General features: G+C 66.5%; 50 protein-coding genes and 4 pseudogenes (1 of these 54 running past the window's edge). 31 read left to right on the top strand and 23 right to left on the bottom strand.

The features are described from left to right. Positions 1-84: 84 nt before the first annotated feature. From lspA to VXD91_RS03980, 4 genes are all read left to right on the top strand, one after another. A complete protein-coding gene (gene lspA / locus VXD91_RS03965) occupies positions 85-693 on the top strand; it encodes a signal peptidase II (protein ID WP_346414766.1) in 609 nt (202 codons plus the stop codon). Next, the gene (locus tag VXD91_RS03970; protein ID WP_346414680.1) at positions 690-1613 is read left to right on the top strand and encodes an RluA family pseudouridine synthase; all 924 of its coding nucleotides are present in this window, start codon (positions 690-692) and stop codon (positions 1611-1613) included. Before lspA ends, VXD91_RS03970 begins: the two co-directional genes overlap by 4 nt. Next, entirely contained in the window at positions 1610-2551 is a 942-nt protein-coding gene (rarD, locus tag VXD91_RS03975) for an EamA family transporter RarD (RefSeq protein ID WP_346414681.1), read from the top strand. Before VXD91_RS03970 ends, rarD begins: the two co-directional genes overlap by 4 nt. 149 nt (positions 2552-2700) lie before the next feature. Continuing rightward, positions 2701-4380 carry a glycosyltransferase family 39 protein gene (locus VXD91_RS03980; protein WP_346414682.1) on the top strand — a complete coding sequence of 560 codons (1680 nt, stop codon included), beginning with the start codon at positions 2701-2703 and terminating at the stop codon, positions 4378-4380. A gap of 134 nt (positions 4381-4514) precedes the next feature. Here VXD91_RS03980 and VXD91_RS03985 read toward each other — a convergent pair whose 3' ends face one another. The 5 genes and pseudogenes from VXD91_RS03985 to VXD91_RS04005 all read right to left on the bottom strand — a co-directional run bounded on the left by VXD91_RS03985 (position 4515) and on the right by VXD91_RS04005 (position 8283). Beyond that, positions 4515-4715 carry a hypothetical protein gene (locus VXD91_RS03985; protein WP_346414683.1) on the bottom strand — a complete coding sequence of 67 codons (201 nt, stop codon included), beginning with the start codon at positions 4713-4715 and terminating at the stop codon, positions 4515-4517. Then, on the bottom strand, positions 4712-6031 hold the full coding sequence (locus tag VXD91_RS03990) for an ISL3 family transposase (RefSeq protein ID WP_073698465.1): 1320 nt from the start codon (positions 6029-6031) through the stop codon (positions 4712-4714). The genes VXD91_RS03985 and VXD91_RS03990 overlap by 4 nt, the downstream gene beginning before the upstream one ends. A gap of 365 nt (positions 6032-6396) precedes the next feature. After that, entirely contained in the window at positions 6397-6594 is a 198-nt protein-coding gene (locus VXD91_RS03995) for a hypothetical protein (RefSeq protein ID WP_346414684.1), read from the bottom strand. 192 nt (positions 6595-6786) lie between these two features. Beyond that, positions 6787-7226, bottom strand: a pseudogene (locus VXD91_RS04000) (IS3 family transposase); the annotation flags it as partial. Positions 7227-7449: 223 nt separating this feature from the next. Beyond that, complete coding sequence (locus VXD91_RS04005) at positions 7450-8283, bottom strand: glycosyltransferase (RefSeq protein ID WP_346414685.1); 834 nt, start codon at positions 8281-8283, stop codon at positions 7450-7452. Positions 8284-8614: 331 nt separating this feature from the next. Between VXD91_RS04005 and VXD91_RS04010 the strand changes: the two genes are divergently transcribed. Beyond that, the gene (locus VXD91_RS04010; RefSeq protein ID WP_346414686.1) at positions 8615-9916 is read left to right on the top strand and encodes a UDP-glucose/GDP-mannose dehydrogenase family protein; all 1302 of its coding nucleotides are present in this window, start codon (positions 8615-8617) and stop codon (positions 9914-9916) included. 26 nt (positions 9917-9942) lie between these two features. Here the strand turns inward: VXD91_RS04010 and VXD91_RS04015 are convergent, their stop codons facing one another. From VXD91_RS04015 to VXD91_RS04025, 3 genes are read right to left on the bottom strand one after another with little or no spacing between them, the layout of a single operon-like run. Next, positions 9943-10740 carry an ABC transporter permease gene (locus VXD91_RS04015; RefSeq protein WP_346414687.1) on the bottom strand — a complete coding sequence of 266 codons (798 nt, stop codon included), beginning with the start codon at positions 10738-10740 and terminating at the stop codon, positions 9943-9945. Beyond that, positions 10737-11474, bottom strand: a complete 738-nt coding sequence (locus VXD91_RS04020; protein ID WP_346414688.1) for an ABC transporter permease — start codon at positions 11472-11474, stop codon at positions 10737-10739. Before VXD91_RS04020 ends, VXD91_RS04015 begins: the two co-directional genes overlap by 4 nt. Further along, positions 11471-12403, bottom strand: a complete 933-nt coding sequence (locus VXD91_RS04025; RefSeq protein WP_346414689.1) for an ATP-binding cassette domain-containing protein — start codon at positions 12401-12403, stop codon at positions 11471-11473. Before VXD91_RS04025 ends, VXD91_RS04020 begins: the two co-directional genes overlap by 4 nt. Before the next feature lie 367 nt (positions 12404-12770). Between VXD91_RS04025 and VXD91_RS04030 the strand changes: the two genes are divergently transcribed. Together VXD91_RS04030 and dnaE are read left to right on the top strand one after the other, a co-directional pair. Beyond that, complete coding sequence (locus VXD91_RS04030) at positions 12771-13436, top strand: TetR/AcrR family transcriptional regulator (RefSeq protein WP_346414690.1); 666 nt, start codon at positions 12771-12773, stop codon at positions 13434-13436. A gap of 67 nt (positions 13437-13503) precedes the next feature. After that, complete coding sequence (gene dnaE / locus VXD91_RS04035) at positions 13504-17037, top strand: DNA polymerase III subunit alpha (RefSeq protein ID WP_064858148.1); 3534 nt, start codon at positions 13504-13506, stop codon at positions 17035-17037. Between the two features lie 16 nt (positions 17038-17053). On the opposite strand, the gene VXD91_RS04040 is transcribed toward dnaE, so the two are convergent. Further along, complete coding sequence (locus tag VXD91_RS04040) at positions 17054-17887, bottom strand: class I SAM-dependent methyltransferase (RefSeq protein WP_346414691.1); 834 nt, start codon at positions 17885-17887, stop codon at positions 17054-17056. Between the two features lie 136 nt (positions 17888-18023). On the opposite strand from VXD91_RS04040, the gene VXD91_RS04045 reads away from it, so the two are divergent. Continuing rightward, on the top strand, positions 18024-18254 hold the full coding sequence (locus VXD91_RS04045; protein ID WP_133427365.1) for a hypothetical protein: 231 nt from the start codon (positions 18024-18026) through the stop codon (positions 18252-18254). A gap of 3 nt (positions 18255-18257) precedes the next feature. Here VXD91_RS04045 and VXD91_RS04050 read toward each other — a convergent pair whose 3' ends face one another. After that, on the bottom strand, positions 18258-18956 hold the full coding sequence (locus VXD91_RS04050) for a hypothetical protein (protein ID WP_064858167.1): 699 nt from the start codon (positions 18954-18956) through the stop codon (positions 18258-18260). 79 nt (positions 18957-19035) lie between these two features. Between VXD91_RS04050 and VXD91_RS04055 the strand changes: the two genes are divergently transcribed. After that, positions 19036-20547 carry a carboxylesterase/lipase family protein gene (locus VXD91_RS04055; RefSeq protein WP_346414692.1) on the top strand — a complete coding sequence of 504 codons (1512 nt, stop codon included), beginning with the start codon at positions 19036-19038 and terminating at the stop codon, positions 20545-20547. 3 nt (positions 20548-20550) lie between these two features. Here the strand turns inward: VXD91_RS04055 and VXD91_RS04060 are convergent. The 3 genes and pseudogenes from VXD91_RS04060 to VXD91_RS04070 form a co-directional block, all read right to left on the bottom strand. Next, a pseudogene (locus VXD91_RS04060) lies at positions 20551-21024 on the bottom strand (RDD family protein). A gap of 9 nt (positions 21025-21033) precedes the next feature. Continuing rightward, positions 21034-21798 (bottom strand): tat pathway signal sequence, encoded by a 765-nt coding sequence (locus tag VXD91_RS04065; RefSeq protein WP_346414767.1) that lies wholly within the window; start codon positions 21796-21798, stop codon positions 21034-21036. Between the two features lie 74 nt (positions 21799-21872). After that, positions 21873-22796, bottom strand: a complete 924-nt coding sequence (locus tag VXD91_RS04070) for a LysR family transcriptional regulator (protein WP_138249251.1) — start codon at positions 22794-22796, stop codon at positions 21873-21875. A gap of 85 nt (positions 22797-22881) precedes the next feature. Here VXD91_RS04070 and VXD91_RS04075 point away from each other — a divergent pair. The 4 genes and pseudogenes from VXD91_RS04075 (at position 22882) to VXD91_RS04090 (ending at position 26461) form a co-directional block, all read left to right on the top strand. After that, positions 22882-23704: pseudogene (locus VXD91_RS04075) on the top strand (acyl-CoA thioesterase domain-containing protein). Positions 23705-23806: 102 nt separating this feature from the next. Further along, positions 23807-24058 carry a hypothetical protein gene (locus tag VXD91_RS04080; protein ID WP_138249253.1) on the top strand — a complete coding sequence of 84 codons (252 nt, stop codon included), beginning with the start codon at positions 23807-23809 and terminating at the stop codon, positions 24056-24058. A gap of 137 nt (positions 24059-24195) precedes the next feature. After that, positions 24196-25080, top strand: coding sequence for an EamA family transporter (locus VXD91_RS04085; protein WP_064858142.1), 885 nt, complete (start codon positions 24196-24198; stop codon positions 25078-25080). 4 nt (positions 25081-25084) lie between these two features. Beyond that, positions 25085-26461, top strand: coding sequence for a cytosine permease (locus VXD91_RS04090; RefSeq protein WP_064858141.1), 1377 nt, complete (start codon positions 25085-25087; stop codon positions 26459-26461). Between the two features lies 1 nt (position 26462). Here VXD91_RS04090 and VXD91_RS04095 read toward each other — a convergent pair whose 3' ends face one another. The 7 genes from VXD91_RS04095 to VXD91_RS04125 are packed head-to-tail and all read right to left on the bottom strand — an operon-like array spanning position 26463 to position 34831. Beyond that, complete coding sequence (locus VXD91_RS04095; RefSeq protein ID WP_346414768.1) at positions 26463-27587, bottom strand: epoxide hydrolase family protein; 1125 nt, start codon at positions 27585-27587, stop codon at positions 26463-26465. Between the two features lie 21 nt (positions 27588-27608). After that, positions 27609-29099 (bottom strand): adenylate/guanylate cyclase domain-containing protein, encoded by a 1491-nt coding sequence (locus tag VXD91_RS04100; RefSeq protein ID WP_346414693.1) that lies wholly within the window; start codon positions 29097-29099, stop codon positions 27609-27611. Then, entirely contained in the window at positions 29099-29716 is a 618-nt protein-coding gene (locus VXD91_RS04105; protein WP_346414694.1) for an LUD domain-containing protein, read from the bottom strand. Before VXD91_RS04105 ends, VXD91_RS04100 begins: the two co-directional genes overlap by 1 nt. Continuing rightward, entirely contained in the window at positions 29713-31179 is a 1467-nt protein-coding gene (locus VXD91_RS04110) for a LutB/LldF family L-lactate oxidation iron-sulfur protein (protein WP_346414695.1), read from the bottom strand. The genes VXD91_RS04105 and VXD91_RS04110 overlap by 4 nt, the downstream gene beginning before the upstream one ends. Further along, complete coding sequence (locus VXD91_RS04115; RefSeq protein ID WP_346414696.1) at positions 31176-31904, bottom strand: (Fe-S)-binding protein; 729 nt, start codon at positions 31902-31904, stop codon at positions 31176-31178. The genes VXD91_RS04110 and VXD91_RS04115 overlap by 4 nt, the downstream gene beginning before the upstream one ends. A gap of 15 nt (positions 31905-31919) precedes the next feature. Further along, positions 31920-33302: an aspartate aminotransferase family protein gene (locus tag VXD91_RS04120; RefSeq protein WP_346414697.1), complete on the bottom strand. Its 1383-nt coding sequence runs from the start codon at positions 33300-33302 to the stop codon at positions 31920-31922. A 29-nt stretch (positions 33303-33331) separates the two neighbouring features. Next, positions 33332-34831, bottom strand: coding sequence for a CoA-acylating methylmalonate-semialdehyde dehydrogenase (locus VXD91_RS04125; protein ID WP_346414699.1), 1500 nt, complete (start codon positions 34829-34831; stop codon positions 33332-33334). Between the two features lie 115 nt (positions 34832-34946). Here VXD91_RS04125 and VXD91_RS04130 point away from each other — a divergent pair, with 115 nt between their 5' ends. From VXD91_RS04130 to VXD91_RS04150, 5 genes are all read left to right on the top strand, one after another. Further along, on the top strand, positions 34947-36560 hold the full coding sequence (locus tag VXD91_RS04130; protein ID WP_138249260.1) for a PucR family transcriptional regulator: 1614 nt from the start codon (positions 34947-34949) through the stop codon (positions 36558-36560). 13 nt (positions 36561-36573) lie between these two features. Then, positions 36574-37203 carry a TetR/AcrR family transcriptional regulator gene (locus tag VXD91_RS04135; protein ID WP_064858163.1) on the top strand — a complete coding sequence of 210 codons (630 nt, stop codon included), beginning with the start codon at positions 36574-36576 and terminating at the stop codon, positions 37201-37203. A gap of 171 nt (positions 37204-37374) precedes the next feature. Next, the gene (locus VXD91_RS04140; RefSeq protein WP_346414700.1) at positions 37375-38619 is read left to right on the top strand and encodes an LLM class flavin-dependent oxidoreductase; all 1245 of its coding nucleotides are present in this window, start codon (positions 37375-37377) and stop codon (positions 38617-38619) included. Then, the gene (locus VXD91_RS04145) at positions 38616-39668 is read left to right on the top strand and encodes a zinc-binding dehydrogenase (RefSeq protein WP_318985081.1); all 1053 of its coding nucleotides are present in this window, start codon (positions 38616-38618) and stop codon (positions 39666-39668) included. The genes VXD91_RS04140 and VXD91_RS04145 overlap by 4 nt, the downstream gene beginning before the upstream one ends. Positions 39669-39737: 69 nt before the next feature. After that, entirely contained in the window at positions 39738-40127 is a 390-nt protein-coding gene (locus VXD91_RS04150) for a hypothetical protein (RefSeq protein ID WP_212811462.1), read from the top strand. 45 nt (positions 40128-40172) lie between these two features. On the opposite strand, the gene VXD91_RS04155 is transcribed toward VXD91_RS04150, so the two are convergent. Further along, a complete protein-coding gene (locus VXD91_RS04155) occupies positions 40173-40802 on the bottom strand; it encodes a TetR family transcriptional regulator (protein WP_212811461.1) in 630 nt (209 codons plus the stop codon). An 86-nt stretch (positions 40803-40888) separates the two neighbouring features. Here VXD91_RS04155 and VXD91_RS04160 point away from each other — a divergent pair, with 86 nt between their 5' ends. From VXD91_RS04160 to VXD91_RS04175, 4 genes are all read left to right on the top strand, one after another. Further along, positions 40889-42046 carry an acyl-CoA dehydrogenase family protein gene (locus tag VXD91_RS04160; protein ID WP_212811460.1) on the top strand — a complete coding sequence of 386 codons (1158 nt, stop codon included), beginning with the start codon at positions 40889-40891 and terminating at the stop codon, positions 42044-42046. Between the two features lie 107 nt (positions 42047-42153). After that, a complete protein-coding gene (locus VXD91_RS04165; RefSeq protein ID WP_212811459.1) occupies positions 42154-42504 on the top strand; it encodes a hypothetical protein in 351 nt (116 codons plus the stop codon). A gap of 57 nt (positions 42505-42561) precedes the next feature. Next, positions 42562-42987, top strand: a complete 426-nt coding sequence (locus VXD91_RS04170; protein ID WP_212811458.1) for a hypothetical protein — start codon at positions 42562-42564, stop codon at positions 42985-42987. Between the two features lie 63 nt (positions 42988-43050). Next, positions 43051-43908: an SDR family NAD(P)-dependent oxidoreductase gene (locus tag VXD91_RS04175; RefSeq protein ID WP_346414701.1), complete on the top strand. Its 858-nt coding sequence runs from the start codon at positions 43051-43053 to the stop codon at positions 43906-43908. A gap of 45 nt (positions 43909-43953) precedes the next feature. On the opposite strand, the gene VXD91_RS04180 is transcribed toward VXD91_RS04175, so the two are convergent. Continuing rightward, on the bottom strand, positions 43954-44589 hold the full coding sequence (locus VXD91_RS04180; protein WP_318985079.1) for a TetR family transcriptional regulator: 636 nt from the start codon (positions 44587-44589) through the stop codon (positions 43954-43956). A gap of 139 nt (positions 44590-44728) precedes the next feature. Between VXD91_RS04180 and VXD91_RS04185 the strand changes: the two genes are divergently transcribed. From VXD91_RS04185 to VXD91_RS04225, 9 genes and pseudogenes are all read left to right on the top strand, one after another. Further along, complete coding sequence (locus VXD91_RS04185) at positions 44729-46489, top strand: amidohydrolase family protein (protein ID WP_346414702.1); 1761 nt, start codon at positions 44729-44731, stop codon at positions 46487-46489. Between the two features lie 409 nt (positions 46490-46898). Then, a pseudogene (locus tag VXD91_RS04190) lies at positions 46899-47922 on the top strand (LLM class flavin-dependent oxidoreductase). Beyond that, a complete protein-coding gene (locus VXD91_RS04195) occupies positions 47919-49307 on the top strand; it encodes an NtaA/DmoA family FMN-dependent monooxygenase (protein ID WP_212811453.1) in 1389 nt (462 codons plus the stop codon). Before VXD91_RS04190 ends, VXD91_RS04195 begins: the two are co-directional and overlap by 4 nt. Positions 49308-49310: 3 nt before the next feature. Continuing rightward, entirely contained in the window at positions 49311-50435 is a 1125-nt protein-coding gene (locus tag VXD91_RS04200) for an LLM class flavin-dependent oxidoreductase (protein ID WP_346414703.1), read from the top strand. Between the two features lie 61 nt (positions 50436-50496). Continuing rightward, complete coding sequence (locus VXD91_RS04205; RefSeq protein ID WP_212811451.1) at positions 50497-52299, top strand: fatty acyl-AMP ligase; 1803 nt, start codon at positions 50497-50499, stop codon at positions 52297-52299. A gap of 160 nt (positions 52300-52459) precedes the next feature. Then, positions 52460-53056, top strand: a complete 597-nt coding sequence (locus VXD91_RS04210) for a TetR/AcrR family transcriptional regulator (protein WP_212811450.1) — start codon at positions 52460-52462, stop codon at positions 53054-53056. Between the two features lie 4 nt (positions 53057-53060). Further along, complete coding sequence (locus VXD91_RS04215; protein WP_212811449.1) at positions 53061-53567, top strand: SRPBCC family protein; 507 nt, start codon at positions 53061-53063, stop codon at positions 53565-53567. Further along, on the top strand, positions 53567-54619 hold the full coding sequence (locus VXD91_RS04220; protein ID WP_212811448.1) for an LLM class flavin-dependent oxidoreductase: 1053 nt from the start codon (positions 53567-53569) through the stop codon (positions 54617-54619). Before VXD91_RS04215 ends, VXD91_RS04220 begins: the two co-directional genes overlap by 1 nt. A gap of 144 nt (positions 54620-54763) precedes the next feature. Continuing rightward, complete coding sequence (locus tag VXD91_RS04225; protein ID WP_318985075.1) at positions 54764-55621, top strand: hypothetical protein; 858 nt, start codon at positions 54764-54766, stop codon at positions 55619-55621. Between the two features lie 69 nt (positions 55622-55690). Here VXD91_RS04225 and VXD91_RS04230 read toward each other — a convergent pair whose 3' ends face one another. Continuing rightward, a protein-coding gene (locus VXD91_RS04230) for an arylsulfatase (RefSeq protein WP_346414769.1) crosses the window boundary here: on the bottom strand, positions 55691-57671 show its 3' portion. 335 nt of this gene lie beyond the right edge of the window; 1981 of the gene's 2316 nt are visible here — the last part of the coding sequence; its start codon lies beyond the right edge, outside the window; the stop codon is at positions 55691-55693.

Here is a 57671-nt window from a genome sequence, read left to right on the forward strand (position 1 = left end):
ACGGAGCCGGAGGCGACCTCGGGCACGGAGCCGGAGGCGACCTCGGGCACGGAGCCGGAGACGGCTGAGAGCGCCGAATCGCCGGTGACGGCGCCGGCGCAGACCCAGCCCGTCGCGCGGCGGTTGCGGCTGTTGCTGATGGTCGCGGCGCTGGTGCTGGGGCTGGATGTCTTGACCAAGGTGCTGGCGGTGAAGCTGTTGGTGCCCGGTCAGCCGGTCGAGATCATCGGTGACACCATCACCTGGACGCTGGTCCGAAATTCCGGGGCGGCCTTCTCGATGGCGACCGGTTACACCTGGGTGCTGACGTTGATCGCCACCGGCGTGGTCCTGGGCATCATCTGGATGGGCCGGCGGCTGGTCTCGCTGTGGTGGGCGCTGGGCCTGGGGATGATCCTCGGCGGCGCGGTGGGCAACCTGATGGACCGGTTCTTCCGCTCGCCGGGGCCGCTGCGCGGGCACGTGGTCGACTTCCTCTCGGTCGGCTGGTGGCCGGTCTTCAACGTCGCCGATTCCGCAGTGGTGTGCGGGGCGGTGCTGCTGGTCGGGCTGTCGATGTTCGGCATCGATTTCGATACCGAGAGCAAGCCGCCGGCCGCAGATGCCACGGAATCCGTTGATACAGAACAGGATTCGCCGGCGCCGCCGGAACCGGCCGCCGCGGCCGCCGACGAGGCTGAAACCGGCCGATGAGCAGCCGTTCGATGCCGGTCCCCGAAGGACTGGCCGGGATGCGGGTGGACGCGGGTCTAGCACGCCTGCTGGGGTTGTCGCGGACCGCGGTCGCCACGATCGCCGAAGACGGCGGGGTCGATATCGATGGCGCGCCGGCGGCGAAGTCGGACAAGCTGGTGGCGGGCTCGTGGCTGGAGGTCCGCCTGCCCGAGGCGCCGGCGCCGCTCGAGAACACGCCGCAGGACATCGAGGGCATGGCGATCCTCTACTCCGACGATGACATCGTGGCCGTCGACAAGCCGGCCGGGGTGGCGGCACATGCGTCGTTGGGCTGGACGGGCCCGACGGTCCTCGGCGGGCTGGCGGCGGCGGGCTTCCGGATCAGCACGTCGGGCATCCACGAGCGGCAGGGCATCGTGCACCGGCTGGATGCCGGCACGTCCGGCGTCATGGTGGTGGCGCTGTCAGAGCGGGCGTACACCGTGCTCAAGCGGGCGTTCAAGCACCGCACCGTCGACAAGCGCTACCACGCGCTGGTGCAGGGTCACCCGGACCCGTCGAGCGGCACCATCGACGCGCCGATCGGCCGGGCCCGGGGCAACGACTGGAAGTTCGCCGTCACCGAAGGCGGCCGGCACAGCATCACGCACTACGACACCATCGAGGCGTTCGTGGCGGCCAGCCTGCTGGACGTGCACTTGGAGACCGGCCGCACACACCAGATCCGGGTGCACTTCTCCGCGCTGCACCACCCGTGTTGCGGCGACCTGACCTACGGCGCCGATCCGACGCTGGCGAAAAAGCTTGGGCTCGAGCGGCAGTGGCTGCACGCGCGCTCGTTGGGATTCGCCCATCCGGCCGACGGCCGGTGGATCGAGATCACCAGCGAGTACCCGGCGGAATTGCAGCATGCCCTGGATGTGTTGCATCGGCAGTGACCACTACCGCGACGGCCACTTCGAAACAGAACCAGGGATTGCTGCTCGGGCTCGGCGCCTATGGGTCGTGGGGTCTGTTTCCCGCGTTCTTCCCGCTGCTGAAGCCGGCGAGTGCGTTCGAGGTGCTGGCGCATCGCATCGTGTGGACGGTGCTGTTGATGTTCGTGGTGCTGGCCGTCGGTCGCCGCCTGGGTGACCTGCGCCGGCTGTCGGGCCGCACGTGGGGCCTGTTGGTCTGCGCCTCGGCGCTGATCTCGCTGAACTGGGGCATTTACATCTATGCCGTCAGAAACGGCCACGTGGTCGACGCTGCGCTGGGCTATTTCATCAACCCGCTGGTGAGCGTGGCGCTCGGCGTTGCGCTGTTCGGTGAGCGGTTGAATCGCGCGCAGGCGGCGGCGCTGGCCATCGCCGTGGCCGCGGTGATCGTACTGGCGGTGCAGACCGGTGAAATCCCGGTGATCGGCCTCGGCGTGGCGGTGTCCTTCGGTGTGTACGGCGCGGTCAAGAAGGTCGTGCGCGCTGACCCGCGGGTCAGTGTCGGCGTCGAAGCCGGGGTGGCCGCGCCGTTCGCGTTGGCCTACCTTGTCGTCCTCACCATTGCGGGGCAGGCGACGGTTCCCGCGCTGGGCGCGGGCCACACACTTCTGATGATGTTGTGCGGCCCGGTGACGGCGCTGCCGTTGCTGATGTTCGCCGTTGCGGCGCAACGGCTTCCGCTGGTCACCATGGGCCTGCTGCAGTACCTGACGCCGGCGTTGCAGATGGCGTGGGGCGTCATCGTCGGGCATGAGCCGATGCCGGTGGGCCGGTGGGCAGGCTTCGTGCTGATCTGGCTGGCGCTGGCAGTGCTCACCGGCAGCGCGATCGGCAGGAGGGTCGGTGGCAATTCGGCCGTCGCCGTCGATCCGGTAGTTGCTCTGTCGTCATTGCCCTGAAGAGACTCTTGGGCGATGAGACGACGGCATATCGGTCGATAGCGGTAGGCCGAAAGCAGTGCCTCACACATCGTCCGGGCGGCGCGCTCAGGCGGTAGCCGGACGGGTCGGACGGGTACTGTCGTCGTCTGGGAGATTCGGGTCAGGGCATGGCCGGTTATCAGGGGAGCGCCAATTTGAGCACGCGTTACGAGGGTGGACGCCAACGGTGTGAACGCTTGTTCGGGAGATTTGCGGCGTATCGGCTGACGCCCGCGGTGGCGGTTTGGCTCGTCGTCGCATTGATCGTGCTCTTGGTGGTACGCGCGATGGTGTCGACTTCGCTGTCTCACGATGACGCGATCACCATGCTGTCGGCGACTTGCAATCAGGGGCGCTATTCGCAATTCATTCCCATTGGTCAATGGGTATCTGTGCAGACCTGGCAGGACTATTGGAGTCTGCGGAATCCGGGATGTTTCGACCGGATTCGCACCGATCTGGCGCATTTTGACATCCATCCGCCTTTGTATTTCTGGCTGCTGCACATCTGGTTCTCGTTTTTCGGTGTCTCGATCCCGGCCGCAGCCATGCTGAACGTTGTGCTTGTTGTCATGACGGCACTGCTGCTCTTTGCGGTGTGCCGGGTGCTTGAGATCCCCACCTTCTTAGGTGCGGCCGCTGTGTTGACGTGGGCACTCTCCATGGCGGTCCGAGCGAGCGCGGTCGCTATTCGCCAGTATGCGTTGCTCGGCTTGTGGTCGACGCTACTGTTGTTGTTCGTCTGCTTGTGGTTCACCCGCCACAAATTCGGTTACCTGGTCGCACTTGCCCCTGTCATTGCCTTGGGCCTGCTGACTCAGTACTTGTTCGTCGTCCCTGCCGGGTTTGCCTTGCTGCTCGTCGGTGTCGCCATCGTGGCCCGCCGGCGGTACTGGGAGTTTGCCGGTCTGGTCGCCGTCGGCGTCGTCGCCGTCAGCGCGTTCGGCATGGGAAACCCGGGGTTCTGGGAGTCATTCCACCGTGGCGGGGAACAGGCACAGCATTTTTCCTGGCCCATGCTCGGGGTCCGGATCGTGGCGTTGCTCGGCCCGCTGTACGAGGCGTTTGCGCCGATCGATCCCGCGTACCAGTCGTACGGTGTCGAGATCGGCGCCGTCGTGGGCGGTGTCCTGACAGTGGTGGTGGTCTCGCCGATTCTGTGGATCGCCGCCAAGTGGGTGGTGCGTCGTCACGGCGGCTGGCATGAATTCGTTCCGACTGCGTCGGCAGTGCCATTGCAGATGTTCTTCAGTTGCTGGCTGGCCATCATCGCGCTGTACGTCTCTTTCATCAGCCCGGTGCATTCCATGCGTCCGCTCTATTTGTACTTCATCACCCCATTTTTATTCGTCGGGCTTGCGGTGTCGGCGCGGCGTTCGCACGTGGTGGCTGTGGTGCTGTCGGTGCTCCTCGTATTCCAGTTTGTCGGGGTAACGCTGGCTACCGTGCACGCCGGCTATCGCTACACGCAGACAACCGCGCTAGTGCCGGCATCCGACGCCGCGATCGTGATCGATTCGGATCGGCGTGGAGTTGTACCGCCGACATTGTGGTCGGTTCCGCCTGACGCGGTGACTTTCGTAGCCAGCCAGGACGAATTGATCAACCATTTTCCGGATCTGTCCAGCCTCTCGAATCGACACGTCTATTACGTGAGTAGGGTCTTGCCGGCGGACCCGTATGGGAATTCAATTGCGAAGCGGAATGAAATACTCCAGAAGTTCGCCGATCGCGGCTATGCTTCCGCGCATCTGGGCGCCAACCAACTGTTAGGCGGCGCTGACGTATACCGGCTCGTCCGCTGGTAGCAGCATCTGCTTTGCCTACGGCTAGTGTTCACTGCCAGAGGAGGTCAACGCTTGAATTACGAGGGTGATAGTTGATTCAGGTAGTAAATGTTGCGGGACGCCGCTAATCGCGGTTGGTAGTGCGCCGAACGTTCTTACTCAGGTTCGGTCTCCCAGACGTCGATCACGGCGTTTAAGTCGGCATTCGATTTTACTTTCGTGAAGACCGCCATCCGACCGACCGGGAAGAATTCTGCCACATTCTCCAGAATGTGGTAATGCGGTCTGTTGATGTAGTCGTCGACGACGACTTGCCACCCGTGTGTATCCCGTAGCAGGTTAAAGCGGCTCTTCATGATTGACGGTGTAGTTGGGGTCTGAATCCGCCGGTTTCGAGTAGGGATCGGGCGATGTAGTGGGTGAGGTTGCGAAAGCCCAGGGCGGAGCCACGGAGGTGTTCGAGACGGCCGTTGATCGCTTCGGTCGGTCCGTTGCTGGTGCCGGGCCGGTCGAAATAGGCCAGCACATCGACAGCCCGCTTGGTCAGTGTGCGTCCGAGGGTGATCAGCTCGGTCAGCGGTTTGGGAACGCCGGCGCTCAGCGTGTCGATCAGCGCCGCCATCATGGCTCGGCCTTTCGTGCGGTCGGGTTCGCGGTAGGCGGCCACGGCGCGTTGGTACATGTGCCAGGTCGCTTCGACCTCCACATGAATGTCGCCGGTGAACAAGGCTGCCAGCCGGGCTTTCTGGCGGTCGGTGAGCAGATCGACGCCGGTGTGCAGGGTGCGTCGGCAGGCATAGAGCGGGTCGGTCTTGCGGCCGCGGTGCCCACACGTGGCCACCTGGATACGGCGGCGGCAGTCGTCGAGAGCGTTGCCGGACAACCTCACCACGTGGAAGGGATCCATCACCGTGGCTGCCTCAGGAAGTTCTTCGGTGGTGGCGGTCTTGAACCCGGAGAAGCCGTCCATGGCAACAACTTCGACACCGTCGCGCCAGGGCTGGGGTCGCTCGGACAGCCAGTCGGCGAACGCCTTCTTGGAGCGGCCTTCGACCATGTCGAGCAGCCGGGCAGGGCCGGTCTGGTCGTGGACCGGGGTGAGGTCGATGATCACGGTGACGTACTTGTCGCCGCGACGGGTGTGCCGCCACACGTGCTCATCGACGCCGATCACCCGCACGCCGTTGAAGCGGGCCGGATCGGCGATCAGCACTCGCTGCCCTTCGGCCAGGACGGCGTTGTTGGCGGTGTTCCACGACACCGCCAGCGCTTCGGCGACGCGAGCCACGGTCAGGTGTTGGCAGACAATCGCTTTCAAGGCCCACTGCAACGCACGCCGGGACAGCTTGGCGCGTGGTTCGGCGGCGTTGCCGAGGTCTTGGCGCCACACATGGGCACAGCCGGCGCAGCGGTAGCGGCGGAGGGTGACCAGCAAGGTGGTGGGCCGCCACCCGAATGGTTCGTGGGCAAGCTCGCGTGTCACGCTGTCGCGGCTGACGCCTCGCTCGCCGCAGCGGCGGCACCACGAGTCGTCGTCGCTGACCCGGCATGCCAATACCGCACGATCGGGGTGCAGTTGCTGGCCGGTCACCTCCAACCCGAGGTCGTCGAGGCGGCAGAAAGTAGTCAGGTCAGCGCGGGCGAAGCCCGCCCGACCGGTAGCGTCAGGCACGTCGAGGTCTTTCGGATGAGGCGTGTAGGAACCTTCATCTTCGAGAGACCTCGACCCCTATCCCGGCAACGACGCGCCGATGACCTCTACACCCTCAACTGCGAAGAGCCGTTAAAGCATTTCGCGGCGCAAGCCACTCGAAAGCGCCCGTCTACTAACACCAAATCTGGTGGCACATTTATGAATCGCGGATCCGAATAGCGTCGGTACAGTGCTAGGCGCTGCTCATCTGCGTGGCCGTATGGCCGTCCCCAAGGGCCCGTGCGGCCTATATCCGCGTATACCAGTTGTTGGTTTTCGCTTTCAAGTCCGGCTGCCGCAATTTTTGCGCCGACGAGACGGAGGAAGTTGGGGTCGGACTCGACTCACACCATGTTGACGCCGCGACTGGCGGCTTGGATGGTTGATCCGCCGGTGCCGTACTCAAGATACGACTTCGCATTATTCAGTTGGTCAATAAACCATTTAGTCGATTCGGCGCTGTCGAAATGCGGATTATCGGGTACCGACAATTTAGACCAGTTTTGACGTGCTTTAAATACCCAATATTCGGCAGAATGCATTTATCCCCCTATGTACAATTTCTTACCACGGACATGTCCGCGGTGGTGCACGACCTCCATTCTAGGGTCGCACCTGCACTTGATGTGCCGATTTTTGCGAAATCGTGCCGCGACTCCCGATGGATTGCGTCGACCCCATCTGCGAGGTCTTCGGGTCCCAGGAGGGTAAAGCCAAACCGCGGGCTGAATAGTGATCGTCGCGACCGGCGAGTACGATGACACAGCCTGATTCAAAGCGGCTACCGTCGGCGAGAACTTATCCGCGATAAGGTCGAGTGGCCCACAATAGGAGTTGAAGTAGACGCCTTTGATGGCGCAGGACCGAGTTGAGAGTTCAGGCCACGCTTCTTGACGAAGCTTGACCAGATGCGCTCCTGGGAGCATAACCGCGCTGCCGGTTCTTGCCAGCGCGGATTCCGCGCCCTGGTAATTGGTCGGCAGTGAATCAGTATCCGAAGGCTTGGTCGTCGGCGTCGATGTCGCGGGCGGCGTTGATCAAGTGCACATCGCCCCAAATTCGCTGCGTCACAGGCGCTTTTGTGCCAACTATAGATCGCCTGGATGGAGACCCTAAGAACCGGCAGGTTCGACTCGACGGGCACGCCGTCATCGGCAAGGTTACCGGCCAGAGGCTCCGCCGGTGCGGGCCACTGCGGTAGCGTCGACTCGAAGCTTGGCGGGAACGGCTGTGGCAAGAGGTTGATCGTTTCACTGAGGACGGATCCTCACAGTTCAAGAGACAACCAAACCGGGGTTGTCCCATCACGGGGTCACCACGCTACGAAAGTACCCGCCTCTCGGAAATATCGGTTGTTCATGTCGCAAGCGCCCGAGCAAGTTGCATGTTAAGCCACGTCAGCGATAGTTACCCGTGACCCAGGCTTTGAACCCATGCTTTCCGAGCAGGTAACGCAGAGATTCGTACTGTTGCTTCTTACGTTTCTTACCGCGCACATCGATGTAGTGGTGGACCACTTCGATTGAAGGGTCGAACCAGCGTTTGATGCCCTTCTTCTCCAATCGGATCGCCAGATCCTGAGCCCCATGGTTGCGCATGTTGATGTCATAGCCGCCGATCGATTTGTACGCATCGGCATAGATCAGCATGTTGCCCTCGTGCAGCCAGAAAGTCTCCTGAGCTGTTGGTGCATCCAGCACGTTCGGATAGTTCTTGACGATTGGCCGGACCGCCTGCTGAATCGTGCGGGCCAATTTGGGACGGTTGCGGATCCGGTCGAGGACTGGGGGAATCGCCGTCATGTGCGTGTGCAAACAAAACGCTGGGCCGAAATTGTAAGGTTCCTGACTTCCGTCGGTGCGGCTTACCAGCCCGCCTATCGCACCCACGCCCTTGTCGACGTAGCGAGCGGCAACCTGGCGCGCCACGTCGGCGATGTTCTCGGTCTCCAGATCCATGTCGGCATCGATGAAGTGGATGAGCTCGTCGCCATCGATCACCTTGAGGACTTGATTGCGGTTCGCTGTGCAGCCCTGGTTTTGCGGGGCGACGATCATCTGCACCTGACCGCCAAACTCCTTGACCACCTCGACACTGTCATCAGTGGACCCGTCATCGAACACATATATGCGGTCGTAGCCCTGTACCAGCACCTGTGGCAGGAGCTTGCGTAGGTGGTGGCCCATGTTGTAGTTGGGAATCGCGGCAATGACCGGCAACTCGTTCGACATTACGGTTAGTGTCCCTTCCGTACTGCGTCTCAAATGACGCCTACGCCAAAATGTTTCGGGGTGCCAACGACGCCGCCGGGCAAACCGTTGCATGGCCTCTCTGTGGCCTCTCGCGCCATGCGCAAACCTACCATCCGACTGACCACCACCTCGCGACAAGCTGTGAGGTGTGGTCAGCAGACAATGCGCTTCGGCAGTTCGACGTCGGTCGTACGGTAGCCTCACAGCGATCGGCCGTGTTAGCTGGCAATTGGAAGCGCGCGTCGGGCGAGCTCGGCCCTCAGGGCTCGCTATACCTCGATGACAGCAAGCAGAAGCAAGGAGATCAGTCGTGCGGCTGACAGTATTCGGTATGGGGTACCTCGGACTCACCCACGCTGTGTGTATGGCTGAATTGGGCCACGAGGTGCTCGGGGTCGAGGTAGATCACGACAAGGTTGCCAAGCTTGCGAATGGCGAAGTGCCGTTCTACGAGCCTGGACTGGCGGCGCTGCTGAAAAAGCACCTGGAATCCGGCCTTTTGCGTATCACCACCAGCTATCAGGACGCTGCGGATTGGGGGGCGCTGTACTTCATCGCGGTCGGTACCCCACAGAAGAAGGGCGAATCGGCTGCAGACTTGCGATACGTCGAAGCTGTTATCGATGGACTCGTTCCGCTAGTGCGCAGCGAGGTGTTGATCCTCGGCAAATCCACTGTGCCCGTGGGCACATGCGCGAAGCTCGTTGACCGAGCCCGCGCTCTGTCCACGGAGGGCGAGATCGAAATCGCCTGGAACCCTGAGTTCCTCCGCGAAGGCTATGCCGTGCATGACACATTGACCCCGGATCGGATTGTGTTGGGCCGTACCGAAGGTGGCCGGGCTGAGACACTGACCCGCGAGGTGTATGCCACGATTCTTGAGCGGGATACACCGTTCATCGTGACGGACCCGGAGACCGCCGAACTGGTCAAGGTATCCGCCAACGCCTTTCTGGCTACCAAGATCTCCTTCATCAATGCGATCGCCGAGGTATGCGATGCTGTAGGCGCGGATGTGAGAGCAGTCGCCGACGCGATCGGTTATGACGCGCGCATCGGCCGCCGTTTTCTCAACGCCGGTCTAGGCTTTGGCGGCGGCTGCCTTCCCAAGGACATCCGGGCTTTTATGGCGCGTGCTGGCGAACTAGGCGCCTCGGAGGCCCTAATGTTCTTGCGTGAAGTGGACAACGTCAACATGCGGCGTCGTACACGTATGGTCGAGGTCACTAGAGCTGCCTGCAACGGGTCGCTCCTGGGTGCGAACATCGCGATCCTGGGCTCGGCGTTCAAACCGGATTCTGATGACGTCCGTGACTCGCCTGCACTTAATGTCGCTGGTCAACTACAGCTGCAGGGTGCTTCGGTCACGGTGTACGACCCGAAGGCGATTGAGAACTCCCGCAGAGTGTTTCCGACGCTTTCGTACGCGAACTCGGTTCGTGGCGCATGCGAGAATGCCGACGTCGTCCTGGTGTTGACCGAGTGGTCTGAGTTCACCGAGATTAACCCGGCTGAACTCAGTGCCATCGTGCGTCGTACCACCGTGATCGACGGCCGGCTCTGCCTGGACCGTGAGTGGTGGACCAAGTGCGGCTGGCGCTATCTGACTTGACCCGTCAGGTCAGATAGCGACTGGAATCAGTCGCCAAGCTGTCCTGTCTCAGCAGCTTGCCGGTAGTTACGCGCGGCAAGGGGGCCGAACAGCGCGCTGAGAACAACGATCCAAGCAACGGAAGCCGCGAGTGGCAGCCAGAATGCGCCAGCGCCTTGCGACAGCTGGCTCATGGCCTGAATAGCCGGGGCGACGGGCTGATATTGGGCAAGGGGACGCAGTAACGCCGGGAGTTTGGCGACCGGAATGATCGCTGCGAACGCTAAACCCATGCTGGCAGTACCTACCCATGCCAGGATTGTGCGGCCTTGGTCGTGTAATGCCAACGTGATCACGATCATCGCATAGACGACGACTACGAGACTCGGAACAGCGAGGTATGCGAGCAGTTCGATGATGTTGCCGCCAAATCGGAAGCCGAGTGCATAGCCAGTTGCCAGGATAAGTGCGCTCCCGGCGAAAGTGCGCATGGATTCGGCGAGCAGCGTCCCGATCAGCGCGCTCGCTCTTCGGACGGGCATGATCCACAGCCGGGTGAGCAGGCCGCTCTCTCGATCATGAGGCATAGTCATCCCGGCGCCCACACAACCGGACATGGCACCCGCAACCGCGCACACCGGGATCAGTACGTCAAGGCCGCTGTTGCCGGTGAGGCGGGTCATCGAGGTTCCGACTAGCAGACTATAGGCGACCAATAGAACCGTGGGAAACAGCAGCGCTTGAAGGGGCACGGTTGGGTAGCGCCGCCACTGTATGAGCAACCGGCTGGCGAATATCCAACTTTCGGTTAACAGCGAAAATTGCCGCGTTGATTGGGTATTCACTGGGCCCGCCTTTGCAACCGGAGTGCGAACATGCCGAAGACAATGAGAAGCCCAACGCACCATGCGAGGCTGACGAGCAGATTGCCTTGGTGCACGTGACCGCTGGTGAGGCCGCGCAGCGTTTCGGTGATCTGAGAAATGGGTTGGTAACGGACAAAGGGTTGTACCCAAGTGGGGAACGATCCCAGCGGAGCGAGTCCGGTCGAAAGCAGGACCAATAGCAGCTGGGGCACCATAAGTAACTGGCTGGCAACTTCGGTCCGACCAGCCTTACTGCCTGTCGCGTCGGCGCCCAGCGACAGCGCCAAGGTGAGAGTGAGAGCCAGACCGAAAAACGCTGCCACATAGCCAATGCCGCCAGCGAATCGGAATCCGAACACTGATGCTGCAGCGATTGATGCAATTGTCGCGAGTGCGCCACGTATGATGCAGTAGCTCATTCGGGCCAAGAGTGGCGCGTATTGGGAAATGGGGAGAGTGCGTAGTCGAACACCCATACCACTGGCCTTTTCGTGCGCCGCCCGATCGGTGGTGGTGAGCGCCCCAAATAACATAGCCTGAACAACCACGGCAGGCAGTACGTACTGCGCGTAACTCATTCCGCCGGTGTTGATCACATCGCGCAGCAACAAGGTTAGGCCAATTAAGCCCAGCAACGGAGCCACCGCTGCGAAGATCAAATCTACCCGACTTCGGCTGACGATTCGGGCAGTAAGAATTGTCGGCGCGTTCATGCCGTGGTCGCCGGGGTGGTGAGGTGGAGGAACACCTCGTCGAGTGAGGGGCGGCGCAGAGAGATATCGATGAGTTCGACGCCGATCTCGTCCATCCGGCGGAAGACCTCGGTCAGGGTCGCGACGCCGCCCGGCGCCGGTACCGACACCGTCGTCGCGTCGGTGTCGACCTCGATCTCGTCGAAATCGGCCAGGGCCGTAGCGATGCGCGGCAGGTCATCCGGGTTGAGGGGCGTCATCTCGCAGTAGCTCGAGCCCGTCTGGCGCTTGAGCTCATCGGCGGTCCCGCGGGCGACGATCTGTCCGCCGTTGAGGATGACGATGGAATCGCTGAGGATGTCGGCTTCTTCCAGGTACTGCGTCGTCAGCAGGACGGTGATGCCCTGGGACTTCATCGAGGACACCAGATTCCAGACGTCGCGGCGGCTGCGCGGGTCCAGCCCGGTGGTCGGCTCGTCGAGGAACAGCACCTTCGGTGGGACCACGAGGGACACCGCGATGTCGATGCGGCGGCGCATGCCGCCGGAATACCCGCTCACCTGGCGGTCCGCGGCGTGCCCCATGTCGAATTGGGTGATCAGTTCGTCGGCCCGGCTGCGGGCCTCGCCGCGCCGCAGGCCCCGCAGGCGCCCGAACAGGACGAGGTTCTCCCGTCCGGTCAGCCGGAGGTCCAGGGCGGCATCCTGTCCGGTGACGCCGATGGACTGACGCACCTTCGCCGGTTCCTTTGCCACGTCGTAGCCGGCGACGATCGCCTGGCCCGAGGTCGGCTTGAGCAAGGTGGAGAGGATCTTGACGGTCGTCGTCTTGCCGGCGCCGTTGTGTCCCAGCAACGCACACACAGAGCCGGTGGGGACGGAAAAGCTCACGTCGCGGAGTGCGGGAACAGACCCGCCAAAAGTCTTGGCGACGTTGATGAGCTCGATCACGGAGTCATACGATACAGAGAGCCGCAGCGCATTCAATTCGCACAGCGCACGCCGTGATGTGGACATCATCACTATGTGGCGCTCGGCGAGGGCCCCATCGAGACCCCGATTCGGTTGCCGGATCTCTACGTCGGCGACAAATTTTCGGGCAAATGAATTGCGGTGCTCGTCGCCATCGCGGAACGCGCCGCCGATCGACCGCCGGGCATGACGCCGTCTGTGGTGGTCACCGGACTGAATGGACCTTGCCCAGGGTTGTCGCGAGGCAAGTCGACCCGCCGTTGTCGAGGTTGCGGTTGACCACGTATCAGCTATGTCTTAGAGTTTGCTGAATTCGTAAATATCCCTTTCTGTGCGAGGACGTGGCATGGTGCATCTCGATGTTCTCCCAGTGAAGGCGACACGCCGTCGGGGCCGCCCGGCCGGCACCGATTCGGCGCAGACGCGGGCGCGCATCCTGGACGCCGCACGCGAGGTGATCGCAGTCCGTGGCTACCACGCCACCACCATCCAGGCCATCGCCGAGATCGCCGAGTTGAGCCGTCCCACGCTGCATTACCACTTCCAGACGCGTGAGGACATCTACCACTGTCTGCTGAATGAGATCGCCACGACGATCGACCTCTGCATCGCCCGAGCGGGAGCGGAATCCACTCTGCCAGAACAGATTTCGGTACTCGTCACCGAATTCCGCAACGCTGGTGTCCATGAACCGGGCAGTGTGGCGCTGCTGGTCAGCTCCTATCTGGAGGCCGACCGGTTGCCGGCCCCGCGCAGGGACGCGAAGGCGGCCGTCCGCAAATTCATGGACCAGGCTGTACGCGACGCCGTGGCGCGCGGTGAGTTGCCTGCCGAGACGGCTGTGGCCCCTGTGGCGGACCTGCTCTACACCATGGTGTGGGGGCTCGGCTTCTATGCCGGGCTCGTGGCCGACCGGGATCGCGTCGAAGCGGTAACTAAGCAACTGCAACAGGTGTTGCACAAGGGGTTGCTGGTGGGTCCCGTGGCAACAGCGGCCGCGCCCACGTCGTAGTCCCGCCGACGACACAGCGCCCGACACGCCGAGAGGTGTCGGTGGCCCGTTTTAGACTGGCAGCCCTATGAGCCAGTTCGTGCACCTCCACAATCACACCGAGTACTCGATGCTGGACGGTGCGGCGAAGGTCAAGCCGATGGTGCAGGAAGCCATCCGGTTGGGTATGCCGGCAATCGGCATGACCGACCACGGAAACATGTTCGGCGCCAGCGAGTTCTACAACACCGCCACCAAAGAGGGCATCAAGCCGATCATCGGCATCGAGGCGTACATCGCGCCCGCGTCGCGCTTCAACACCAAGCGCGTCACCTGGGGCGATCCGAGCCAGAAGAGCGACGACGTCTCGGGTAGTGGTTCGTACACCCACATGACGATGGTCGCGGAGAACGCGACCGGTCTGCGCAACCTGTTCAAGCTGTCGTCGCTGGCGTCGTTCGAGGGACAGCTCGGCAAGTGGTCCCGCATGGACGCCGAGATCATCGCCGAGCACTCGGCGGGCATCATCGCCACGACCGGCTGCCCGTCGGGTGAGGTGCAGACCCGGCTGCGGCTCGGTCACGAGAAGGAAGCCGTCGAGGCCGCCGCGAAGTGGCAGGAGATCTTCGGCAAGGAGAACTTCTTCCTCGAACTGATGGACCACGGCATCGAGATCGAGCGCCGGGTTCGCGAGGGCCTGCTGGACATCGGCAAGAAGCTGGGCATCCCGCCGCTCGCCACCAACGACTGCCACTACGTCACCCGCGAGGCCTCGCACAACCACGAGGCGCTGCTGTGTATCCAGACCGGCAAGACGCTGTCCGATCCGACGCGGTTCAAGTTCGACGGTGACGGCTACTACCTCAAGTCGGCCGAGGACATGCGGGCCATGTGGGATCACCAGGTACCCGGTGCCTGTGATTCGACGTTGCTGATCGCCGAGCGCGTCGAGTCCTACGCCGATGTCTGGAAGTTCCACGACCGGATGCCGATCTTCCCGGTGCCCGAGGGCGAGACGCAGGCCACGTGGCTGCGCAAAGAGGTGCTGCGTGGTCTGGACCGGCGCTTCCCGGGCGGCCCGCCGCAGGAGTACCTCGATCGCGCCGAGTACGAGATCAGCGTCATCGTGCAGATGGGCTTCCCGGCGTACTTTCTCGTCGTCGGTGACCTCATCAGCCACGCGCGCGAAGTGGGAATCTGGGTCGGCCCCGGCCGAGGTTCGGCCGCAGGTTCGCTGGTGGCGTGGGCGATGGGCATCACCAACATCGACCCGATCCCGCACGGTCTGCTGTTCGAGCGGTTCCTCAACCCCGAGCGCGTGTCGATGCCCGATATCGACATCGACTTCGACGACCGCCGCCGCGGCGAGATGGTGCGCTACGCGAGCGAGAAGTGGGGCAGTGACCGCGTCGCCCAGGTCATCACCTTCGGTACCATCAAAACCAAAGCGGCACTGAAGGATTCGGCTCGAGTTCATTACGGGCAGCCGGGCTTCGCCATCGCCGACCGCATCACCAAGGCGCTGCCGCCGCCGATCATGGCCAAGGACATCTCGGTGGCGGGGATCACCGACCCCAACCACGAGCGGTACAAGGAAGCGGCCGAGGTCCGCGCGCTGATCGACACCGACCCCGACGTGCGCACCATCTACGAGACCGCCCGCGGTCTGGAGGGGCTGGTCCGCAACGCGGGTGTGCACGCCTGTGCGGTGATCATGAGCTCCGAACCGCTCATCGACGCCATCCCGATGTGGAAGCGCGCCCAGGACGGCGCCATCATCACCGGCTGGGACTACCCGTCGTGTGAGGCCATCGGCCTGTTGAAGATGGACTTCCTGGGCCTGCGCAACCTCACCGTCATCGGTGACGCGCTGGAGAACATCAAGGCCAACCGGGGCATCGATCTGGACCTCGACCACCTGAGCCTGGACGACCCGAAAACCTACGAGCTGCTGGCGCGCGGCGACACGCTGGGCGTGTTCCAGCTCGACGGATCCGCGATGCGCGATCTGCTGAAACTGATGCGGCCGACCGGCTTCGAGGACATCGTGGCCGTCCTGGCGCTGTACCGACCGGGTCCGATGGGTGTGGACGCGCACACCGACTACGCGAAGCGCAAGAACGGGCTGCAGGAGATCAAGCCCATCCACCCGGAGCTCGAAGAGCCGCTGCGCGACATCCTTTCCGAGACTTACGGTCTGATCGTCTACCAAGAACAGATCATGCACATCGCACAGAAGGTCGCGGGCTACTCGCTCGGCCAAGCAGACCTGCTGCGTCGCGCGATGGGTAAGAAGAAGAAGGAAATCCTCGACGAGGCGTACGGCGGCTTCGCCGACGGTATGAAGCAGAACGGCTTCTCTCAGGCGGCCATCACCGCGTTGTGGGACACCGTGCTGCCGTTCGCCGGCTACGCGTTCAACAAGTCGCACGCCGCCGGCTACGGCCTGGTGTCGTTCTGGACCGCGTATCTCAAGGCCAACTATCCGGCCGAGTACATGGCTGGTCTGCTGACCTCGGTCGGTGATGACAAGGACAAGGCCGCGATATACCTGGCGGATTGCCGCCGCCTGGGCATCACGGTGCTGCCGCCGGATGTCAATGAATCGGTGCACAACTTCGCCTCGGTCGGCAAGGACATCCGGTACGGGCTGGGCGGTGTGCGCAACGTCGGCGCCAACGTGGTGCAGTCCATCATCGCGGGCCGGACCGACAAGGGGAAATACACCGATTTCTCCGACTACCTCAGCAAGATCGACATCACGGCCTGCAACAAGCGGGTCACCGAATCTCTGGTCAAGGCAGGCGCTTTCGACTCGCTGGGCCATGCCCGCAAGGGCCTGTTCCTGGTGCACGCCGATGCGGTCGACTCGGTGCTCGGCACCAAGAAGGCCGAGGCCATGGGTCAGTTCGATCTGTTCGGCGGCGGTGACGCCGGGGATGCCGGGGATGCGGCCTTCACCATCAAGGTGCCCGACGACGAGTGGGACGACAAGCACAAGCTCGCCCTGGAGCGAGAGATGCTGGGCCTGTACGTTTCCGGCCATCCGCTCAACGGTGTCGCGCACCTGCTCAACGCGCAGGTGGACACCCAGATTCCGGCCATCCTCGAAGGCGCTGTCGCCAACGACAGCCAGGTCCGCATCGGCGGCATCCTGGCGGGTGTGGTCCGGCGCGTCAACAAGCAGGGATTGCCCTGGGCGTCAGCGCAATTGGAAGATCTCAACGGTTCGGTGACGGTGAACTTCTTCCCGAAGACCTATGCCGTGTTCGGTGCCGACATCATGGACGACGCGATCGTGCTGGTGAGCGGCAAGGCGCGCGTCGAGGACGAGCGGGTGTCGATCTTCGCCAGTGACCTTGTGGTGCCCGACTTCTCGAACGCGCAGGCCGACCGTCCGCTCGCGGTGAGCCTGCCGACGCGGCAGTGCACGCCGGAGAAGGTCAGTGCGCTCAAGCAGGTGCTGGCTCACCACCCGGGCACCTCTCAGGTGCATCTGCGGCTCATCAGTGGAGACCGCATCACCACCCTGGAACTGGACCAGACACTGCGGGTGACACCGTCGTCGGCGTTGATGGGTGACTTGAAGGCGCTGCTGGGCCCGGGCTGCCTCGGCGGGTAGTCCGGCTGGTCCCAGTTCAGAAGCGGTAGCGCAGGATCCGCGCTTTCCGTGCGCCGGCGCGGGTGCGCCCCGTCAGCCGGGTGGCGAACCGCAGCATGCGGGGAAACAGGTCGACCTCGGGCTGATGGGCCAGGCTGGCCTCTTCGACGAGCTGCATGCGGGGATTCCAGCTCAAGGGGTGCCGGGCATCTTTGAAACCCGCATAACCCAGTTGGCTGCCAACGTCTTTGAACATCTGCTGCGGCAGGTACTTGAAAGCCGCCAGGCTGATCGGTCCGAACTGTCCGTAGTCGTTGAACGCCAGCTCGCCGCGGTGGAAATGTTCGGTGACGCTGCGGAACACGCCGGCGATGACGGGCTCGGTCAGGAATGCGAACAGCCCGTCCGCCACGAGCATGGCGGGCCGGTCCGCGGGAATGCCTGCGGCCCAGTCTGTTTCGGGCACTGATGCCACCACCGTGTGCGACTGCGGATTCGCCGGTAACAGCTGCTCACGCAGCGCGGAGATGCCGGCGAGGTCCACGGTGTACCAGTCGACCGTCGGCGGCGGGGCCACCCGATAGAAGCCGCTGTCGAGGCCACCGCCCAGATCGACCACGACCGCATCAGGGTGTGCTGCGGTGAACGCCGATACGCGGGCATCGAGCATCTTGGCGCGCAGCGCGGTCTGGCAGACCACGCTGGTCTGGACTCCCAGCGCGGCGAAGTCGTAGTCGATGGCCGCCACTGCCGAGTCCGCCCAGGTGTCGCGAAGAATCGAGCGGGGCTTGCGGCTGTCCAGGGCCCGCGCGTACACGGTGAGCAGTGCGGTCCGTTCGACAGGCGTCAGTGACGTGACAGCGATTCCCATCGTTCCGACCATACGCCTCCATCCGCACTGAACGTTCTGCTCAAAATGTTTAGGGCGCTGTGGATTTCGCGCCTCGGTGCCATGAAACGCCGGCGATGTGCTTCGATCATGAGGCCCATCGAGGAGGGACACCGGAATGTCTGAAGCGCAGCGTCCGACCACTTTGTGTGAAGCGTTCCAGCTGACAGCGGCGCTCGATCCGGACGCCGTCGCACTGCGCACCGCCGGAGACGAGATAACGTTGACCATGAAGCTCAAACGGCGCCCCATCGTCGAGAAGTACGCCGCGGAGATCGAAGCGCTCTACGAAGCCGCGCCGGGGCCGACCGTCCACGAACCGAAAGCGACTGTCGCGGCGGCGAATTGATGCTCAGGCTGTCGTGCAGGCGAACTTCAGCCCGACGCCTTCGGGCGCCGGCAGCACCGGCGTCAGGCAACCGAAGGTCTGGATGCCGGCGTTGCTGAACCGGACCGCGGTGCGGCGCGCGTAATTCACGCAGACCGGCCCGGTGGCGTCGGCGCGGCATTGATAGTCGCCGAACCGCAGGCTCTGGCCGTCCTTCAGTTTGGGTCCGGTGCCGGCGTTGAAACGCCCTGGATCCCCGTGTACCGAACCGACTTCCGCGGTGGGTCCTTCGAAATCGACCCAGCCGCCGACCCAGTGGCCGTAGGTGTCGGCCGGTTGCGGCGGTGGGGACGTCAGGTGCATCAGGCATGCCAGTGCACCGTTGAAGCTCTTGTCGGTGATGCAGTTGGCGCCCGACGCCGTGGTGAACGCGATGTCGGTGCCCAGATCGGTCGGCGTGCCGTCGCGTGTCGCGGTGTGGAACCCGGCCGGGTCGGCCGGGGTGCCGGCCTCCACCCAGGCGATCACGTCGGCGACCGGCGCGCCCGCGGGCGGCGGCGTCGTGGGCGCGGCCTTGGGCGCCGGGGCCGGGGGACGACTCGCCGGTGCGGTGGCCGACAGAGACGGCTCGGAGATCGCCACGCCGGGCTGTCCGTGCTGGTCCGAATTGGCGGCACAACCAGCAACCAGGGCACATGCCGCGAGGGCCACCGGAAGTCGCATGCCCGCCAGGGTAACCGGCACCACCCCAACACGCGGTTCAGGCACCCCGAGGATTACAGATTTTCGATAGTGTCCATTTATGCACGAACGTACCGTCCGCGTGACTATCGACAGCGGAACCATCGAGGGGTTCACCCGCGACGGCGTGCACCGCTGGCGTTCCGTACCTTACGCGCGGCCCCCGGTGGGTCCGTGGCGCTACCGGGCCCCGCAACCCGTGCAGCCCTGGCGCGGCGTGCGCTACTGCCATGGCTTCACCTACTGCGCGCCGCAGGAGCGCAAGTACACGATGCTGAGCGTGGGCAAGTACCAGCCGATGGGCGAGGACTGCCTGACGCTGAACGTGGTGACGCCCGAGCAGTCCACCGGTGAGCCGCTGCCCGTGATGTTCTTCATCCACGGTGGCGGTTACATCCTCGGCAGTTCCGCGACCCCGATCTACGACGGTGCCGCGCTGGCGCGGCGCGGCTGCATCTTCGTCTCGGCCAACTACCGGCTGGGTGCGCTCGGCTGCTTCGATGTGTCCACCCTGGCCACGGCGGAGCACCCGCTGGACGACAATCTGTTCCTGCGGGACCTGGTGGCGGCGCTGAAGTGGGTGCGGACCAACATCGCCGTGTTCGGCGGCGACCCGGACAACGTGACCATTTTCGGGGAGAGCGCCGGGGCCCACGCCGTGGCGACGCTGCTCGCCGTGCCGCAGGCGAAAGGCCTTTTCCACCAGGCGATTGCGGAGAGCCCCGCCAGCGGCATGGTGCGCTCACCCGACGCGGCCGCCCAGTTCGCGAAGCAGTTCGCCGAAGCCTTGGGAGCCGGCGAGCGGGACGGTGCCGCCGCGCTGATGTCGGCGAGACCGGCTGAGCTGATGGCCGCGCTGGACAGCGTCATTCATGGTGCCGTCGGCGACATGCCGGGTGCCTTCCCGGCCGGGCCGGCGTACGGAACCGAGTTCCTGCCCGAAGACCCGATGGTCGCGATGCGCGAGGGGCGGGCCCACCAGGTGCCGCTGATCGTTGGTAGCAATGCCGACGAGGGCCGGCTGTTCACCAAGTTCATGCAGCTGCTGCCCACCAACGAGGCCATGATCGAACGCATCCTCGCTCACCTCCCTGCGGAACGGCGCGCCCGGATCACCGGGGCGTATCCGGGCTATCCGCGGTCTGCCGACGCCTGTATCAAGCTCGGCGGCGACTTCGCTTTCGGCACCGCGTCCTGGGAGATCGCCGGGGCGCACATGCGCCACGCGCCCACGTACGCCTACCGGTACGACTACGCGCCGCCGGCGCTGCATTGGACCGGCCTCGGTGCCACGCACGCCACCGAACTGCTCGCGGTGTTCGACGTGTACCGGACCCCGCTGGGTTCGGTGCTGACCGCCGCCATGGACCGCAAGTCGGCGCTGCGGATCAGCAATGACGTCCAGAACCGGTGGCGGGCGTTCGCCAGGACGGGCATCCCCGGCGAGGGCTGGCCGCAGTACGACGCAGCCGACCGCGCCGTGCTGGTGTTCGACCGCAAGACCCGCGTCGAGTTCGATCCGCGCGCCGAGCAGCGTCAGGCCTGGGAAGGCTTTTCACTGGTCCACGGCTAGGGCCTACTTCTTGACCACCTGGGTGCCGCCGGCGAGTTCGTCGTGCCGGCCCTGTTTGCAGGGGCTGGAGTTGATGGTGACCGCGATGAAGATGTAGGCGATGAACGCCAGCAGCCCGCCGACTCACGGGATGATGGGCAGCAGGGTGAACGAGTTGCGGATGGCCGACTGCTTGAAGTCGGGCTTCGCCACGCCGTGGGGTCCGCGGACGCTGAGGCCCAGCAGCATCTTGCCGGGCGTCGCCCCGGCCAGGACCTCGAACAGCACGAAGTACAGGAAAGTGCCCAGTCCGGAGAACAGGCCGGTCACCATGACGTCGGACATCGAGCCGATGGAGAAGGCGCCGAAGAAGGCCAGGACTCCGACGATCAGTCCGTCGATGAACCGCGCGAAGAATCGGGGCAGCAGGTCACCGGGATGCACCGGCGTGGGTGCGCCGTAAGCGCCTGGGGTGGGGTAGTTCTCGCCGTAGGTCATGGCGTCAATTTACTGCCGATCGGCCAGCAATATCTGGCTTAGCCGCGTAGTGGTGGCCTGGCCGTCCGCATTGCCGCCGGCGCCGTTCAACGCGTTCATGACGGCGAGCGTGAAACGTTGTCCGGGCCCGGCGAATCCGACGGTGTTGGTCACCCAGCCGCCCTGCTCGTCGGACCAGCCGTCCTTGTTGCCGGGCGACATCCCCGGGCCGGCGCCCCAGACACCCCACTGCTGAATGGGGTCGACGTGCTGCATGGCATTGACGATCCACGCGGTCTCGTTGGGCCGCAGCTTGGTCAGCATGTAGTTGACCATCTGGTCCAGATCGTCGGTGGTGGACTTCTGAAAGCCCCAGTACGGGAACATGTCTCCGAACCCGCGCTGTGGTTGGACCCGGGTCATGCCGAAGTGCGGGAAGTCGTTGTTGAAGATCGTGTGGTCGGGTCCGCCGTACCGGGACCACAGGGTGTCGGCGGCGTCGTTGTCCGAGGTGTGCAGCATCTTGCCCATCAGGGCGATGTCGTTGTCGGTGAGCCGCAGCAGCCCGGCGCTCTGCCGGGCGAACAGGTCCACCACCATGCCGAGCTTGATGGTCGAGGCCGTCCAGACCATGTCGCCGGCATGCGAATTGCGGTACACCGCACCGGTTTTGCGGTCGCGGAGCACATATCCGACGGTGCCCGGCCGGGTCGCGAGGTAGGAGTCCGCCGTCGCGATGCGTTGCTGCGCATCGCAGGCGCCGGTGCATTCGGCGCGCGCGGTGGGCAGCGGGATGCCGGTCAGCAGTGTCGCGACCAGTGCCGCCCTGAGCAGTTTCACGCCGGTAGCCTCCCAGATCTCGGTCAGTGTCATTCGGGGCCGACCGCCTCTGGCCGGGGCCATGTCGGCAGCGGCACCGGCCCGTCGCCCGGGCGCAGCCGGTCGAGCACCGCCCGCAGCGGTGGCCAGTTGGTGCGGCCCTTGCGGGTGACGGCGTAGGCGGTGTGGATCACCGTCGGCCCGGCCAGCGGGACGACCTTGATGCCCGCGCTGGTGGGCCGTTCCAGCGGCAGCAGCCCGACGCCGTACCCGGCGACGATCAGGTCCTCGACCAGTTCCAGGCTGTCGATCTGATGGGCGATGCGCGGGGTGAATCCGCTGAGCGCACCCAGTGTGCGGACGGCATCCTCGTCAGCGGTGTTGCGGGAGTTGACGATCCAGGTCCGGTCCGCGTACTCGGACAGTTCGGCGGGTCCGTTCGCCTCATCGGCCGGCAGGCCCAGCCCCCATGGAATCGACCACAGGGCAAAGCCTTCCAGGAGCGGGCTGGGGGAGGCCGGAGCCAGGTTGTAGTCGTAGGTCAGGGCCAGGTCCAGGTCGTCGTCGGTGAGCAACGCGAACGCCTCGATGGGCTCGTATTCGCTTATCGCAACATCGATTCCGGGGTGTTCCCGGGTCAATTCCGCCAGGATCGGCAGCAGCGAGACGCGGATGCCGGTGGCGAAGCCGCCGATCCGCAGGGTGCCGACGGGTTCGGCGCCGGAATCGAGGTCGAGGCGCGCCGCGTCGACGGCGGCGAGGATGGTCACCGCATGGTCGGCGAGGCGCTGTCCGGCCGGTGTCAGCCTGACCCGGCGCCCTTCCGGTTCGATCAGTTGGGTGCCGGTTTCCTTGGCGAGCGCAGCGATCTGTTGCGACACCGTCGACGTCGTGAGATTGAGGTTCTCGGCGACGGCTCGCATCGACCCCAGGCGCGACAGCGCCAGCAGGAGGCGCAGCCGGCGGGTGTCCATCTCATCATTGTCCAGGGAATCTGCACGATTCTGCGTGTTCCGGCCCGAAGTTATGAATATTTAGCCAATGTGCGACGATCCGAAAATGACCGCACGCCCCGCGCACTTCGTCCCGCTCGACGCCGATCGGGTTCAGCCGACCCGATTCGCCCAGAGCTTGTGGGGTGAGGACCACCTCAACGGCCCGGCGGTGGTGGGGCTGGCCGCGCACGCGCTGGAGGCCGCGTTCGGTTTACCCGACTTTCTGCCGGCCCGGCTCACCGTCGACCTGTTCCGCGCCGCGCGTGGCGTGCCGACGACGACGGTGGTGAAGTTGGTTCGGGACGGGCGGCGGGTGCGCAATTCCGAGTGTGACGTGGTGCAGGACGGCGTCACTGTCGCCAGGGCCACGTTGGTGCAGTATCGGCTCGCCGAGGCGCCTGCTGGTCAGGAGTGGTTTGGCACAACCGATTTCGAGCCGCCCGCGGTGATCGATGACGGCCTGGCGCCATACATCAGCAGTGACGGTGTCGGCTGGACGCGAACCATCGCCGAGCATCAGAACACCGGCCGCAAGCGTTACGTCAACCGGTCCATCGACGTCATCGAGGGGCAGGTCAACACCCCGTTCGTCCGTGCTGCGGTGACGGCCGAGGGGCACCAGCATGGTCACGAATCTGGGCACCGCGGGCATCGGCTACATCAACGGCGACCTCACTGTGGCGTTGACGCGGCTGCCGCAGGACGACTGGGTCGGCGTCGAGGCCGAGACGCACTGGGCGGCCCACGGCATCGCGGTCGGTGCCACCACCTTGTACGACAGCGCTGGACCGATCGGCACCGGCCTGACCACCGCGGTCAGCAATCCCGGCGCCCAGATCGACTTCGGCCACAGCCGGTTCCCGGAGCGGATCAGGCGCGAGGTCTGAAGCGCTGCAGAAGGTTTAGCGATGGGATGCATGCGGTAACCAAGAACTGTCCGAGCAATCCGTGGGGTGGACACCCCACAATCATCTGATTGGAGGATCGCGATGAGGATGAAGAAAACAGCTGTCACCACTGCTGTTGCCGGTGCACTGTTCGCCGGCGCCGCAGGTGTCGGCACAGGCATGGCCACGGCCGGCATGACGCCGCCTCCCGGGCCCACCGTGACGGCGCCGCCGGCATGGGCACCCCCGAAACCGGCTGAACCGGCGTGGTCGATGGGTAATCCCCAGGTCTGGGATGCCGGATGGAACCACTGGGGCGTCTGGGTGAACGGCACGTTCGTTCCGACGTTCTGATCGATTCGGTTCTGATCCGGATCGCGAAGGGGCCGTTGCTGCAGTCGCTGCAACAACGGCTTCATTCATGAATTGCGAACGATATGTCCACGATTATCACGTGGACATGAACATTCTGGTTCCCGTTCAATACACGCATGACCACCGCAGCGGCGCGAAACGGCGCACTCATGACCGTCGCGTCGATGATGTCGGTGCAGCTGGGCGCGGCGCTCGCGGTGAAGCTGATGGACGGTGTCGGGCCGGCCGGTGTGGCGTGGCTCCGCCTCGCGTGGGCGGGCGTGCTGATGCTGCTGTTCGTCCGGCCGCGGCCGGCGTCCTTCACGCGGTCAGCGTTCGTGTCGTGCGTCCTGCTCGGCATCACCACCGCCGGGTTCACCCTGCTGTTCATGGTGGCGGTCTCGCGCATCCCGCTCGGCACCGCCAGCGCCCTGGAATGCCTTGGGCCGCTTGCCGTCGCAGTGGCCAAGGGGCGCGGCCGCGGGCGGCTGCTGTTCCCGGCGATGGCCGGCACCGGCGTCGTGTTGCTCACGCAACCGTGGGCGGCCGCCGTCGACCCCGTCGGGGTACTGGCCGCGCTGGCTTCGGCGGTCTGCCTCGGTGCCTACATCCTGCTGACCCAGCGCGTGGGCGACGAGGTCACCGGCATCACGGGGCTCGCGGTGTCCATGCCGGTCGCCGGGCTGGTCGTCACCATGGTGGCCGGGCCGTCGGTCATCGGCCATCTGACGCCGCACCTGCTGTTGGCCGGCCTGGGCCTGGCCATCCTGTTGCCGGCCATCCCGTTCACTCTGGAGATGCTGGCGCTGCAGCGCCTCACCGCGGCAGCGTTCGGCACGCTCATGAGCCTCGAGCCGGCTTTCGCCATGATGCTCGGGCTGCTCATCCTGCATCAGGTGCCGGGCCTGCCTGCCATCGCCGGTATCGCACTTGTCGTGCTGGCCGGTGTCGGTGCCGCCCGCCGCGGTGCGCGACCCGTGGCCGGGGCAGGCCACCGGGAACCGGCCCTCATGGTCGAATAGGGGCATGACGCCACCGGCCACCGCGCTCACCGCCTCGTCGTTCACCGGCCGCACCCCCAGCCGGGCCGGGGACATGTCGGTGGAAACCCATGGCATCGCCCCGGTTCCGGCCGATCGCCGGTACGGCACACCGGGCCGGCTGTTCACGGTGTGGTTCGCGCCGCAGATCAACATGACGTGCGTCTTCACCGGCGCGATGATCGGTGCGCTGGGTCTGGGATTCTGGCTGGCGATGCTGGCGATGCTGGTCGGCACGGTGCTCGGGTCACTGGTGGTCGGCTACCTCTCCACGCTGGGTCCTCGCACCGGCACCGCGCAATTGCCCGGTGCGCGGATGGCTTTCGGTGGCTTGATCGCGGTACCCGCTGTCCTGCAATGGCTCTCGTCGGTGGCGTGGGACGCGCTGGTCGGTCTGTTCGGCGGCGAGGCGCTGGCGGTGCTGCTCGGTATCCCGTTCTGGGCGGCCGTGCTGATCGTGCTGGGCGTGCAGGGCGCGGTCGGGTTCATCGGCTACGAGCTGATCCATCGACTGCAGGCCGTTCTCACGGTGGTGCTGTTCGCGACGTTCGTCGTGTTCGCGGTCAAACTCGTTGCCGGACACCAGGTCGTCACGCCGGCCACCGCGCATGGTGCCGACCTCGCCGGTGCCTTCGTGCTGGCGGTCACGATCGCGCTGAGCCTGGCCGTGTCCTGGGCCAGCTATGCCGCCGATTTCAGCCGCTACCTCCCGGCGGATTCCGCGCCGCGCAAGGTGTTCGGGTTCAGTTTCGCCGGACTGGCCACCGCCTACGTGTTCGTCGAGACCATCGGCATCGCTGCGGGGAGTCTCATCACCGACCAGACCGCCGAGGGCGTGCGGTCGGTGATGGGCGGGGGAGCCCTGGGTGCCATCGCGCTGGCCGTCATCGCGCTGGCGTCGGTCGGCTCGGGCGTGATGAACGACTACAGCGGTTCCCTTGCGCTGCAGACGCTGGGCGTGCGCGTGCGGCGGCCGGTGTCCTCATTGGTGGTGACGGCGCTGGCGTTCGGTCTGATTCTCTGGCTCCACACCGGCGACACCGCAACGCGATTCACCAATGTGCTGCTCCTGATCAGCTACTGGATTCCGGCCTTCGCGGCCATCGTGATCGTCGACTGGCGCCGTCGCAGCCGCGGCCGGCTGACCGTCGACCCGGCCGCGGAGACCACGCCGCGCGCCGATGCGATCGCCGCGCTCGCCGCTTTCGCCGTGGCCTACGGCGCCGCGATCCCGTTCATGAACACCACGCTGCTGCAAGGACCCGTCGCCGTCGCCTGGCATGGCGCCGACATCGCGTACTTCGTGAATTTCGTTGTCGCACTGGTGATCTACGGCGGCTACCGGCGGCTGCGGGCTTCGTGAGTCAGCGCACCGTCGCGAAGAAGGTGCGCACGTCGTCGACGAACAACTCGGGTTGCTCGAACGCCGCGAAGTGGCCACCGCGCGGCATCGTCGTCCAGTGGGTGATGTTGTAGCCGCTCTCGCACCAGGACCGCGGTGCCCGCAGAATCTCCTTCGGGAACGACGCGACGCCGGTGGGCAGCTCGACCTTCTGCCGCGCGCCGCCGAACACCCGGAAGCTCTCCCAGTACAGCCGTGCCGACGATGCCCCGGTGGCGGTGGCCCAGTAGATCATCACGTCGTCGAGCATCTCGTCGCGACTCAGTGCGCTCTCGACGTCACCGTCGTGGTCGGTCCACGACCAGAACTTCTCCACGATCCACGCCAGCTGCGCCACCGGTGAGTCGACCAGGCCGTAGCCGATGGTCTGCGGCCGGGTGGACTGTTGCTTGGCGTAGCCGGAGTCGACGTCCTGGTAGCGCTTCAGCGCCGCCAGCGCGTGCTGTTCCTCGGCGGTGAACTCCGTGGTGCCGGCTGCGGGCCGGCCCATGGGCATGTTGGTGTGAATCGCGATGCAATGACCCACGTTTCGCCCGATCTGGGTGGTCACCGCGCCGCCCCAGTCGCCGCCTTGCGCGCCGTAGCGGGGGTAGCCGAGTCGCACCATCAGGTCGTCCCATGCCTGCGCGATCCGCTCGACGCCCCAGCCGCTGGCCGCGGGCTTACCCGAGAATCCGTAGCCCGGCAGGGACGGACACACCACGTGAAACGCGTCTTCGGCCCGTCCGCCGTGCGCGGTCGGATCGGTCAGCGGCCCGATGACCTTCTGGAACTCCGCGATCGACCCGGGCCACCCGTGCGTGATGATCAGCGGCAGCGCCTCGGGGTGCGGTGACCGCTGATGGATGAAATGGATATCCAGGCCGTCGATTTCGGTGACGTACTGGTCGAACCGGTTCAGCGCGGCCTCGCGGGCCCGCCAGTCGTAGCCGTCCGCCCAGTAGGCGGCCAGGTCGCGCGCGTAGCCCAGCGGGATGCCCTGGCTCCAGTCGTCGACGCATTCGGCTTCCGGCCAGCGGGTGTTGGTCAGGCGGTGGCGCAGATCGTCCAGCACGGCGTCGGGCACGGCGATCTGAAACGGCACGATGTCAGTCACAATGGTCCATTCTTACCCGACCGGTACCGAGGTGTGCGTGAGGCTCGACCGTCCGCGCAGCATCCGGCTGCCGCTGCTTCGCCAGTGCCCGCGTTCTGCGTTGTCGCACAGGCTGATTGCGGCGTCGGAGGCGAGGGTCCGGTGGGGCTCCTTCTTGGCGACATCGGCCAGCCGAGCGGCTTCGTTCACCGGGTCACCGATCACGGTGTACTCATAGCGGTTCTCGGCGCCGATGTTGCCGGCGAACACGCTGCCCGCGGTGACCCCGATGCCGAAATCGACCACCGGGAGCTGCTGCAGCGCGACGCCGAGCGTGCGGGCCGTCGCCAGGGCGTCGGTGGCCGCGGAGTCCGAACGCAGGGGAGCGCCGTAGATCGCCAGTGCGGCGTCACCCTGGAATTTGTTGATCAGCCCACCGTGCTGATCGACGGCGGCCACCACGATCCGGAAGAAGTCGTTCAGCACCGCGGCGATGTCTGCGGGCGCCGTGGTTTCGGCCATCTGGGTGGAACTGGTCAGGTCGATGAACAACACCGCGACGTCGCGGACCTCGCCGCCCGGTTCGTCCGACGACAGGGCCAGCCGCGCCACGTCGGGGCCGACGTGACGGCCGAACAGGTCGCGCAGCCGGTCGCGTTCCAGCAGCCCGGCGACCATGCGGTTGAATCCGCTCTGCAGCCGCCCGATTTCGGACTGCTCGTAGACGGGCACCGTCCGCCCGATAACGCCGCGTTCCACCTCGGCCATGGCTTCGACCACGTCGCGCACCGGATCGGAGATCGACAGCGACACCACGATGAGCGCCCGGAGCCCGAGCGCCATCGATACCACCGCCACCACGACGACGGGGATGTCCACCGACGCCGACTTGGGCATGAACCAGCCCATGTGCCGGCAGACGATCAGCACGGCGATGAACAGGCTCGGCAGCGCGCTGTTCATCACCCACATGATCACCAGGCGCGCCAGCACACCCGGCGTGACGGTCCGGCCGAGATGATCCTGCATGGCCGCGGCCGCCAGCGGCCGGTATGCGCGCTGGGTGAACAACATGCCGGTGCTCAGCGTCGACACGGCGCCGAAAATCGCCGTCATGGCGAGCAGCGTTGCCGGGATCGCCTGATGATTGGTCGTGATGAGGGTGGCACCGCCGATGGTCCACACCACAGCCGAGAGCGCCGCCTGTCGCTGGACAACGGTGACGGCGCGTCGCCGCTGGATGTCATCGGGCAGGGCGCCGGCGGCATACCAGCGGGCGATGCCGATGATCTCGCGGTAACTCCCGATCGTGACGATCACCGTGCCGACCGTGACAATGGCGATCAGCGGAGCCAGGTTCGCACGGCTGAGCAATGTGCTGGCCGCGCTGTGCGTTTCGGCGCACAGCGCCACGACGGTGGCGACGACCTCGGCAGTGGTCAGCAGGTAGGCGGACGTGAAGCCGGCGGTGTAGCGGACAGCGATCGAATGGGCGCTCGGCCGGGTCGCTACGGGCTCGGTCATCAGTGGCCTGCTCCGACGATGACGACGTCGAGCGTGCGCGGCCCGTGTACGCCTTCGACGCGCTGCAGTTCGATATCGCTCGTCGCGCTCGGCCCGGAGATGAAGGTCAGTGGACGTGAGGGGTCGAGCGCCGAGAAGGCCTGCGGCACGGTATCGACGATCTGGCCGGCCCGGATGACACAGACGTGATGGTCGGGCACCAGCGTCAGCGCGCGCCGGCCCTGTGCCACACCGGCATCCAGCACGATGGTGCCGGTCGCCGCGATCCCGAGAGCGCAGCCGGTCACCACCGCATCGACGGTGTCCAACACATCGAGGCCGACAGGCGGGTCGTCGACGACGGTGTGGACGCCGGTGACCCAGTCGGGCGGCAGATCCGCGGGGATGACGGCCGTTCCGGTTCCGATGAGTGCGCCGATGGTGGCGGCCACCTCGCTCGCGCCGACACGGTGGACCTGCGCGCGGTAGTCGGCCACCGTCGCGGCGAATCGTTCGACGTCACCGTTGCCGGACAACGGTTCTCGGTCGTAGTCACGTGGCACCTGCACCGCTGCGAGCACGTCCGGTCCCAGTGCCGCGCGGATCCGGCCCAGCACCTCCGCCCGTGCGTCGCTCATTGCGTGCCGCCCCGGTTACGGGCCCACCACTGCCGGAATGTCTGCGCAGGTGGTGCCGGAACATCGCGGCTCGCAGTCCATTTCGACGCCGGCCAGGGCAGCCTGCTGATGCGGTGGTCGTTGCCGGCGAGCAGCCGTCCCACGCCGAGAGCCTTCTCCGCCAGCCTGAACCGCGCCGCGGACCCCATGGCCCAGCCCGCGGTTTTCATCGCCAGATCCTGTCCGGACGGGAGCCCGCCTCGTTCCTGATCCACCTGCGCGGCACGCAGATGTACCAGGATCGACGGGATGTCGATGCGGACCGGGCAGGCCTCGAAACACGCGCCGCACAATGACGACGCGTACGGCAGGCTCGCGTTCGGATCGTCGTGGCCGGTGGTGCCGGTCAGCAGGGGGCTGAGGATCGCGCCGATGGGCCCGGGGTACACCGAGCCGTAGGCGTGCCCCCCGGTGCGTTCGTAGACGGGGCAGACGTTCAGGCAGGCGCTGCACCGAATACAGTGCAGCGCAGCACGTCCCACCTCGTCGGCCAGTGCCCGGGTCCGGCCGTTGTCGAGCAGCACCAGGTGGAACTGCTGCGGGCCGTCCCCGGGGTGCACGCCGGTCCACATCGAGGTGTACGGGTTCATCCGCTCGGCGGTCGACGACCGCGGCAGCAGCTGCATGAACACCTCGAGATCGGTGAAGCGCGGGATGACCTTCTCGATGCCCATGACGGTGATCAGGGTTTCCGGCAGGGTCAGGCACATCCGTCCGTTGCCCTCGGATTCGACGACAGCCAGGGTGCCGGTCTCGGCGACCCCGAAGTTGGCGCCGCTGACGGCGACCTTGGCGGACAGGAACTTTCGACGCAGATGCGCGCGGGCGGCCATCGCCAGTACCCGGGGTTCGTCGGTGAGGTCGCCCGCGCCGGGCATCTCGCGTTCGAAGATGTCCCGGATCTCGGTCCGGTTGCGGTGGATCGCCGGGACGAGGATGTGACTCGGTTTGTCGTGTCCGAGTTGGACGATCAGCTCGGCCAGGTCGGTCTCGATGGGCGTGATGCCCGCGCCCTCGAGATATTCGTTGAGTCCGATCTCCTGCGTCGCCATGGACTTCACCTTGACGACCTCGGTGCTGCCGGTGTTCCGGACGAGCTGGGCGACAATACGATTGGCTTCGTCGCCGGCGCGGGCCCAGTGCACGGTGCCGCCACGCGCGGTGACGTTGGCTTCCAGTTCCTCCAGGAGTTCGGGCAGCCGCGCCAGCACATCCTGCTTCAGCGCACTGCCGGCGGCGCGCAGTTGTTCCCAGTCGTCGCATTCGGCAATGGCGGCAAGGCGTTTGGCGCGGATGGTGCCGGTGGCATGGCCGATATTGCGGCGCAGTTGCTCATCGGCGACCGCGGTCCGTGCCGCCGCCGGGAAACTCTGGTCGCCGCGCAGGTTGCCCACGCCGGGCTGCCCGAGGAACACCGCGGTCACGGTGTGGCTGCCAGGATTTCGGCCAGATGTACGGTGCGGACCCCACTGCCGGTCCGGCTCAGGCCTCCGCCGATGTGCATGAGGCACGACGCGTCACCGGCGGTGCACACCTCGGCGCCCGTCGTCGTGATGTTCGCCATCTTGTCTTCGAGCATCGCCGTGGACACCTCGGCGTTCTTCAAGGCGAATGTGCCACCGAAGCCGCAACAGGATTCGGCCGAGCGCAGCTCGACGAGCGTCAGGCCCCGGACGTTGCGCAGCAGTCGCAGTGGTTTGTCACCGACGCCCAGCAGCCGCAGCGAGTGGCACGTCGGGTGATAGGTGACGCGGTGCGGGTAGTAGGCGCCCACATCGTCGACGCCGAGTACGTCCACCAGGAACTCGGAGAGCTCGAAGGTGTGTGCCGCAACCGATTCGGCCTGCGTGGCCAGCTGGTCGTCCCCGGCGCGCCGCGCCACCATCGCATGCTGATGTCGCACCGACCCGACGCAGGACCCGGACGGCGCCACGATCGCGTCGAAGCCGCCGAATGCCTCCACATGGTTGCGCACCAGCGGCACCGCCTCGCGCAGATACCCGGTGTTGACGTGCATCTGCCCGCAGCAAGTCTGCCCGGCGGGAAACTCCACCTGGTGGCCGAGCCGTTCCAGCAGCCGCACCGTGGCGATGGCGGCAGCCGGAAACATGGCATCGGCCAGGCACGTCGCGAACAGGGCTATCCGCACCGGCCGACAGTACCCCTACTGGGCGTACTGGTCCGCCACGTCGAGGGCGCGGTCCAAGATTTCCAGCCCGGCCCGGACCTCATCGTCGCTCGCATTGCACGGCGGCACCACATGGATGCGGTTGAAGTTGGTGAACGGCATCAAGCCGTTCTCCTTGCAGAACGCGACGACGGTGTTCATCGCCTCGCTGCTGCCACCGTAGGGCGCCAACGGCTCCCGCGTCTTCTGGTCCTTCACCAGTTCGACGGCCCAGAACACGCCCGCGCCGCGCACCTCACCGACGCTGGGGTGGCGCTGCGCGAAGTCCCGCAGAGCCGGCCCGATGATGTCTGCACCCAGATGGGCAGCGTTCTCGACCATGCCCTCCTCGCGCATGGCGTTGATGGTCGCGACCGCGGCCGCGGTCGCCAACGGGTGGCCGGAGTAGGTCAGGCCACCGGGGTAGGCCCGCTCGGCGAAAGTGGCGGCGATGGCGTCGCTGATCGCGACGCCACCCAGCGGCACGTAGCCGGAGTTGACGCCCTTGGCGAAGGTCAGCAGGTCCGGCACGACATCGAAGTGGTTGATGGCGAACCACTTTCCGGATCGGCCGAAACCGGACATGACCTCGTCGGCGATCATCACGATGCCGTACTTGTCGCACAGCGCGCGGACACCGGCCATGTAGCCCGGCGGCGGCACCATGATGCCGGCGGTGCCTGGGATGGACTCCAGGATGATCGCCGCGATGGTCGACGCGCCTTCGAGTTCGATGACGCGCTGCAGTTCGTCGAGGGCCCGCGCCGATTCCTGCTCCTCGGTCTCGGCGTGGAACACCGAGCGGTACAGGAACGGTCCGTTGAAGTGCACGACGCCGGCCGCGCCGCGGTCGTTGGCGAACCGTCGCGGGTCACCGGTCAGGTTGATCGCGAGGTCGGTGCCACCGTGGTACGAGCGGTAGCGGGCCAGCACCTTGTGCTTGCCGGTGTGCAGACGCGCCATGCGGATGGCGTGCTCATTGGCGTCGGCGCCGCCGTTGGTGAAGAAGATGTGGTTCAGGTCGCCGGGGGTGAGCTCGGTGATCAGCCGGGCTGCCTCGGAACGTGCGGCGTTGGCATGCTGCGGCGCGACGGTGCACAGTTTGGCGGCCTGTTCCTGAATCGCCGCAACGACTTTCGGGTGCTGGTGCCCGATGTTGGTGTTGACCAGCTGCGACGAGAAGTCGAGCAGGCGGTTGCCGTCGCCGTCCCAGAAGTAGCTGCCTTCGGCGGCGGTGATGGTCATGGGATTCAGCGCCGCCTGGGCCGACCAGGAGTGGAAGACGTGGGCGCGGTCCAGCGCGTAGGCGCGCTCGGCTTCGGCACGCATCGAGTCGATGCTGTGGCCGGCCGGCAGGACGTGGTCTGCGGCGAGGGTCATGTTCAGGTCCTCTGTCCTCGGTGGCGTGATCAGTTGTTCTCGGGGAAGCCCAGGTTGATGCCGCCGTGGCTGGGGTCGGCCCAGCGCTGGGTGACGGCCTTGGCGCGCGTGAAGAACTGCACACCCTCGGGGCCGTAGGCGTGGGTGTCGCCGAACAGCGAGGCCTTCCAGCCGCCGAAGCTGAAGAACGCCATGGGAACCGGGATGGGGACATTGATGCCGACCATGCCGACCTCGACCTCGTTCTGGAACCGGCGGGCCGCGCCACCGTCGTTGGTGAAGATCGCGGTGCCGTTGCCGTACGGGTTGTTGTTGATCAGTTCCAGTGCCTCGTCGTAGGTTTCGACGCGGACGACCGACAGCACGGGGCCGAAGATCTCGTCGGTGTAGACGCTCATCTCGGGGGTGACGTTGTCGAGCAGGGTCGGGCCCAGCCAGAACCCGTTTTCGGCACCCTCGACGGTGACGTTGCGGCCGTCGAGCACGACCTTGGCGCCTTCGGCCTCGCCGGCGTCGATGTAGGAGGCCACCTTGTCGCGGTGCACCTTGGTGATGAGCGGGCCCATGTCGGAGCCCTTGGCGCCGTCACCGGTCTTGATGGCCGCGGCGCGCTCGACGATCTTGGCGACCAGGTCGTCGGCGATCGGACCGACCGCGACGCAGGCCGAGATGGCCATGCAGCGCTCACCGGCAGAACCGAAGCCGGCGTTGACCATGCTGTCGGCGGCCAGATCCAGGTCGGCGTCGGGCAGGATCACCGCGTGGTTCTTGGCGCCGCCGAGGGCCTGCACGCGCTTGCCGGAAGCGGTGGCGGTCCGGTAGACGTACTGCGCGATCGGGGTGGAGCCGACGAACGAGACGGCCTTGATGGCGGGGTTGGTCAGCAGCTCGTCGACGGCGGTCTTGTCGCCCTGCAGGACGTTGAAGACGCCGTCGGGCAGGCCGGCTTCCTTCCACAGTTCGGCCATCCACAGCGACGACGACGGGTCCTTTTCGGACGGCTTGACGACGACGGTGTTGCCGGCGGCGATGGCGATGGGGAAGAACCACATCGGCACCATGGCCGGGAAGTTGAACGGCGCGATGATGGCGACCGGGCCGAGGGCCTGCCGGATGTTGTAGACGTCGACGTTGGTGGAGGCGTTCTCGGCGTAGCCGCCCTTGAGCAGATGCGGGATGCCGCAGGCGAATTCGACGACCTCGATGCCGCGGGCGACCTCGCCCATGGCGTCGGAGAGCACCTTGCCGTGCTCGTCGGTGATGATCGCGGCCAGCTCCTCGCGGCGGGCGTTGAGCAGCTCGCGGAACGCGAACAGCGTCTGCACGCGCTTGGTGATCGAGGTATCGCGCCAGGCTGGGAAGGCGGCTGCCGCGGCGTTGATGACGGTCTGGGCGTCCTCGACGCTGGCCAGTGCCACCTGTCCGGTGACCTGGCCGGTGGCCGGGTTGGTGACCGGTGCCGACTGTCCCGAGGATCCGGTGAAGACGTCGTTGTTGATCCAGTGCGAGATGGTCTGCGAGGTGGTCATCGTCGAAGTAGGCCTTCCTGGTCGGTACTGGGTGTGCACTCAGCTTGCCCCGGGGCGACCTCCGAATCGGCCGACAATCTGTATCAGGTTCCGGATGTGGATTTACACTTTGTAAATGCCGACCGTCGCCGAGATCGTCGCCCTGCCGGTCATCCAGCAGGGCGAACCCGAGATTCTCTGCGCGACCGGATTCGATCGCCCGATCCGCTGGGTCCACGTCAGTGATGTCCCGGATCTCTCGGAGGTCCTGCAGGGTGGCGAACTGGTGCTGACTACGGGTGCCGCGCTGCGCGCCGCGCCGCTGGACTACCTGCGGTCGGTGGCCGCCGCGCAGGCCGTCGGCGTCGTCGTCGAACTCGGTGCGGGCGCCGTGCCGCTGCCGGTCAACGTCGGCGCGATCGCGGAGGAACTGGGGCTGGCCCTGGTGGCGGTGCGCCGGGTGATCAAGTTCGTCGAGGTGACCGAACAGGTGCACCGGGTGATCGTCGCCGACCAGTACCAGGAGGTCGATTTCGCGCGACAGACGCACGAGGTGTTCACCGACCTGAGCATGCGCCGGGCGACGCCCGCCGGAATCGCCGAGGCCGCGGCGAATCTGCTCGGTGCACCCGTGGTCCTCGAGGACCTCAACCACCAGGCGATCGCGGTGGCGACGGCCGGCCGTCCCACCCCAGATGTGTTGCGCGACTGGCAACGTCGGTCGCGTCAGCACGAGACCGGGGCCGAGCGGACGGACGACTGGGTGATCAGTGAGGTGGGCCGCGGCGACGATGCATGGGGCCGCCTGATCGCGCTGAGCACCGCCGAAGGTGTGGCGGCCAGGTTCACCATGGTGCTGGAGCGGGCATCCCAGGCGCTGGTGCTGCACCGCATGGCCGAGCGCGGCCGCACTGACATCGAACACCAGGCGCAGGCCGGCCTGCTGGAAGACGTTGCGCGCGAGCGTATCCGGTTCGAGGACGAGGCGACCGCGCGTGCCTTCGCGCTGGGCCTGCGGCCGGCGGCGCAGTACCTGCCCGCGACGCTGCGGATCGCGGGCTGGGCGGCTGACGCCGACCCGGTCTCCGAACAACGCCGCAGCGCGCGCCTGCTCGACGTCGTCACGCGGTCGGTGAAGGCATTGGGGCACACCGGATTGTTCTCACTTCGCGGGCCCGGCGAAATCGCCATGGTGCTGTCGCTCAACACGCGTGTGGGCAGCGCGCTGGAGCCGCTGGGCCGGGCCCTGCGGCGCGATGCCGAGCGCGCCGTCGACGCCCACGGCCTGGTGCTCGGTCTCGGCACCCCGGCGCCGGCGTTGATCGAGGCGATCCACCGCATCACCGATGCCGCCCACGTCGCCGAGGCGGCGCTGTCACTGCCCGCGTCGCAGCGCGTCTGCTTCCGGGTCGCCGACATCCGGCTGCGCGGACTGCTCTCGATGCTGCGGTCCGACCCGCGGGTGCAGCGCTTCGCCGAAGGGGAGTTGCGCGCGCTGATCCTGCACGACATCGAAACCGGAGACGCGCTTCTCGACGTCTTGCGCGGATACCTGGAACTCGGCGGCAACAAGACGGCGCTGGCGTCGCGACTGCATCTGAGCCGCCCGTCGCTGTACGCGAAGCTGAACCGGATCGAGCAGATTCTGGGCGTCGATCTGGCCGACGGCGAGTCGGCTACCTCATTGCACGTGGCGTTGCTGATCCTGGAGACACGCAACGCTTTCGGTGGCGCCGGCGCGCCGCTGTGACATGCTTCTGACCGTGTCGGGCACATCGCAGAACCGCCAGGGCAATGCCACCCGCGCCAAGTTGGTGAAGACGGCCGAGAAGCTCTTCGCCGAGCAGGGCGTGGACGCCGTCTCGGTGCGCTCGGTCAACGCCGCGGCCGGCCTCGGGGCCGCTTCGGTGCACTACCACTTCGGTTCCAAGGACGAGTTGCTGCGCGCGGTGGTCCTGGACCTCGGCGCCGCGGTGGGCTCGGCCATCCAGGCGAATGTCGATGTGCTGGCGGCGGATTCGGCCGCGCCGTCGCCCGACGCGTTGGTCCGCGCCGTCACGGCGCCCTACCTGGATCTGCTGCGCCGGCAGCGTACCCGCGGGATGCGCTGGATCAAGATCATGGCGCAGATCACCCAGGCCGGCCCGGCCGACGAAACCATCGAGCCCAAGCTGCGGATCGCCCTGCTGGCGCAGGTCCGGCGGGCCTTCCCGAACGCCGACGCGGACCGGCTCGAGGCGCGCTGGGCGGTGTCGATCATGGGCTTCGTGCAGGGCCTGAGCCGCGCCGACGAATGGGACCGCGCCAAGCTGTCGGCCCCGGCCCTGGAAGCGTTCTACGAAGACCTCGTGACGTTCGTCGTCGGCGGCACCGAGCGCCTCTTGAATTCTTAACCGCGAGCGGCCGTGTCTGTACGGCAACACGCCGCAATCTGCGTGCATTTTCGTCGCACTCGTGGCTGGCGAGCGCGCCGATATTTTTGGATCACTTGATCCAATCGAGTGATCGGATTACAGTCGGCCGGGCAAGCCGAGACAGCCCTCACCGAGAATCAGGAGACCACCGTGAGCAGCGTTGCCCAGTGGAGCCCGACGTCCATGAAGTTCGGGGCGTTCCTCGCCCCGTACCATCCGCTCGATGCCGACCCGGCGTTGCAGTTGCGCCGCGACATCGACCTGATGACGCATCTGGACCACCTCGGTTTCGAAGAGGCCTGGATGGGGGAGCACCACTCCACCGGCGCCGAGATCGTCCCGGCGCCTGACGTTTTCATCGCCGCCGCGGCCGAGCGCACCGAGCGCATCCGCTTCGGCACCGGGGTGATGTCGCTGCCGTACCACCACCCGCTGATCACCGCGGACCGCATCACGCAGCTGGACCTGCAGACCCGCGGCCGGCTGATCGTCGGAACCGGCCCGGGCAAGATCCCGCTCGACGCGCACATGATGGGCATCACCACCACCAACCAGCGCCGCATGCAGGGCGAGGCGCTGGAAGCCGTCTTGCGTCTGCTGCGCGGTGAGGTGGTCAACATGGAGACCGACTGGTTCACCCTGCGCGACGCCCGCGCCCAGCTGCCCACCTACAACCCGGCCGGCATCGAGGTGGCCACCGCCTCGACCATCTCGCCCAACGGCTCGGTACTGGCCGGCAAGCACGGACTGTCGCTGCTGTCGCTGGCCGCGAGCTCGCAGGCCGGCTACGAGTCGCTCGACCGCAACTGGGGTGTGTACGAACAGGTTTCGGCCGAGAACGGCCACGTCGCCGACCGGTCGACGTGGCGTCTGGTCAATCCGATGTTCATCGCCGAGACGCGCGAGGAAGCCGAGCGCGCCGTCAGCCGCCGGATTCACGCCATCGCCGAATACGTCAACCGGCAGCAGAACATCAACCCGGATTGGGCGCAGACCCCGGCCGGCATCATCGACTACTGGCGGGGCGAATCGCTCGGCGAGTTCGGTCAGGCGATCATCGGCACGCCCGAGGACGCCATCGCGCAGATCGATCGCCTGATCGAGAAGACCGGCGGCTTCGGCACCCTGCTGATCATGCACGTCGACCTGGCCGACTGGGAGAACACCAAGCGCAGCTACGAGCTGTTCGCCTCGGAGGTCATCCCGCACTTCCGCCGCCGCAACGCCGGCCGTCAGGCCAGTCTGCAGTTCGCGCAGGACAACTCAGAGGTGCTCATCGGCAACCTCGTGGGCGCGATCACCAAGGCCTACACCGACTACTACGGCCAGCCGACCGATCTGCCCGCCACGCCGGCGCCCGCCAACGAACTCAACACCGCAGGAGCACACGCATGAGGGCAGCACAGTTCATCGACGGCCAGTTCACCGTGACGGACGTGCCGGAGCCGCCGGCCACCGGTCCGGGCCAGCTGCGCATCAAGGTGGCCGCATGCGGCATCTGCGGCAGCGACCTCAGCATGTCCAAGGACCCGTGCCGGTTCGTGTCCGTCGCCGCCGGGGCGGGCTTCCCGTTCGCGGTCTTCGACGCCACCCGTCCGGTGGTGCTGGGGCATGAATGGGCGGGCGTCGTCGTCGAAACCGGCGAGGGCGTCGAGGATTTCCAGGTCGACGACCGCGTCACGGGCCTCGGTATCACGACCGAGCAGAACGGGATGCCGACGATCATCGGCTACTCGAACGACTACCACGGGGCGTTCGGCGAGTACATCGTCGTCGACGCCTTCTGGGTGCGGCATGTGCCCGACGGCCTCTCGCTCGAACACGCGTCCCTGGCCGAACCGCTGCACGTCGGCGAGATGCACATGCAGCAGTCGGGGCTGACGCCCGCGGACACCGCGCTGGTGATCGGCTGCGGCTCGATCGGTCTGGGCACGATCCTGGCCGCGAAAGCCGCAGGCGCGCACCTCGTCATCGCCTCCGAGCCGTCGCCGAAGCGGCGCGAGCTCGCCGCGAAGATGGGCGCCGACATCGTCGTCGACCCCACTGAGCAGGACCCGATCGACGTCTACAACGAGTTGCTGGGTAGCGGCAAGACCGGCGGTGGCCTGTTGATCGCCTACGAGTGCAGTGGCCGGGTCGGCACGCTCAACACCCTGACCCACACACTGCCGTGGGGTTCGCGCATCCAGGTGGTGGCATCGCCGTTCGCGGAGGAGACCATCATCCCGGTGGTCGCGCAGATGCGACAGATCGCGATCAACTTCGGGCACGGCCCGTACGAGCAGGCCTACGAAAAGGTGCTGGGCCGGCTGGCCGCGGGGGAGATCGACGCCGAGGCACTGATCACCGGACGCACCGGGCTCGACGGCATTGCGGATGCGTTCACCGCGCTGCGGAATCCGGACGAGCACGTCAAGATCCTGGTACTGCCGTCTTGGTCGTGAGCAGCGTTACCGACGTGTAGCCGTGTCGATCACGGGACAGGCGGGCCCGGGTGCGGCACAGTTAACTGTATGGCCGGTCAAATGATTCCGAAGCCCAGCGACCTGAAGGCTGCGGCTCAGTCCGCGGTCGATGCCGCCCAGTCCGCCGTCGAGATGACGCAGGCGGTGGCCAGCGGTGCCATGCGCATCCCGCCGGCCTCCGTCCAGCTCGCCGCCCAGGTGCCCGATCTCATCGAGAACCTGGCGGTGGCCACCGAGCGGCTCAACGCGACGATCGACCGTACCGAGCGGGTCATGGCCATGGCCGATCCCATGTTCCGGACGCTCGACGCCCTGCTGCCGCAACTCGAAGCCCTGGTGAACACCGGCAACGAGGTGTTCCGGCTGCTGTCGAACATCCCGGGGGTGTCGCGGCTGAACCCCTTCGGCGGCGGACCCAAACCCCCGCAAGACAGGTGATTTGTGCACGATTTTCCGCGCCGGCCGCGGAAAATCGTGCACAAATCACGGTAGGGCGTTGAAGCGGATGGCCAATCCGTCGATGAACGCAGTCAGGGCCAGCTCGAAACCGGCCGTGTCGATCTGGTCGGCCTTGCCACGCAGCAGATGTGCCTGGCCCATGTGCGGGTAGCGGTCGCGGTAGACCTGCACGTCGTCGGTGAATCCACGTGAGAAGGAGCCGACGGTCGACCCGAGCACCAGTGACCGGGTGGCGGCACCGATCAAGGTCGCTTCCCGCGGTGGCCAGCCGGCGCCGACCAGGCCGCCGTGGACGGCGTCGGCGATCCGGAGGCTGACATCGCGACGGCCCGGCCCGGTCGCCAGGTAGGGCACGAGATTCGGGTGGGCGGCCAGCGCGGCGCGGTGGGAGCGGGCCCACGCCGCCAGCGCGTCCTGCCAGTCATCGCCGCGGTCGAACCCGGAGGTGTCGATTTCCCCGGCGACCCGACTCGCGACGGCGTCGAGCACGTCGTCCTTGGTGGGGTAGTGCTTGTACAGCGACGACGCCTGGACGCCGAGTTCGGCGGCCAGCTTGCGCATCGACAATTCGGCGAGGCCGTCGCGATCGATCAAGTCCAGAGCGGTGTCACGGATGAGTTCGCGGTTGAGCAGCGGTACGCGGGGCCTGCCCATCTGCTTCTCCCTTGAATTAGCGAACATTGTTAGCTTATGGTGACGGCAACAAGCTAACACTGTTCACCACTTTTGAGGAGTTGTCTGTGAAACGCGAGGTCTACAGCGAAGAGCACGAGGATTACCGGGCCATGATCCGGGCCTTCGTCGAGGCCGAGGTGAGTCCGGTCTACGACGAGTGGTTCGAGAAGGGCCTGGTGCCCCGCGAGTTCTACTACAAGCTCGGCGAACTCGGCATCTTCGGCGCGGAAATCCCGGAGGAGTACGGCGGCGAGGGTCTGACCTCCTACAAGTTCCAGGCGATCCTCACCGAGGAGCTGGCCCGCGCCGCGGTGTCGTTCGGCGGCTCCAGCGTGCACGTCGGCCTGTGTCTGCCCTACATCCGCGACATCGGCAATGAAGAGCAGAAGAAGCGCTGGTTCCCCGGCATGCTCAGCGGCGAGATCATGTTCGCCATCGCGATGACCGAGCCCGGCACCGGTTCCGATCTGGCCGGAATGCGCACCACCGCAAAGCTTTCCGAGGACGGCACCCACTACGTCCTCAACGGCTCCAAGACCTTCATCACCGGCGGTGTGCACGCCGATCGCGTGATCGTCTGCGCGCGCACGTCGGCCCCCAAGGAAGACGACCGCCGCTTCGGCATCTCGCTGCTGGTGGTCGACACCAAGCTGGAGGGCTACTCGGTCGGCCGCAAGCTCGACAAGCTGGGCCTGCGCTGCTCGGACACCGCCGAGCTCAACTTCACCGACGTCAAGGTCCCGGTCGAGGACATCCTCGGCGAGCCCGACCAGGGCTTCAACTACCTCGGCCAGAACCTGCCGCGCGAGCGGCTGGGCATCGCCGTCAGCGCCTACGCGCAGGCCAAGGCCGCGGTCCGGTTCGCCGTGCAGTACACCAAGGACCGCACCGTGTTCGGCAAGCCGGTCGCCTCCTTCCAGAACACCAAGTTCGAGCTCGCCGCCTGCCAGGCCGACGTCGACGCGATGGAAGCCGTCGTCGACCGGGCCATGGAAGCGCACGACCTCGACGAGCTGTCCGCCGCCGACGCCGCCAAGGCCAAACTGTTCTGCACCGATGCGGCCGCGCGCGTGATCGACCGCTGCCTGCAGCTGCACGGCGGCTACGGCTACATCAACGAGTACCCGATCGCCCGGCTGTACGCCGACAACCGCGTCGGCCGCATCTACGGCGGTACCAGTGAGGTCATGAAGATGATCATCGCGAAGGACATGGGGCTCTAAAAGCGCTGTCGCAGTGTGCGAAGGCGCCCGTCGGAGTAACTTGATTCCCGGGCGCCTTCTGCATTTTCGGGCCTGTCGAGGTGCCCGAATCGAGGGAACGACGCAAAGTGGCAGCCCCACGACACCACGTGCACGTGTGCGACCATCCGCTCACGCGGGGTCAGGCGCGCCGGCTCAGTCGGCGCTTCGCCGTCGCGGGAGTGCAGATCGAGCCCGGGCGCCTGCAGGAGATCGCGGCGGGCGCCGCGACCGTCGGCGACGAACACATCGACGTGGCGTTCGCCATGGTCGCCATCAGCTACGTCGCGGACCGTCGCATCGCGAAATTGACGCGCATTCGCCGCCGGATGGGCCGCTGGCTGCTGGTGGGTGCGATGATCGTATTGAGTCTGTGTCTGCTCATCAGCTTGGCCATGGCCATCTTGACGCTGATGCAGCCGACGTTCACGGGGGTCTGAGGAGTCGAGATCGAGAACGTACTGACGCGCTGGGCGATCGGGGTCATCGCCTTCGCGATGATCGTCGTCGCTGCCGTGCTGCCGTGGTACACCGCCCACAACGACCATGGGCACGGTTCCATGAGCGGCTGGGGAATCTGGGACATCACCGGGAACCTGGGCGCCGCGTTGCGGCCGCTGCCCTTCGCCGTGCTGATCCTGCTCGCGGCCGGCACGATGATCGTCGCCGCGGTGCGCGCCATGTTCGGCACGGCACTGGCCGCGGCCATCGCCTGCTTCGTGGTCAGTCTGCTGCCGTTGATGACGGGCGGCGCGGTCGACCGGCGGCTGGCCGGAAGTGATTCCGTCGCAGTGGTTCTCGGTCAGGCGGTCACGCCGATGATCGTCATCGGCTTCGTGGCCTGCGTGGTGAGCTGGATCGGCTATGCGCGGTGCGTGCTGCGCGCGGCGCCGAGAGCCGAGGTCGAGGTCCAGCCGGCCTGACCGGCATTCCACTGATCGGACGTTCGGGCCGTCCGGGCCCGCGCCCTGCGATTTACTTCGGCCATGGGTGCACAGGAACTGTTCGGTGGTGGGATCGCGGTCATAACGGGTGCCGGCTCGGGCATCGGGGCCGGTCTGGCCAGGTACGCCGCCGGGCTCGGGATGACGACGGTGCTCGCCGATGTCGACGCCGCCGCGGTCGCCGCGCTGCGCGATGAACTGTCCGCTGCCGGTGCAACCGCTGTCGACGCGGTGTGCGATGTCCGCGATGCCGAGGCCGTGCAGGCCCTGGCCGACCGGGTCAACCGCGAGATCGGGCCGGTGCGGCTGCTGGTGAACAACGCCGGCATCGAGCAGTTCGGCTACCTGTGGGACACCCCGGTCGCCAATTGGGAGCGCGTCATGGACATCAATGTCGGCGGCGTGTTCCACGGCGTCCGGGCGTTCCTGCCCGCCATGCTGGCGTCCGACCAACCGGCGTGGGTGTGGAACATGTCGTCCGTCGGCGGCGTGTCGACGGTGCAGCTGCAGGCGCCGTACATCGTCAGCAAGCACGCCGTGCTCGCACTCACCGAGTGCCTGCGCGTCGAGGTCGAGCTCGCCGGGCACGACGACCACGTCACCGTGCAGGCGGTGCTGCCCGGACCGGTGCAATCCAACATCTTCACGGCGGCCGGCGGTGTCGACAGTGGAAGCGGGGAAGCCGCCGACGCCTCAGAGTCCGAGCGCGCGGCGATGCACCAGCTCTCCGCCATGGACCCGCTCACCGCGGCCGCGGCCATCTTCGACCAGTCGGCGGCCGGCGGCTTCTATCTGACCACCCACCCCGACGCCGTCGCCGGCGCCATGGCCGAACGCGCCCGGGTCCTCAGCGAGCAGGCGATCCCCAAGCTGCGCACCCGCCGGTTCGCCACCAAGTGATTTGTGCACGATTTTCCGCGCTCACCGCGGATTTTCGTGCACAAATCACACCAGTGAGGCGAGGAGCGCGGCCAGTCCGTACTCGAACACCGCGTCGTAGTCGGTCGGCGAGCGCAGGGCGTCGACCAGTTTCTGATCTGGCCAATCGTCGCCCCAGAGTGAGGGGTCCTCTTCCTCGTGCTCGCCGCTGCGGATGGCCGAAAACTGCATCAGCGCAGACGAAATCACGTGTACCTCGATGGACCGCAAGGCCAGTGCCGCCTGATTGCCGGTGATCCCCAGTGCGGCCAGTTCGGCGGCGAGGGTCTGCTGCACCGGCTGGAACAGTGACGGCGTCCGGTCGCGTTCGTGCGCGATCGCCATCAGGTGCTGGCGTTCGATGAGCGCGGTGCGCTGTGCGCGGGCCAGGGATGCGATGCGATCGGCCGGCGTGTCGCCGGTGGCGGGCAGGCTCGCCATCACCTCGATCAGCCGGTCGATCAGGTGGTCGAACAGCTTGTCCCGGCCGCCGACGTGCCAGTAGATCGAGGTGACGGCGACGCCGAGATGCTCGGACAGGCTGCGCATGGAGAAGCCCTCGACACCGTCGCGTTCCAGCAGCGCCGCGGCGGTATCCAGAATGAGTTGAGCGTCAACAGGTTTCGACGGACCATCGGACCCGCGCTGGGTTGCCTCAGCCATGACCACCTCCTTCAGCCTTGCCGAACACCTAATCACACCAGGGCTGAGTCCAGTCTCTGGATCTACCGCCCAGCACGGTGTAACACTGTTACAGTACTGCCGCCGACGGATGTTCGCGGGCAGCAACGAGGGAGCAGATGTGTTCGATCTGAAGATCACCGGTGGCACCGTCGTCGACGGCACCGGCGCCGACCGGTTCACCGCCGACGTCGCGATCAAGGACGGCAAGATCGTCGAGGTTCACCGCCGCGGTCCGAACGACCCTGTGCTGTCCGGTGATTCGGCCGAGACCATCGATGCCACCGGCAAGATCGTCGCTCCCGGGTTCGTGGACATCCACACCCACTACGACGGCCAGGTGAGTTGGGACAGCGTGCTGGAGCCGTCGAGCAACCACGGCGTGACGACGGTGGTCGCGGGCAACTGCGGCGTCGGTTTCGCGCCGGTGCGCCCCGGCCAGGAGGAATGGCTGATCGCGCTCATGGAGGGCGTCGAGGACATCCCCGGCACTGCCCTGACCGAGGGCATCACGTGGGGCTGGGAGAGTTTCGGCGAGTACCTCGACGTCGTCGGGCAGCGTGAACTGGCCGTCGACATGGGCACTCAGATCGCGCACGGCGCGGTCCGCGCGTACGCCATGGGGGAGCGCGGCGCCCGCAACGAACCGGCCACCGCCGACGACATCAAGGCCATGGCCAAACTGGTCCAAGAAGCGATCGAGGCCGGGGCCCTGGGCTTTTCGTCGTCACGCACGTTGGCGCACCGTGCCATGGACGGCGAACCCGTGCCCGGCACCTTCGCCGCGGAAGACGAGTTGTTCGCGCTGGGCCGGGCGACCGCGGCCGGCGGGGCGGCCGTCTTCGAGCTGGCCCCGCAGGGCGCGGCGGGCGAGGACATCATCGCGCCGCGCAAGGAACTCGAGTGGATGCGCCGGCTGGGAGAGGAGATCGACTGTGCCCTGAGCTTCGCGCTCATCCAGGTCGACGCCGACCCCAATCTGTGGCGTGAGCAGCTCGATCTGTCGGCGGCCGCGCACCAGGCGGGTAGCCGGTTGTTCCCTCAGGTGGCAGCGCGGCCGTTCGGCATGCTGCTGGGCTTCCCCGGCCACCACGCGTTCACCCACCGGCCGACCTACCGCCGGCTGGTCGCCGAATGCACGCGCGAGGAGCTCGCCGAGAAGCTGGCCGAGCCCGCGGTGCGGGCCGCGATCCTGGCGGAGGAAGACCTGCCGATCGACCCCACGAAGTTGTTCGACGGCATGTTCATGCTGGCGCAGAATGCGGCAAATCGCCTCTACCACATCGGCGAACCGCCGGATTACGAGCCGACCGTCGAGCGCACCGTCGCGGCGATCGCGGAGCGCCGCGGCGTGGACCCGCTGGCCGCGATGTACGACCTGATGCTGGAAGCCGACGCCGGCGCCATGCTGATGTACCCGATGTTCAACTACTCGGACGGCAACCATGACGCCATCCGCGAGATGCTCACGCATCCGGCCGGGGTGCTCGGGCTGTCGGACGGCGGCGCGCACTGCAGCATGATCTGCGACGCGTCGTACCCGACGTTTCTGCTGACGCACTGGGCCCGGGACCGCCATCGCGGTGACAAGCTGCCGCTGGAGTACGTCATCCGCAAGCAGTCGCATGACACCGCCCAGCTGTACGGGATGTCGGACCGCGGCGTCATCGCCGTCGGCAAGAAGGCGGACGTCAACGTCATCGATCTGGACGCGCTGACGCTGCACGCTCCGAAGATGGTGCACGATCTGCCCGCCGGTGGAAAACGCTTGGTGCAGGGCGCAAGTGGCTACGACGCGACGATCGTCAGCGGCACTGTCACCCGCCGGCACGGCATCGACACCGGCGCGCGGCCGGGCCGGCTGGTCCGCGGCATCCGCTAGCCCGGTTTGGAATCCTGATGATTTCAGGAGCATCGCGGGACCTCTGGGGTCGTGCAGACGCGGCAGGCCCCGCGCGCAAACTCGCATCCCAGTGATCTGTCCCGGGTCCCCGGCACTCGCCGCGAGGCGCGCTATGGTCGGACGCCGTCGACTACCCGATGTCGTCAAAGACGTTGGTATAAAGCCGTTTTGATGCACGAGCGCACCCGGAGCGGGCCCTTCCGGCGGGCATCGACGATTCCGCCGGCCTGATCTCCAACCGGCCGGCGCGACGGCTGAACGTCCGTCTACCGGATGTGCCGACCGCTCGGCCGACTATTCCCCGCCCTGGCGCGGCCGCTGCCGCAACCGCCGCGATCTGCGCGCGGCTCGGCAGAGTGGTCGTACCCCGTCAGGAAGGCAGGTTGCGATGCCTCATTCGTCGAGCCGTATCCATCTGGCCGTGGCGCTGGACGGCGCCGGCTGGCACCCGGCCGCGTGGCGCGAACCCGACGCGCGACCCGCCGATCTCTTCGGCGCCGGCTACTGGACCGACCTCGTCCTCGAGGCTGAACGCGGTGCGCTGGACTTCGTGACCGTCGAGGACTCGTTGGCAGTCCAGTCCGACGACCCCTTCGTGCCCGACCAGCGCGTCGATCGGGTCCGTGGCCGGTTGGACGCGGTGTTGATCGCGGCGCGGGTCGCGCCCCGTACCCAGCGGATCGGGTTGGTGCCCACGGCCGTCGTCACCCACACCGAGCCGTTCCATGTGTCGAAGTCCATCGCGACGCTCGATTACGTGAGTGCCGGCCGGGCCGGTGTGCGCGTCCAGATCGCCGGCCGCCCGGATGTCGCCGCGCACTTCGGGCGACGTGAGGCTGCGTCCCGGTCGCGGACCGACGAGTATTTCGCCGAGACCGCCGATTACGTCGAGGTGCTGCGCCGGCTGTGGGACAGCTGGGAGGACGACGCCGAGATCCGCGATGCCGCCACCGGCCGCTTCATTGATCGCGACAAGCTGCACTACATCGACTTCAGTGGCCGCTGGTTCTCGGTCAAGGGTCCGTCCATCACGCCGCGCCCACCGCAGGGGCAGCCGATCGTCGCGGCATTGGGCCACGGCCGCGCTGCCCACGAGCTGATCGCCGGCAGCGCAGGCCCGCCGGCGCCGGCTCGATGACGTCGCCGGTGTCGAATACCGCAGCGATGCAACAGTGTTCGCCGGAACCGCCGCGCAGTTGGCCGACCTGCTGACGGAGTGGCACGGCGCCGGGCTGACGGGATTTCGGCTGCGGCCGGCGGCTCTGCCGCACGACCTGGTCCAGATCACCGAACAACTGGTGCCCGAATTGCGGCGCCGCGGACTCTTCCGCGACGGGTACGAAGCGAACACGTTGCGTGGCCTGCTCGGGTTGCCGCGCCCGTCCAACCGTTACGCAAGGAGCAGCCAATGAGCAAGCCAGTCAAGCAGATTCACCTCGCTGCGCACTTTCCGGGCGTCAACAACACCACGGTGTGGAGTGACCCGGCGGCCGGCAGCCACATCGAGTTCAGTTCGTTCGAGCACTTCGCGCGGACGGCCGAGCGCGGGAAATTCGATTTCCTGTTCCTGGCCGAGGGCTTGCGCCTGCGCGAACAGAACGGCCAGATCTACGACCTCGACGTCGTCGGGCGTCCGGACACCTTCACCGTGCTGGCCGCGCTGGCCGCGGTGACGGAGCGAATCGGCTTGACGGGCACCATCAATTCGACGTTCAACGAACCCTATGAGGTGGCCCGGCAGTTCGCCTCCCTGGATCATCTCTCTGACGGCCGTGCGGCCTGGAACGTCGTCACCTCGTGGGATGCGTTCACGGGCGAGAACTTTCGCCGCGGCGGGTTCCTGGCGGAGGACCAGCGCTACGAACGGGCCAAGACATTCCTGCAGACGGCGCTGGAGCTGTTCGACTCGTGGCGCGGCGACGAAATCGTGGCGGACAAGACGAGCGGCGTGTTCCTGTCCGAACCCGATGCCGGCGCGTTCGCGCACACGGACAGCCACTTCGACATCCACGGCCGGTTCAACGTGCCACGCAGCCCGCAGGGGCGCCCGGTGATCTTCCAGGCGGGCGACTCGGACGAGGGCCGCGAGTTCGCGGCATCCGCTGCCGACGCCATCTTCTCGCGGCACAGCACGCTGGAGGCCGGGCAGGCGTTCTATACCGACGTCAAGGGCAGGTTGGCACGTTACGGCCGGCGCCATGACGAGTTACTCATCCTCCCGGCCGCGACGTTCGTGATCGGTGACACCGATGACGAGGCGGCCGACCTCGCGCACGAGGTCCGGCTCGCCCAGGTGTCCGGGCAGACCGCGATCAAGTTCCTCGAACAGCTCTGGAACCGCGACCTGTCCGACCATGACCCGGACGGGCCGCTGCCGGCGGTGGATCCCGTCGTGGGGGAGAACACCATCGCGCGCGGCCGGGCCAGCGTGCGCATGTTCCGGGACCCGCTCGCGATCGCCGCCGAGTGGCGGGCCAAGGCCGAGGCGCAGAACCTCACCACGCGCGAGCTGATCGTCGAAGTCACCGGGCGGCAATCGTTCATCGGATCGCCCCACACCATCGCGGCGACGATCGACCGATACGTCCAGGCCGATGCCAGCGACGGATTCATCCTCGTCCCGCACATCACGCCCGGCGGCCTCGACCCGTTCGTCGACCGGGTGGTGCCACTGCTGCAGGAGCGCGGCACGTACCGCACCGACTACACGGGCACCACACTGCGCGACCACCTGGGACTGGCGCCGCTGCCGCGGCCGGCGGTGCGCACCAACGTCTCCGCAGAAGTGGCGTCGTAGCTCATGGCGACTCCACTGACCGTGCTCGATCTGGTGCCGATCTCGTCGGGTTCGACTGCGCCGCAGGCGCTACGCAACAGCATCGACCTCGCCAAGCGCGCGGAGGCCCTCGGCTACGCGCGTTACTGGTTCGCCGAACACCACCTCAATCCCGGTATCGCCGGCACCTCGCCGGCTGTGCTGCTCGCGCTGACCGCGGCGGAGACCTCCACGATCCGACTGGGCTCGGGGGCGGTGCAGATGGGTCACCGGACCGCGGTGGCGACTGTCGAGGAGTTCGGTCTGCTCGACGCGCTGCACCCGGGCCGGTTCGACCTCGGCCTGGGGCGCTCCGGTGGTAAGCCGCGGGAACCGAAAGTCCCGGTGGGTGCCGCGGTGGGCGCTCCGAGTGTCCGCAACGGCGCGCGCGGGCTGCTGATTCCACCGAAGTTCGATCCGCGCCCGCTGTTGCAGTCACCCCGGTTCGCCCTCCAACGGGCACTCCTGCAGCTGCCCGGCGCGCAATCGCAGGACTACACCGACCAGATCAGCGACATCCTGGCGTTGATCGCCGGCGTCTACCGCGACGCCGACGGCTTGGCGGCGCAGGTCGTGCCCGGGGAAGGCGCCGACCTCCAGATCTGGATCCTGGGCAGCAGCGGCGGTGAGAGCGCCGAGGTCGCCGGGACCAGAGGACTGCGGTTCGCCAGCAACTACCACGTCGCACCATCGTCGGTCCTCGAGGCGACCGACGCCTACCGGGCCGCGTTCCGTCCATCGACCGAACTCGACGAGCCGTACGTCGCGGTGTCGGCGGATGTCGTCGTCGCCGACGATGAGGCCACGGCCCGCGAACTCGCCACCGGATACGGCCTGTGGGTGCGCAGTATCCGCACCGCCGAAGGCGCCATCCCGTTCCCGACCCCGGCCGAAGCGCGGACGCACACCTGGACGGCCGCCGATCGTGAGCTCGTCGCGGACCGGGTGGACACCCAGTTCGTGGGGACCGCCGCACAGGTCGCCGACAAGCTGGAACGGCTACGCGACGCGACCGGGGCCGACGAATTGATCATCACCACCATCACCCACGACCACCGGGACCGGGTGCGCTCCTACGAGTTGTTGGCAGACGAGTGGTCGCGGCGGTGAACAACTACAGATAGATGTGTAGCGGCGCAGCCCCTTTCAAGGGTGCGCATAGGCTGGACCCATGACACCGGGCAGCGGCCTTTTCCAGATCGAGGACTGCGTCGACGAATCGGGGGCGGTGACGCTGCCGCCCGGCGCGACGCTGATCGCCCTGATCGATGGGAACATCGCGCATCTCCCCGACATGGTGGCATACCGCTACCTCGACTACTCCGGCACCGAAGCGCGGACTTACGAAGTGACCTGGGCCCAACTCGGGGTGCGACTGGCGGCCATCGCGGCCCGGCTGCAGTCCGTCACCGAGCGCGGTGACCGCGTTGCCATCATGGCGCCACAGGGCCTCGAATATGTCGCCGGGTTCTTCGCGGCGATCAAGGCCGGCGCCATCGCGGTACCGCTGTTCGCGCCCGAATTGCCGGGGCATGCCGAGCGGTTGGACACCGCACTCCACGATGCGCGACCGGCAGCGATCGTGACGACGGCGGCGGCGCGGCCGGCCGTCACTGAATTCCTCGCCGCGCATCCGGACCTGGGCACGCCGGCAGTCGTCGCCATCGACGAGGTGCCGGACGACGAGGGCGTTTCGTTCGAACCCGTCCACCTCGAGATCGACGATGTCTCGCACCTGCAGTACACCTCGGGGGCGACCCGCCCGCCCGTCGGCGTGGAGATCACCCATAAAGCGGTGGGCACCAACCTGATTCAGATGATCCTGTCCATCGACATGCTGGATCGCAACACCCACGGCGTCAGCTGGCTGCCGTTGTATCACGACATGGGTCTGTCGATGATCGGCTTTCCCACCGTGTACGGCGGGCACTCGACATTGATGTCGCCGACGGCGTTCGTCCGCCGGCCGTTGCGGTGGATCCAGGCGTTGTCGGACGGCTCGAAGGTCGGCCGAGTGGTCACCGCGGCACCGAATTTCGCTTACGAATGGGCGGCGCATCGTGGTGCGCCGAGCCCGGGTGACGACATCGACCTGGCGAACGTGGTGATGATCGTGGGCTCGGAGCCCGTCAGCATGGACGCCATCAAGAGCTTCAACGCGGTCTTCGAATCGTATGGACTCCCGAAGACGGCGATCAAGCCGTCCTATGGCATTGCCGAGGCAACACTTTTCGTGTCCAACATCGCGCCCGACGCGGAGGCGACGGTGCGGTACTTCGACCGCGCGCAGCTGGCGTCCGGTGTGGCGGTGCCGGTGGCCGAGGACGCACCGGGCGCGGTCGCGCAGGTGGCGTGCGGGCAGCCGGCGAGCAGTCTCTGGGTGGTGCTGGCGGACCCGGTCACCGGAACCGAACAGCCCGACGGTCGCGTCGGCGAGATCTGGTTGCAGGGCAACAACATCGGCCGTGGTTATTGGGGCCGGCCAGAGGAGACCCGAGAGGTTTTCCACGCTCGGCTGCGCAGCACCTTGCCGCTGAACAGTCACGCCGACGGCGCCGATGTCGACGGATCCTGGTTGCGGACAGGTGATCTGGGTTTCTACCTCGACGGCGAGTTGTACGTCACGGGTCGTCTCGCCGACGTCATCACGATCAGTGGGCAGAACCACTATCCGCAGCACATCGAGACGACGGCCGCCGACGCGTCACCATTGGTGCGGCGCGGCTACGTGACCGCCTTCACCGTGCCGGGCGAGGATGGCGAACAGCTCGTGATCATCGCCGAACGTGCCTCGGGCACGGCGCGCCATGATCCCCGGCCCGCGATCGAGTCGGTCCATGCGCTCGTTTCGGAGCGTCATGGCGTGACCGTCGCCGAGGTCCGGTTGCTGCCTGCCGGCGGCATCCCGCGCACCACCAGCGGGAAGCTGGCGCGCCGCGCCTGCAGAGCCGCCTATCTGGACGGTTCGCTGTAAGCGCCGGGCGCCACGCGGCCGGTTATGAATCGCCTCATATTCGGGTGCGTTGACGCACGTCCATACTGCTCGCACGCGTCGGATGCGGGCGGTTCTTGACTCCTCGATATGAACACGATCATAATTCGAGTCAATCGTTCCGCCCGTCAGGAGTCGCCCCATGCCGCCCGACACTCGCCAGTCGATGGTGGTCGCCGCCGTCGAACTGCTGCGTGAGCGGGGCGTCGACGGTGTCACGCTCGACGATGTGCTGAGCCGCAGCGGCGCGCCGCGAGGCTCCATCTACCATCACTTTCCCGGCGGGCGCGCTCAGATCATCGACGAGGCCGCGCAGCTCAGCGGTGATGCCATCTCCCGGCTGATCTCCAGGGCGGCACCGGACGGCCCGGCGGCCGTCGTCGATGCCATGACCGGATTCTGGCGGAAGCTGCTGGGCCAGAACAACTTTGCGGTCGGCTGCCCGGTGGTGTCCATTGCCGTCAGCGCCGCACCGGGTTCGGCGCTGGCGCAGCACGCCAATCAGATCTTCCGCACCTGGCACCAGCTGGTCACCGACTGTCTGGTGGCCGACGGCGTCGGCACCGTGGTTGCCCGCCGACTGGCCACCATGTCGCTCGGTGCCATCGAAGGTGCCATCACCATGTGCCGGGCCACGTCGAGCCTGCAGCCGCTCGATGATGTCAACGCCGAACTGAAGTTGCTGTTGGCAGCCCGGACGCTCTTTGCCGCAGGCGCACCTACCCCGAAGGGAAGTTGAGACCATGGAATGGACCGGTGCGGTGTATGCCGACGCCCCGACCGTCGAGGTGTCGACGTGGATCGACGCGCCCGTGGCACGGGTCTGGGAAGTGGCGTCGGACATCACGGTGATGCCCGAGTGCAGCCCCGAGCTGCAGCGGGTCGAATGGCTCGGGGACTGTGACGCACCGCGTGTGGGTGCCCGTTTCGTCGGCCACAACAGCCATCCCGCACTCGGGGAGTGGTCGACGGAGTGCGAGATCGTCGAGTACGAACCACAACATGTGATGGCCTGGGCCATCGGCGATGCCGGCAACCCGACCGCAACGTGGCGCCTGAGCCTGCAACCCGACGGCACCGGGACCCGGTTGGCGGAATGGGCCCAGATGGGCCCCGCACCGTCAGGGTTGTCTCTGGCGATTGCCCGGATGCCCGACAAGGAACAGAAGATCGTCTTCAACCGGCTGCGCGAATTCGAGTCCGGGATGCAGTGCGCGCTGGCGTACATCAAGCAGCGGGCCGAGAGCTGATGCGCGCCGCGACGACGGTCGAGGCTGCGAGCCTCGGAAACTGGAATTATCAAAGGCTTTTCGTCTCCGAGGCCGAGAAGTTGGGCCTGGACATCTGTTGGGTCGCCGAGGCGTGGGGATCCGACGCGCCGTCGGCACTCGGGTACTACGCCGCGTGCACGGAACGGATGTTGTTGGGCTCGGGCATCATTCAGCTCGGCACCCGGACGCCGGTGGCCATCGCCCAGGCCGCGATCACGCTGTCGAATCTGTCGGGCGGGCGCTTCCTGCTGGGCCTCGGCGCATCGGGACCCCAGGTCATCGAGGGACTGCACGGCGTACCGTTCGCCAAGCCGCTGGGCCGGATGCGGGAGACCATCGACATCATCCGGCAAGTTGTCGCGGGCGAGCGGGTCACGCACAGCGGCAGCCAGTTCCAGATTCCGCTGCCGGGCGGTGACGTGAAGCCGATGCGCCTGTCGATGCGGGCGGAGCACGAAATGCCGCTCTACATAGCGAGTCTCACACCCGCCATGCTGCGGCTCACCGGCGAGGTCGCCGACGGCTGGCTCGGCACCAGCTTCGTCCCCGAAGGTGCCGACGACGCCTACTTCGCCCACCTCGACGACGGTCTCGGGCGCTCAGGCCGCGCGCGTGCCGATCTCGACATCTGCCAGGGCGCCGAGGTGTCGTTCGCCCGCGACGAGGCCCATCTCAAGACGCTGATCGACGCCCGGAAGTCCGAGCTGGCGTTCAGCCTCGGTGGGATGGGTTCGGCCTCGACCAACTTCTACAACCAGGCGTACAGCCGGCAGGGCTGGGCCGAGGTCGCGGCCGCGGTCCGGGAACGCTGGCAGTCCGGTGACCGCGACGGTGCGGCGGCGCTGATCACCGACGAGATGATCCTGGCCACCACCTTGATCGGCACCGCGGACATGGTGCGCGATCGCCTTCAGGTGTGGTGCGATGCCGGCGTCGACACCGTCCGGATTTACCCGGCGGGTGACACTCTCGAGGAACGGTTCACCACGCTCGGTGCCGCCATCGACCTGGTGCATTCGATCGAGCGGTGATCCGGCCGGCCTGACGGCGGCGGGCACATCATAGGGAGTTCCCTTATTTGCCGGGCCGTGACGCGGACGTAGCGTCGAACCGTGGTTCGAGCTGGCCAGCGCACCGCGATCCGTCTGCCATGTTCCGCTGCCCGAGGAGATGTCATGCCCAGTCGAAGGCGAAATCTGAGACGCATCGTCACGCCGATTCTGGTCGCGTGTCTGTGCACGTTCGGTCTGATGCTGCCGCCGGCGGCGAGCGCCGATCAGTTGTCGAACGGGCTCACCGCGACCTGTACGCCCGACAGCGACGTCCACGTCACGTGCATCATCGGCGGATGTGCTCGCGTGCACGGTGACTACGTCATCGACGCGGTACACATCATGTGGAACGGCATCCAGTCCGAATACGAATTCAAATGCATCAACGGCGCCACCGCACGGTGGGGACATGACAACGGCGGCAAGGCTTTCAAGATCGGCGTCCAGGGCTGCCGCAAGAAGGACTTCGAAGGCGACTGGTGCGGGCCGTGGGCCGACTACAACTACACCCCGCCCGCAAAACCGCAGGAGGCGCCGGTGAATTGCCCGCCGGGATCGAAGACTTCGACGGTGCCTGCGGGACAACAGTGTGAGGCAGCACCCTTGGCGGACATCAAATGCCCGGACGGGTCGCCGACCCCGACGGTGCATGCCGGCCAACAGTGCGCCCCGATTCCCGAGGTGACCGACGCGATTCAGGCGTCGTTCGGCGCTCCGGGTGCGACGAGTATTGCCTTCAATGTCTCGAACACGTCGAATCTCGCGGCAACGTGCAACTATGTCGCCACCACGAACTCGGTGAATCCGTTGGTGCCGCGCAAGACCACCCGGCAGTTCAGCGTCCCCGCCAACGGGAACCACACCGAGACTTTCAGTGGTGCACCGACTTTCTCCACCTACAACGTCGTGCTGTCCTGCCACGACGCCGGCGGTAAGCAGAAGTCGGAGATCGGCCACGTCGAAACGTCGGTGACGTGGTGACCTGACCCGACTCGGGGGCGTCCTGCCACGGTCCGCAATGGCGCGGGCCGTGGCAGGACGGCGTCCGCCTTACGTGTAGGCGACGTGGACGTGGTGGATGTGTCCTTCGAAGGGGAAGGGCGCGCGTTCGCGGTAGTCCATCGACACGGGTGACCCCAGGCAGGTGCCGATGTCGAGGCAGTCGTTCGCGGTGAACAGCAGCGGGGCGCTGATCGGCACCTGTCCGGCGGCCACCGTCTCGCCGTCGACCGCGACGGTGATGTCCAGCGGGCCACCGGGACGCAGCTCGGCGTACTGGGTGGTGACCGTGATGGTGTGCCGGCCGGGCGCGACGGCGGCGTCGGACTGAATCTTGGTGCGTTGCAGGATGAACAGGTTGTACTCGTAGCGGACGTGGCCGTTCTCGAGGTAGCAGGTCAGGCCGCCGGCGCCACTGCCAAGGGCGTACAGGACCCCGGATGCGTTCTCCGGGACGTCGGCGTCGATGGTCACCACGTTGTTCTTGTTGCCCAGTGCCGGGGCGCAGAACTCGGGCATGCGGATCATGTCGCCGGAGAAGTGCCACTCCCGGAACGGCGGCGCGATCCGCAATTCCGGGTGGTACACCGGAACCCACAGCCCGCCACCGACCGGCAGCACGGCGTTTCGGGCCGCTTCGATGGCGAACATCTCCCGCATCTGCGCGAGCTTCTCCGGCAGCTGCGCGGCGAGATCGTTGGCCTGCGACCAGTCTTCGTCCAGGTTGTACAGTTCCCAGACATCCTGATCGGGCGTCCACGTCGCGATGCCCGGGGGTTGCCCCGGCACCCACGGCAACCGCGGCCCACGCGCCGACGCGATCCAGCCGTCGTGATAGATCGCCCGGCTGCCCATGATCTCGAAGTACTGAGTCTTCTTGCCGCCCGGCGCGTTCCGGTCGGCGAGGGTGCGGGCAAAGCTGGCGCCGGCCAGCGGCATCTGCGGTTCGCCGTAGACGGTGCGCGGCGGCTCGATGCCGACCACCTCGTAGATCGTCGGCACGATGTCGTTGCAGTGCAGGAAGTTGTCGCGCGGCACGGTGTCGGCGGCGATCTTCGCGGGCCAGCGCACCGCCAGCGGATTCCGGGTGCCGCCCAGATGCGACGCCAGCAGCTTCATGCCCTTGTACGGCGTGCTGCCGGCCCAGGCCCAGCCCGCGTGGTACTGATTGTCGACCAGGGGAGAGCCCAGGACGTCCAGCCCGCCGAGCTCATCGAGCGCGTCGATGTGCTGGCGCACCGTCGTGGGAATTCCGTTCTGCGCCAACAGCTCTGAGATGGTGCCGTTCTGGCCTTCGCCGGAGGAACCGTTGTCGCCCCAGATGTACAGGAACAGGGTGTTGTCGCCGTAGCCGAGGGCATCGAGTTCGTCGGCGATCCGGCCGACCTGCACGTCGACGTGCTCGGCGTAGCCGGCGGCGACCTCCATCAGGCGCCGCTGGAACGGCTTCTCGTCCTCGGGGATGTCGTCCCACGCCGGCAGGGTCTCGTCGCGTTCGGTGAGTTCGCAGTCCTGCGGAATCCAGCCCTTTTCCTTGGCCCGCTCGAAGACCCGCTGCCGGTAGGCATCCCAGCCGTCGTCGAACTTGCCCGCGTACTTGTCCGCCCATTCCTTCATGATGTGGTGCGGGCCGTGCAGGCAGCCGCTCGCCCAATACATGAAGAACGGCTTGTCGGCATTGAAGGCCTTGTGCCGGCGCAGCCACGAGATGGCGTCATCGGCGAGGTCTTCCGACAGGTGGTAGCCCTCTTCGGGAGTCTTCGGCGGGGCGACCACCGTGGTGTTGCGGACCAGGTTGGGTTCGTACTGGGACGCCTCACCGGCGAGAAAGCCGTAGAAGTATTCGAAACCCAAACCGGTGGGCCAGTTCTCGAACGGGCCGGCCGCGGTGGTTTCCTCTGCCGGGGTGTTGTGCCACTTGCCGAAAGCCGAGGTGGCGTAGCCGTACTGTTTGAGAACTTCGGCGACCGTCGCGCTGGACCGCGGAATCTTGCCCGCGTACCCGTCCCAGTCGTTGGCGAGTTCGGCGATC

It is taken from the genome of Mycobacterium sp. SM3041 (assembly GCF_039668335.1).
Taxonomy (GTDB): Bacteria; Actinomycetota; Actinomycetes; order Mycobacteriales; family Mycobacteriaceae; genus Mycobacterium.

Bases quoted from the DNA above. Each gene is read 5' to 3' on its own strand.
- VXD91_RS03970 (WP_346414680.1), top strand. From the start codon at position 690: ATGAGCAGCCGTTCGATGCCGGTCCCCGAAGGACTGGCCGGGATGCGG.
- VXD91_RS03980 (WP_346414682.1), top strand. From the start codon at position 2,701: ATGGCCGGTTATCAGGGGAGCGCCAATTTGAGCACGCGTTACGAGGGT.
- VXD91_RS03985 (WP_346414683.1), bottom strand. From the start codon at position 4,715: ATGAAGAGCCGCTTTAACCTGCTACGGGATACACACGGGTGGCAAGTC.
- VXD91_RS03995 (WP_346414684.1), bottom strand. From the start codon at position 6,594: ATGCATTCTGCCGAATATTGGGTATTTAAAGCACGTCAAAACTGGTCT.
- VXD91_RS04005 (WP_346414685.1), bottom strand. From the start codon at position 8,283: ATGTCGAACGAGTTGCCGGTCATTGCCGCGATTCCCAACTACAACATG.
- VXD91_RS04020 (WP_346414688.1), bottom strand. From the start codon at position 11,474: ATGAACGCGCCGACAATTCTTACTGCCCGAATCGTCAGCCGAAGTCGG.
- VXD91_RS04030 (WP_346414690.1), top strand. From the start codon at position 12,771: ATGGTGCATCTCGATGTTCTCCCAGTGAAGGCGACACGCCGTCGGGGC.
- dnaE (WP_064858148.1), top strand. From the start codon at position 13,504: ATGAGCCAGTTCGTGCACCTCCACAATCACACCGAGTACTCGATGCTG.
- VXD91_RS04040 (WP_346414691.1), bottom strand. From the start codon at position 17,887: ATGGGAATCGCTGTCACGTCACTGACGCCTGTCGAACGGACCGCACTG.
- VXD91_RS04045 (WP_133427365.1), top strand. From the start codon at position 18,024: ATGTCTGAAGCGCAGCGTCCGACCACTTTGTGTGAAGCGTTCCAGCTG.
- VXD91_RS04050 (WP_064858167.1), bottom strand. From the start codon at position 18,956: ATGCGACTTCCGGTGGCCCTCGCGGCATGTGCCCTGGTTGCTGGTTGT.
- VXD91_RS04055 (WP_346414692.1), top strand. From the start codon at position 19,036: ATGCACGAACGTACCGTCCGCGTGACTATCGACAGCGGAACCATCGAG.
- VXD91_RS04070 (WP_138249251.1), bottom strand. From the start codon at position 22,796: ATGGACACCCGCCGGCTGCGCCTCCTGCTGGCGCTGTCGCGCCTGGGG.
- VXD91_RS04080 (WP_138249253.1), top strand. From the start codon at position 23,807: ATGAGGATGAAGAAAACAGCTGTCACCACTGCTGTTGCCGGTGCACTG.
- VXD91_RS04085 (WP_064858142.1), top strand. From the start codon at position 24,196: ATGACCACCGCAGCGGCGCGAAACGGCGCACTCATGACCGTCGCGTCG.
- VXD91_RS04090 (WP_064858141.1), top strand. From the start codon at position 25,085: ATGACGCCACCGGCCACCGCGCTCACCGCCTCGTCGTTCACCGGCCGC.
- VXD91_RS04100 (WP_346414693.1), bottom strand. From the start codon at position 29,099: ATGACCGAGCCCGTAGCGACCCGGCCGAGCGCCCATTCGATCGCTGTC.
- VXD91_RS04105 (WP_346414694.1), bottom strand. From the start codon at position 29,716: ATGAGCGACGCACGGGCGGAGGTGCTGGGCCGGATCCGCGCGGCACTG.
- VXD91_RS04120 (WP_346414697.1), bottom strand. From the start codon at position 33,302: ATGACCCTCGCCGCAGACCACGTCCTGCCGGCCGGCCACAGCATCGAC.
- VXD91_RS04125 (WP_346414699.1), bottom strand. From the start codon at position 34,831: ATGACCACCTCGCAGACCATCTCGCACTGGATCAACAACGACGTCTTC.
- VXD91_RS04130 (WP_138249260.1), top strand. From the start codon at position 34,947: ATGCCGACCGTCGCCGAGATCGTCGCCCTGCCGGTCATCCAGCAGGGC.
- VXD91_RS04145 (WP_318985081.1), top strand. From the start codon at position 38,616: ATGAGGGCAGCACAGTTCATCGACGGCCAGTTCACCGTGACGGACGTG.
- VXD91_RS04150 (WP_212811462.1), top strand. From the start codon at position 39,738: ATGGCCGGTCAAATGATTCCGAAGCCCAGCGACCTGAAGGCTGCGGCT.
- VXD91_RS04155 (WP_212811461.1), bottom strand. From the start codon at position 40,802: ATGGGCAGGCCCCGCGTACCGCTGCTCAACCGCGAACTCATCCGTGAC.
- VXD91_RS04170 (WP_212811458.1), top strand. From the start codon at position 42,562: ATGATCGTCGTCGCTGCCGTGCTGCCGTGGTACACCGCCCACAACGAC.
- VXD91_RS04175 (WP_346414701.1), top strand. From the start codon at position 43,051: ATGGGTGCACAGGAACTGTTCGGTGGTGGGATCGCGGTCATAACGGGT.
- VXD91_RS04180 (WP_318985079.1), bottom strand. From the start codon at position 44,589: ATGGCTGAGGCAACCCAGCGCGGGTCCGATGGTCCGTCGAAACCTGTT.
- VXD91_RS04195 (WP_212811453.1), top strand. From the start codon at position 47,919: ATGAGCAAGCCAGTCAAGCAGATTCACCTCGCTGCGCACTTTCCGGGC.
- VXD91_RS04200 (WP_346414703.1), top strand. From the start codon at position 49,311: ATGGCGACTCCACTGACCGTGCTCGATCTGGTGCCGATCTCGTCGGGT.
- VXD91_RS04205 (WP_212811451.1), top strand. From the start codon at position 50,497: ATGACACCGGGCAGCGGCCTTTTCCAGATCGAGGACTGCGTCGACGAA.
- VXD91_RS04210 (WP_212811450.1), top strand. From the start codon at position 52,460: ATGCCGCCCGACACTCGCCAGTCGATGGTGGTCGCCGCCGTCGAACTG.
- VXD91_RS04215 (WP_212811449.1), top strand. From the start codon at position 53,061: ATGGAATGGACCGGTGCGGTGTATGCCGACGCCCCGACCGTCGAGGTG.
- VXD91_RS04220 (WP_212811448.1), top strand. From the start codon at position 53,567: ATGCGCGCCGCGACGACGGTCGAGGCTGCGAGCCTCGGAAACTGGAAT.
- VXD91_RS04225 (WP_318985075.1), top strand. From the start codon at position 54,764: ATGCCCAGTCGAAGGCGAAATCTGAGACGCATCGTCACGCCGATTCTG.